At 52.6% G+C, this 57310-nt stretch carries 51 protein-coding genes and 2 pseudogenes (1 of these 53 cut by a window edge); 33 read left to right on the top strand and 20 right to left on the bottom strand.

What is annotated here, in order from left to right; all coding sequences use genetic code 11:
* A pseudogene (locus ACPXSQ_RS17640) lies at positions 1–99 on the top strand (LysR substrate-binding domain-containing protein) (its annotated part extends 236 nt beyond the left edge of the window); the annotation flags it as partial.
* A gap of 274 nt (positions 100–373) precedes the next feature.
* Here ACPXSQ_RS17640 and ACPXSQ_RS17635 read toward each other — a convergent pair.
* Genes ACPXSQ_RS17635 through ACPXSQ_RS17620 form a run of 4 tightly spaced genes read right to left on the bottom strand, consistent with a single transcriptional unit; the run spans position 374 to position 5983 of the window.
* Complete coding sequence (locus ACPXSQ_RS17635; protein WP_029571349.1) at positions 374–1069, bottom strand: ROK family protein; 696 nt, start codon at positions 1067–1069, stop codon at positions 374–376.
* 18 nt (positions 1070–1087) lie between these two features.
* Complete coding sequence (gene zwf / locus ACPXSQ_RS17630) at positions 1088–2458, bottom strand: glucose-6-phosphate dehydrogenase (protein ID WP_426144186.1); 1371 nt, start codon at positions 2456–2458, stop codon at positions 1088–1090.
* Between the two features lie 17 nt (positions 2459–2475).
* Positions 2476–3480, bottom strand: a complete 1005-nt coding sequence (gene gnd, locus ACPXSQ_RS17625; protein WP_014598344.1) for a phosphogluconate dehydrogenase (NAD(+)-dependent, decarboxylating) — start codon at positions 3478–3480, stop codon at positions 2476–2478.
* Between the two features lies 1 nt (position 3481).
* Entirely contained in the window at positions 3482–5983 is a 2502-nt protein-coding gene (locus ACPXSQ_RS17620; protein ID WP_426144185.1) for a glucan 1,4-alpha-glucosidase, read from the bottom strand.
* A gap of 778 nt (positions 5984–6761) precedes the next feature.
* Between ACPXSQ_RS17620 and ACPXSQ_RS17615 the strand changes: the two genes are divergently transcribed.
* Complete coding sequence (locus ACPXSQ_RS17615) at positions 6762–6941, top strand: hypothetical protein (protein ID WP_022622888.1); 180 nt, start codon at positions 6762–6764, stop codon at positions 6939–6941.
* Positions 6942–7171: 230 nt separating this feature from the next.
* Here the strand turns inward: ACPXSQ_RS17615 and ACPXSQ_RS17610 are convergent, their stop codons facing one another.
* The 3 genes from ACPXSQ_RS17610 to ACPXSQ_RS17600 form a co-directional block, all read right to left on the bottom strand.
* A complete protein-coding gene (locus tag ACPXSQ_RS17610; protein ID WP_064352102.1) occupies positions 7172–7963 on the bottom strand; it encodes an MBL fold metallo-hydrolase in 792 nt (263 codons plus the stop codon).
* An 88-nt stretch (positions 7964–8051) separates the two neighbouring features.
* Positions 8052–8552, bottom strand: coding sequence for a GNAT family N-acetyltransferase (locus tag ACPXSQ_RS17605; RefSeq protein ID WP_014604627.1), 501 nt, complete (start codon positions 8550–8552; stop codon positions 8052–8054).
* Positions 8553–8591: 39 nt separating this feature from the next.
* Positions 8592–8825 (bottom strand): putative hemolysin, encoded by a 234-nt coding sequence (locus ACPXSQ_RS17600; protein ID WP_013027857.1) that lies wholly within the window; start codon positions 8823–8825, stop codon positions 8592–8594.
* 87 nt (positions 8826–8912) lie between these two features.
* On the opposite strand from ACPXSQ_RS17600, the gene ACPXSQ_RS17595 reads away from it, so the two are divergent.
* Positions 8913–9485: an NADPH-dependent FMN reductase gene (locus ACPXSQ_RS17595; protein WP_105087818.1), complete on the top strand. Its 573-nt coding sequence runs from the start codon at positions 8913–8915 to the stop codon at positions 9483–9485.
* A gap of 61 nt (positions 9486–9546) precedes the next feature.
* Here ACPXSQ_RS17595 and ACPXSQ_RS17590 read toward each other — a convergent pair whose 3' ends face one another.
* From ACPXSQ_RS17590 to parS, 4 genes are all read right to left on the bottom strand, one after another.
* A complete protein-coding gene (locus tag ACPXSQ_RS17590) occupies positions 9547–10482 on the bottom strand; it encodes a flagellin (protein WP_013027859.1) in 936 nt (311 codons plus the stop codon).
* A gap of 684 nt (positions 10483–11166) precedes the next feature.
* Complete coding sequence (gene fliD / locus ACPXSQ_RS17585; RefSeq protein WP_014604629.1) at positions 11167–12561, bottom strand: flagellar filament capping protein FliD; 1395 nt, start codon at positions 12559–12561, stop codon at positions 11167–11169.
* 644 nt (positions 12562–13205) lie between these two features.
* Entirely contained in the window at positions 13206–13673 is a 468-nt protein-coding gene (locus ACPXSQ_RS17580; protein ID WP_426144184.1) for an RES family NAD+ phosphorylase, read from the bottom strand.
* On the bottom strand, positions 13670–14113 hold the full coding sequence (gene parS / locus ACPXSQ_RS17575; protein ID WP_014598335.1) for a type II RES/Xre toxin-antitoxin system antitoxin: 444 nt from the start codon (positions 14111–14113) through the stop codon (positions 13670–13672). Before parS ends, ACPXSQ_RS17580 begins: the two co-directional genes overlap by 4 nt.
* A gap of 385 nt (positions 14114–14498) precedes the next feature.
* On the opposite strand from parS, the gene ACPXSQ_RS17570 reads away from it, so the two are divergent.
* Positions 14499–14723: a KTSC domain-containing protein gene (locus tag ACPXSQ_RS17570; protein WP_013027863.1), complete on the top strand. Its 225-nt coding sequence runs from the start codon at positions 14499–14501 to the stop codon at positions 14721–14723.
* 153 nt (positions 14724–14876) lie between these two features.
* Positions 14877–15572 carry a hypothetical protein gene (locus ACPXSQ_RS17565; protein ID WP_014598334.1) on the top strand — a complete coding sequence of 232 codons (696 nt, stop codon included), beginning with the start codon at positions 14877–14879 and terminating at the stop codon, positions 15570–15572.
* Between the two features lie 74 nt (positions 15573–15646).
* Here ACPXSQ_RS17565 and rutR read toward each other — a convergent pair whose 3' ends face one another.
* Complete coding sequence (rutR, locus tag ACPXSQ_RS17560; RefSeq protein ID WP_014598333.1) at positions 15647–16336, bottom strand: HTH-type transcriptional regulator RutR; 690 nt, start codon at positions 16334–16336, stop codon at positions 15647–15649.
* Positions 16337–16734: 398 nt separating this feature from the next.
* On the opposite strand from rutR, the gene rutA reads away from it, so the two are divergent.
* The 15 genes from rutA (at position 16735) to ACPXSQ_RS17485 (ending at position 31882) form a co-directional block, all read left to right on the top strand.
* The gene (gene rutA / locus ACPXSQ_RS17555; RefSeq protein WP_013027866.1) at positions 16735–17826 is read left to right on the top strand and encodes a pyrimidine utilization protein A; all 1092 of its coding nucleotides are present in this window, start codon (positions 16735–16737) and stop codon (positions 17824–17826) included.
* On the top strand, positions 17826–18575 hold the full coding sequence (gene rutB, locus ACPXSQ_RS17550; RefSeq protein WP_014333147.1) for a pyrimidine utilization protein B: 750 nt from the start codon (positions 17826–17828) through the stop codon (positions 18573–18575). Before rutA ends, rutB begins: the two co-directional genes overlap by 1 nt.
* A gap of 25 nt (positions 18576–18600) precedes the next feature.
* Complete coding sequence (gene rutC / locus ACPXSQ_RS17545) at positions 18601–18987, top strand: pyrimidine utilization protein C (RefSeq protein ID WP_013027868.1); 387 nt, start codon at positions 18601–18603, stop codon at positions 18985–18987.
* A gap of 35 nt (positions 18988–19022) precedes the next feature.
* Positions 19023–19850 carry a pyrimidine utilization protein D gene (rutD, locus tag ACPXSQ_RS17540; protein WP_013027869.1) on the top strand — a complete coding sequence of 276 codons (828 nt, stop codon included), beginning with the start codon at positions 19023–19025 and terminating at the stop codon, positions 19848–19850.
* On the top strand, positions 19847–20437 hold the full coding sequence (locus ACPXSQ_RS17535) for a malonic semialdehyde reductase (RefSeq protein WP_013027870.1): 591 nt from the start codon (positions 19847–19849) through the stop codon (positions 20435–20437). The genes rutD and ACPXSQ_RS17535 overlap by 4 nt, the downstream gene beginning before the upstream one ends.
* 69 nt (positions 20438–20506) lie before the next feature.
* On the top strand, positions 20507–21022 hold the full coding sequence (gene rutF, locus ACPXSQ_RS17530; protein WP_088900766.1) for an NADH-dependent FMN reductase RutF: 516 nt from the start codon (positions 20507–20509) through the stop codon (positions 21020–21022).
* A 33-nt stretch (positions 21023–21055) separates the two neighbouring features.
* Entirely contained in the window at positions 21056–22402 is a 1347-nt protein-coding gene (gene rutG / locus ACPXSQ_RS17525; RefSeq protein WP_013027872.1) for a pyrimidine utilization transport protein G, read from the top strand.
* Between the two features lie 297 nt (positions 22403–22699).
* Positions 22700–23707 (top strand): N-acetyltransferase DgcN, encoded by a 1008-nt coding sequence (dgcN, locus tag ACPXSQ_RS17520; RefSeq protein WP_014333151.1) that lies wholly within the window; start codon positions 22700–22702, stop codon positions 23705–23707.
* Between the two features lies 1 nt (position 23708).
* On the top strand, positions 23709–24674 hold the full coding sequence (dgcA, locus tag ACPXSQ_RS17515) for an N-acetyl-D-Glu racemase DgcA (protein ID WP_014333152.1): 966 nt from the start codon (positions 23709–23711) through the stop codon (positions 24672–24674).
* A gap of 15 nt (positions 24675–24689) precedes the next feature.
* Positions 24690–26555 (top strand): ABC transporter ATP-binding protein, encoded by a 1866-nt coding sequence (locus tag ACPXSQ_RS17510; protein WP_013027875.1) that lies wholly within the window; start codon positions 24690–24692, stop codon positions 26553–26555.
* A gap of 21 nt (positions 26556–26576) precedes the next feature.
* Entirely contained in the window at positions 26577–28118 is a 1542-nt protein-coding gene (locus ACPXSQ_RS17505) for a glutathione ABC transporter substrate-binding protein (RefSeq protein WP_014333153.1), read from the top strand.
* Between the two features lie 83 nt (positions 28119–28201).
* Positions 28202–29134 (top strand): ABC transporter permease, encoded by a 933-nt coding sequence (locus ACPXSQ_RS17500; RefSeq protein ID WP_013027877.1) that lies wholly within the window; start codon positions 28202–28204, stop codon positions 29132–29134.
* Positions 29131–30015: an ABC transporter permease subunit gene (locus ACPXSQ_RS17495; RefSeq protein ID WP_013027878.1), complete on the top strand. Its 885-nt coding sequence runs from the start codon at positions 29131–29133 to the stop codon at positions 30013–30015. The genes ACPXSQ_RS17500 and ACPXSQ_RS17495 overlap by 4 nt, the downstream gene beginning before the upstream one ends.
* A 2-nt stretch (positions 30016–30017) precedes the next feature.
* A complete protein-coding gene (locus tag ACPXSQ_RS17490; RefSeq protein ID WP_029571358.1) occupies positions 30018–31061 on the top strand; it encodes a P1 family peptidase in 1044 nt (347 codons plus the stop codon).
* Positions 31058–31882: a M55 family metallopeptidase gene (locus ACPXSQ_RS17485; protein WP_014333156.1), complete on the top strand. Its 825-nt coding sequence runs from the start codon at positions 31058–31060 to the stop codon at positions 31880–31882. Before ACPXSQ_RS17490 ends, ACPXSQ_RS17485 begins: the two co-directional genes overlap by 4 nt.
* Before the next feature lie 28 nt (positions 31883–31910).
* Here the strand turns inward: ACPXSQ_RS17485 and ACPXSQ_RS17480 are convergent, their stop codons facing one another.
* Positions 31911–32093, bottom strand: coding sequence for a hypothetical protein (locus ACPXSQ_RS17480; protein ID WP_028716032.1), 183 nt, complete (start codon positions 32091–32093; stop codon positions 31911–31913).
* Positions 32094–32356: 263 nt separating this feature from the next.
* Here ACPXSQ_RS17480 and ACPXSQ_RS17475 point away from each other — a divergent pair, with 263 nt between their 5' ends.
* Positions 32357–33274 (top strand): LysR family transcriptional regulator, encoded by a 918-nt coding sequence (locus ACPXSQ_RS17475; RefSeq protein WP_014333158.1) that lies wholly within the window; start codon positions 32357–32359, stop codon positions 33272–33274.
* 182 nt (positions 33275–33456) lie between these two features.
* On the opposite strand, the gene ACPXSQ_RS17470 is transcribed toward ACPXSQ_RS17475, so the two are convergent.
* Positions 33457–35514, bottom strand: a complete 2058-nt coding sequence (locus tag ACPXSQ_RS17470) for a putative bifunctional diguanylate cyclase/phosphodiesterase (protein ID WP_426144183.1) — start codon at positions 35512–35514, stop codon at positions 33457–33459.
* Positions 35515–35912: 398 nt separating this feature from the next.
* Here ACPXSQ_RS17470 and ACPXSQ_RS17465 point away from each other — a divergent pair, with 398 nt between their 5' ends.
* The 4 genes from ACPXSQ_RS17465 (at position 35913) to ACPXSQ_RS17450 (ending at position 40258) form a co-directional block, all read left to right on the top strand.
* Complete coding sequence (locus tag ACPXSQ_RS17465; RefSeq protein ID WP_112900541.1) at positions 35913–36935, top strand: LacI family DNA-binding transcriptional regulator; 1023 nt, start codon at positions 35913–35915, stop codon at positions 36933–36935.
* Positions 36936–37150: 215 nt separating this feature from the next.
* Positions 37151–38056: a TIM barrel protein gene (locus ACPXSQ_RS17460; RefSeq protein ID WP_426144182.1), complete on the top strand. Its 906-nt coding sequence runs from the start codon at positions 37151–37153 to the stop codon at positions 38054–38056.
* Between the two features lie 11 nt (positions 38057–38067).
* Positions 38068–39237 (top strand): Gfo/Idh/MocA family protein, encoded by a 1170-nt coding sequence (locus tag ACPXSQ_RS17455; RefSeq protein ID WP_024472086.1) that lies wholly within the window; start codon positions 38068–38070, stop codon positions 39235–39237.
* A 130-nt stretch (positions 39238–39367) separates the two neighbouring features.
* Positions 39368–40258: a sugar phosphate isomerase/epimerase family protein gene (locus tag ACPXSQ_RS17450; protein WP_426144181.1), complete on the top strand. Its 891-nt coding sequence runs from the start codon at positions 39368–39370 to the stop codon at positions 40256–40258.
* 399 nt (positions 40259–40657) lie between these two features.
* Here the strand turns inward: ACPXSQ_RS17450 and ACPXSQ_RS17445 are convergent, their stop codons facing one another.
* The 3 genes from ACPXSQ_RS17445 to ACPXSQ_RS17435 are packed head-to-tail and all read right to left on the bottom strand — an operon-like array spanning position 40658 to position 43404.
* Entirely contained in the window at positions 40658–41986 is a 1329-nt protein-coding gene (locus ACPXSQ_RS17445; RefSeq protein ID WP_426144180.1) for an NAD(P)/FAD-dependent oxidoreductase, read from the bottom strand.
* A gap of 14 nt (positions 41987–42000) precedes the next feature.
* Complete coding sequence (locus tag ACPXSQ_RS17440) at positions 42001–42606, bottom strand: cupin domain-containing protein (protein WP_014604642.1); 606 nt, start codon at positions 42604–42606, stop codon at positions 42001–42003.
* Between the two features lie 45 nt (positions 42607–42651).
* Positions 42652–43404 carry an ABC transporter substrate-binding protein gene (locus ACPXSQ_RS17435; RefSeq protein WP_014333166.1) on the bottom strand — a complete coding sequence of 251 codons (753 nt, stop codon included), beginning with the start codon at positions 43402–43404 and terminating at the stop codon, positions 42652–42654.
* 270 nt (positions 43405–43674) lie between these two features.
* On the opposite strand from ACPXSQ_RS17435, the gene ACPXSQ_RS17430 reads away from it, so the two are divergent.
* Together ACPXSQ_RS17430 and ACPXSQ_RS17425 are read left to right on the top strand one after the other, a co-directional pair.
* Positions 43675–44325: an amino acid ABC transporter permease gene (locus tag ACPXSQ_RS17430; protein WP_013027890.1), complete on the top strand. Its 651-nt coding sequence runs from the start codon at positions 43675–43677 to the stop codon at positions 44323–44325.
* A 1-nt stretch (position 44326) separates the two neighbouring features.
* Positions 44327–45073 carry an amino acid ABC transporter ATP-binding protein gene (locus tag ACPXSQ_RS17425; RefSeq protein ID WP_014333167.1) on the top strand — a complete coding sequence of 249 codons (747 nt, stop codon included), beginning with the start codon at positions 44327–44329 and terminating at the stop codon, positions 45071–45073.
* Positions 45074–45610: 537 nt separating this feature from the next.
* On the opposite strand, the gene ACPXSQ_RS17420 is transcribed toward ACPXSQ_RS17425, so the two are convergent.
* Both ACPXSQ_RS17420 and ACPXSQ_RS17415 read right to left on the bottom strand, forming a co-directional pair.
* Positions 45611–45940 carry a hypothetical protein gene (locus tag ACPXSQ_RS17420; protein WP_014598315.1) on the bottom strand — a complete coding sequence of 110 codons (330 nt, stop codon included), beginning with the start codon at positions 45938–45940 and terminating at the stop codon, positions 45611–45613.
* Positions 45933–47477, bottom strand: a complete 1545-nt coding sequence (locus tag ACPXSQ_RS17415) for a methyl-accepting chemotaxis protein (RefSeq protein ID WP_158150431.1) — start codon at positions 47475–47477, stop codon at positions 45933–45935. Before ACPXSQ_RS17415 ends, ACPXSQ_RS17420 begins: the two co-directional genes overlap by 8 nt.
* Before the next feature lie 616 nt (positions 47478–48093).
* On the opposite strand from ACPXSQ_RS17415, the gene ACPXSQ_RS17410 reads away from it, so the two are divergent.
* The 3 genes and pseudogenes from ACPXSQ_RS17410 to ACPXSQ_RS17400 form a co-directional block, all read left to right on the top strand.
* Positions 48094–49029 (top strand): flagellin, encoded by a 936-nt coding sequence (locus ACPXSQ_RS17410; RefSeq protein ID WP_013027894.1) that lies wholly within the window; start codon positions 48094–48096, stop codon positions 49027–49029.
* Between the two features lie 281 nt (positions 49030–49310).
* Positions 49311–50975 (top strand): methyl-accepting chemotaxis protein, encoded by a 1665-nt coding sequence (locus tag ACPXSQ_RS17405; RefSeq protein WP_041457888.1) that lies wholly within the window; start codon positions 49311–49313, stop codon positions 50973–50975.
* A 173-nt stretch (positions 50976–51148) separates the two neighbouring features.
* Positions 51149–51377: pseudogene (locus tag ACPXSQ_RS17400) on the top strand (TolC family protein); the annotation flags it as partial.
* Positions 51378–51691: 314 nt separating this feature from the next.
* On the opposite strand, the gene ACPXSQ_RS17395 reads toward ACPXSQ_RS17400, so the two are convergent.
* Entirely contained in the window at positions 51692–52729 is a 1038-nt protein-coding gene (locus ACPXSQ_RS17395; RefSeq protein WP_014333174.1) for a tyrosine-type recombinase/integrase, read from the bottom strand.
* A gap of 470 nt (positions 52730–53199) precedes the next feature.
* Here ACPXSQ_RS17395 and ACPXSQ_RS17390 point away from each other — a divergent pair, with 470 nt between their 5' ends.
* The 3 genes from ACPXSQ_RS17390 (at position 53200) to ACPXSQ_RS17380 (ending at position 56819) form a co-directional block, all read left to right on the top strand.
* The gene (locus ACPXSQ_RS17390; RefSeq protein WP_426144179.1) at positions 53200–55737 is read left to right on the top strand and encodes a TIR domain-containing protein; all 2538 of its coding nucleotides are present in this window, start codon (positions 53200–53202) and stop codon (positions 55735–55737) included.
* Positions 55715–56353 carry a hypothetical protein gene (locus ACPXSQ_RS17385; protein WP_426144178.1) on the top strand — a complete coding sequence of 213 codons (639 nt, stop codon included), beginning with the start codon at positions 55715–55717 and terminating at the stop codon, positions 56351–56353. The genes ACPXSQ_RS17390 and ACPXSQ_RS17385 overlap by 23 nt, the downstream gene beginning before the upstream one ends.
* Before the next feature lie 292 nt (positions 56354–56645).
* Complete coding sequence (locus tag ACPXSQ_RS17380; protein ID WP_426144229.1) at positions 56646–56819, top strand: glycohydrolase toxin TNT-related protein; 174 nt, start codon at positions 56646–56648, stop codon at positions 56817–56819.
* Positions 56820–57310 lie beyond the last annotated feature (491 nt).

Below are 57310 nucleotides of genomic sequence, written 5' to 3'. Positions count from 1 at the left end.
CCGCCGTCGGTTCCTGTCACGCTGCTTTATCCACATCAGCGCTTTCTTTCTCCTGCCGTGCGCGCATTTGCAGACTGGATAGATGAAATATTCATATGATCTGTCTGCAAATGCGCGTTATAGGCATCCGGTATAGGCGAAAAGTCATCGTCAGAGGTTACAAGATTAGATCCTCAAGCCGACTTTTTAACTTATGGCGCGCATAGCGCCCTCGCTTTTTTGCTTCTGTTGTGTAGATAAAATGCGCGTCTGTGGAGGAGGATGGGGGCATTTTTTTCAGGCGGGCTGAACCATGATGGTTGCTGCTGCTCCGCCAGAAAAAAGGCTATTCGTGATTCAGGAAAATATTTCCCATCGAATCAACGCGTTGAAATCAAGTAATTAAGCTCGGATCGTTCCAGAGACGAAATCCTCCCTCGAATGCCAGTGTGTTGTCGCCTTTCCGGCACTTTGGCGGGAGTGAGTCAAGTTCATCTACGTTTCCTCCGCCTAAAACCACGTAGTCAGGCTGCAACGCGGTGGTCAGCATTTCCACCACGTCAAAAACCCGCGCCTGCCATTTTTTGTTCCCCTTTTTTACCCGGTAGGCTTCACCTACGTAGTGTTCGTAGCTATTGCCTTTGCGATAAGGTAAGTGAGCGATCTCCATGGGCTGAGCGACGTTTTCGATGATCATCGCAGCCCCTAGTCCCGTGCCAAGACCGAGGAACAGCATGCGTCCGCCCTGATAGGAACCCAGCGCCTGCATCAGGGCGTCGTTGACGATACGAACAGGGCAGCCAAACGCGCCTGCATAGTCAAACCCCACCCAGCCCTCACCGAGGTTGGCGGGCTCCCGAATGGGTTTATTGTCCGCGACGGGACCCGGAAATCCCATCGCGATCACATCATAGGACATGCCTTCAGCCAGGGTCTTAACCGCGGCAACCATGTCTGCGGCCGACATGTTTTTTCCACTATCTGCCTTCTTTTTTACCCCGCCAGTGCTGGAGAGGATCTTCACATGGCTTCCGCCGATGTCGATGGACAAAACAACATGATCTTTCTTTTTTTTAGTTTGCCGCGTCATTGGTAATTCTCCATAGGCTCAAACGGGATCGACCCAGCCGCCGGGGGGCATAAAGTCCGCCATAGCGGCAGGCCCCCAGGTTCCTGGTTTGTAGGCAGGTGGAACGGTTTTATCCTTCAGTACGGGTTCGACGATTTTCCAGGCCAGCTCTGCTGCATCCTGCCTGGTGAAAAGCTGACGATCGCCCGCCATGGCATCGCCAATCAGCCGCTCGTAGGGCGCCATATCGCCCAGACCATCGTCCAGCGCGGTGAGTTCGACCGCTTCACCCCGCATCTTTTCGCCGGACGCCTTGCGTCTCGCGCCAATGCCGATCGTAATATCCGGACCGAGGCGAAAGCGAATATAGTTGGCGGGCTCGTCGGTAATTTCATCGAAAAGGGTAACCGGCGGTCGCCTGAAGCGCACAACCACTTCCGTGGCATGCGCGGGTAAATTTTTCCCAGCACGGATATAGAAGGGAACGCCACTCCAGCGCCATGTTGTAATCTGAAAGCGAACCGCAGCAAAGGTCTCCGTCGGAGAAGACGCGGCGACACCCGGTTCATCGGTATAGCCTTCAAACTGACCCCGAACCACGTCATCGTCTGACAGCGGCGGCATGGCCTTTAACACCTGGACTTTCTCATCAACCAGATCGTCGGATGCGCCGGAGGAGGGCGGTTCCATGGCAAGTAACAGAAGCACATTAACCAGGTGATTCTGGATCACGTCACGGATGCAGCCAACTTCGTCATAGAATTTGCCGCGTCCCTTGATGCCGAAGTCCTCAGCCATGGTGATCTGAACGCTTTCGATATGTTCGCGATTCCATATGGGTTCAAGGAAGCTGTTCGCAAAGCGAAAGTAGAGGAGGTTCTGGATAGCCTCCTTGCCCAGAAAGTGGTCGATACGGAAAATCGCGTCCTCATCGAAAACCTTGTGCAGCACCTCGTTCAGCTGCTTTGCCGAAGCGAGATCGCGGCCAAACGGCTTTTCCACCATAAGTCGGGCGTTTTTCGCGATACCGGCCTCTGCCAGCCCCCCCGCAACCGTTTCGAACAGGGAGGGGGGAATGGCAAGGTAGTAGAGCGGGTTATGATGACCGGCAAGCGCCTCGCGCAGCCCGTCGAATGTTGACTGAGATCGATAATCGCCTGAAACGTAGGAAAGCCTGTCCGCCAGTGTGGCAAAGACCGCCTGATCGACCACATCGACATGTTTTTCAACCGCCTCTTTTGCACGCGCGATCAACTGGTCACGCGTCCAGTCTTCAAATGCAACACCGATAATGGGCGTACTAAGTGTTTTACGCTTCACCATTGCATAGAGAGAAGGGAAGATCATCTTGTAGGCAAGATCGCCGGTGACACCGAACACTACCAGCACATCTGATCGTTGCTGCGCCATCGCTGTGTACCTCCGCGTTACCTGGTTTTTTCCAAATGGCCGCCGAAGGCGTGCCGCATGGCTGAGAGGACTTTTTCGGCAAACAGTGCTTCGCCACGAGAAGAGAAACGCCCGAAAAGAGCAGACGCGAGAACCGGAGCAGGAACGCCCGTGTCGACAGCCGCCTGCAATGTCCAGCGCCCTTCACCGGAATCAGACACGCGGCCATCATAATGGTTGAGATTCGGGTCCTGTTTCAACGCTTCAGCTGTCAGATCCAGCAGCCAGGAGCCGATCACCGAACCATGTCGCCATACCTCTGTAACGGCGGGAAGGTTGATATCAAAACGATAATATTGCGGACTGGAAAGGGGCGCGGTTTCCGCATCAGCCTCCCGCTCGCCGGTTCCGCTATTGGCGGCCTTTAAAATGTTCAGGCCTTCGGCATAGGCGGCCATGACACCATATTCAATGCCATTATGTACCATCTTGACGAAGTGTCCGGCGCCTGCTGGCCCGCAATGAAGATAACCTCTCGGCGCCGTGCCCAGGGCCGCATCTTCCGCAATGTTCTGACCGGCACCGGGCGCAAGCGACGCAAAAATCGGGTCCAGGCGCTTCACGGCCGCCTGCGGGCCGCCAATCATCAGGGAGTAGCCACGCTCGAGGCCCCAAACGCCACCCGATGTGCCGACGTCGATATAGTCGATTCCGAGAGGTGAAAATTCCCCGGCGATATCGATAGCTTCACGGTAAAAGGAGTTGCCCCCATCGATAATAGCGTCGCCCTTATTCAGCGCTGCTGCGAACTCCCGCGCAATCTTTGGTGTTATCGCCGCGGGGAGCATGAGCCAGACCGCGCGCGGCGCCTCCAGCTTCGCAATCAGATCGCCAGGGGATAACGCGCCGGTTGCGCCTTCTTTAACCAGTGCGTCAACGTTATCGGCGTTCACGTCGTAAACGACGCATTCGTGGCCCTGTTTAAGAAGCCGACGTACCATGTTGGCGCCCATGCGGCCGAGACCTACCATTCCAATCTGCATATCATTCTCCATTGCCAATGCGGGTTTGATCGTTCGGTTCATTTACGACGTGAACGGTAAAATCGGTGTTTTCCCAATGTTCAACGTCAGGCCAGTAAAAGGTAAAGACAACACGGGTTCCTGCGGTTTCGTGCTGTACAGGCAGGTCCACGTAATAGGTTCCAAGCCCCGAAGAGCGCGCCGGGGAGTCAGAAACGGTAGCCCAGTCATCCGTACTCCAGTGCACCAGGGCGTTCGCTTCCGTTTCCAGCCTCAGTTGCTTCCCGACAGGAAGGGAGGACACGCGGTTGTTAAAGCGCCATATGCGCAAATGCGATCCGGTCTGATTCCTGATATAGCGTTCAACGCCTTGGGGTGGCATATCGAAGACCGCGCCATCGCGAAGCGATCGCAGCAGTTTAATGTGTTCGGAATGTGCCCAGACAAGCGGCATGGCGCTACCGGAAGGACGCCCGAAGAACAGCGCCTTATCGGGAATATCGGGGCCGTCCCATACCTGTTCCGGTAACAGCCCGCCCGAGCCTGCCGATTTTTCCAGCGTGGCCAGGAGCGCCTCAGCCGCGTCGTGCCTGCCCGCTGCCAGCTCGTAATGCGCGCGTTCGCCCGCCAGCAGAGGCCATGGACGCCCCTGGCCGATACCGTCGAACGGCGCGCCGTCTGCGTGTTCGCCATAGCCATCACCGGTGTACCGATACCACAATGGCCCCTGGGGTAAATCGACCCGAAGACTGTGGTCAATAGCCTTTATCGTATCAAGGATGTGCGGGTCGTCCGCTGCACGCAGGCCGAAACGCACCAGTGCCAGGGCATCCGGGCTCAGCACATCAGCGGTCGGCAGAAGCGCCCGATCCGGTGTTTGGTTGCGAATCTCGGTATTGCCGGATGCGCTGACCTCATCCGTTGCGCCCGACGGCGCGATGCGGACATAGTGACCGGAAATGCCAATCGAGGTGCAAAAATGGGGATCCCCGGCAAAGGTCCATTTTTCAATCTGCTCATTCCAGCAGTCTGCGGTTTCTCGCAGGTGGTTTGCCGCCGCTTCATCTCCGTCTATCGAAAGCAGATCCGCGGCGGCAAGCAGTGCAGCGATCTCGACCGCCAGGGTAAACGGACTGTAGCCTGAGTCTTCCTCCCAGCGGTCCTCCGCGGTCGCCGGGCCGTTGGTCAAAATGTAGCAGGCCGCGCGGCGTAGCATAGGCATAAAGCGTTTCTGCGCTTTATTGTCGAGATAGCCGAGTCTGCGCAGCATATCCATAAGCAGAAGGGGAAATGCACACTCATCCATCTGGATGCCTGGCCAGTAGGGTTTTCCATCCAGCCACAGGTTCTGTGGCCACCGCCCGGAGGGCTCCTGAACACGACGGAGATATTCCAGAATGGCGAGTGCCTGGTCGGCGTCGCCTGCGGCCAGGAAACCCCCTGCCGTTTCGACCAGGTCTCGCGGCCAGACCAGATGATAGCCGCCAAGATCGTCATCGCCCTTCGAAAATCCCCAGGGTATCGTCAGGCTCGCGACAACGGCGCCGGGACAATCAGCGGCTCTGTGCGAGGCCAGTACCGCCGTTGAAACCCGGTATGTATTGACGCCGTTTCGCGCTTCTTGATCGAGTGGAATGAGCCTGTCCTGCCACGCTTGCCAGTTGCGAATATACCCATCGCGCGCTTTATCTAAGCCCGCGTTAAGACTGGCCGTTGCCGCCGCTGCGGCCTCGGATTCCGTTTGGCCGAAACCAATAGCCAGCGTGGCTTCACTGTAGGCGCTGGTGAACGCCAGCTCTCCGGCAAGCGCGACATTGCCATCGTCTGCCCGCCGGTATTGGTTCACAAGGCGTCCCTGTTCTTTAAGCTGCTGCCAGCCGTCTGACATACCGACAAACCCGGCGCTCATTGCCGTCCAGGGGATGTCGCAGACGAGCGCCAGATAGCGGGAGCGGCCGGTGGCGAAAAGCACTGGCTTATCGTTAAATTCGCCGATCCAGGCGGCGTTCATTTGTCCGGCATTCACCAGATGGGGAGCGAGCAGTGCGGTGACGGTGTAATCCTCAACGTTCCCCTTCAACGCGGTGAAACGGACCCGCTGCAGCACACAGTCACGGGCCGGATCCGTAATGATGTCCTTCTCAAGCCTGTAGAGGCCGTCACGCGCCGTGTTGGTGATGGTGAAGGCCGGAATGCCTGGCGAGTGGGTACGGGTTTCAGTCAGGCAGTCGCGCTTTTCTTCGGAGAAATAACCTTCAGGCCCCGTGATAACGAAGACGCAATCGCGGGTACAGGCGCTGTCAACGCGTGGATAATAGATTTCGTTGAGAACGCCGTGGCTCAAGGTGAACCAGACGCGCGAGTCTGATGAAAGGGCCGTGCCGATTCCGCTCTTGGCACTCGATGTCCATCGGGCTTCAATTCCTGGCCTTCCCGGGGCGGCGTCAACGCCTGCGCGTAATGGCGGGTCGTCATGCTTCATGCACGTTTGCAACGGGACGGCGTCGCTGTCAGCGTTTGACATTTTTAGGATACCTTGGCGGTCTGCGTAGAAAATCTAGACGACGACGTTGCGGAGTAAATCCTGGCTTCATGCGGCGACTTTTCTGTACCGGGGCAACCCGGTTCACCTTGCGCCTGAGCAATATAGAACCAAACTCCAAGATTTATATAGCGCTGATAGTGTGTTGAATCAACCATCCCTATCAGCGCAGCAACACCGAAAATTATTCACGACAAGACGACTTTTCGCCGCTCACCTTCATCCGCACATGAACGTCTTCCTCACTGACTCATTAACCGCCGCGACCCGCTCCCCTTCATCGCGCGGACACTAAACCCGCGCCCCATCTCTGGGTAGCCAGGGCGACGATGCGCCTTGCTTCAGACGAACCCGACTGATGCCCGGCAGCGCAAGAACGTGCGTCCTTATAGCACCGCTCTCTCGTCTGGATTTTCAGCTAAACGCATGAAATAAAATCATTTAAAGGGCTTTGCCCGACTACGTCGGGCGTACGGCGCTGAGCCGCATCTTTGCACTTATCGCTGTAGTCCTGGTCAGGCTAAAGGTCTGGCTCAACGATCGCTTTGTGCCCGTAGCGGACGTGATAGCAGGGTAGGTCAGATATCTAATGTACAAGGCCCGATCGGGCAAGGCAGCGTGAAATACCCTGTGGCCAGCTACGTTGAGCCTGGCAGGTAAATCGACAGTGCGCCCCTGCGTAATGTCTTTTTTTGCAATGTCTAAAAGCAGAAAACTTACATCGTGTTACGAGATAAACCCCATCGCCAAAGGTGACTGTATGGCACAGCCGAAGATGACAGATGCTGATTACATCTTGCTGGCCAACTTCCGCACGGAACTACGCAGATTTATTGCCTTTAGTGATAGTCAGGCACGCAATGTGAGATTGACACCACAGCAACATCAGGCGCCACTGACTATTTGGGTAGCGCGAGAAGCAACGGCAACGGTGGGTTAAGTTGCAGAGCGGCTGATTTTAAAACCGCACAGCGCGTCTGGGCTGATTAGCCGCCTGCAGGACGCCGGACTCATCACTCGCCAGGCCGATGAATCGATTGACACCTCAGGCGGAAGCCTTGCTTGAGGCGCGCGCTGGCGCATATCAAAGCGCTCAAAACGCCAAAACCTTTGCAGGTAGAACGGGTCGGTGAGCTTGATGGCTGACAGCGCTGGATCTGTCAGCCGCGGTTAGCGTAAACAATCGATATATTTTTGCGCCGACTGCTTCACCACACTGCTGGCATCGGCAATAATATCGCGCCCTTCAAATGCGCTGTAAAGTTTCCTGAAATCATAGGGTTGAAGTCGATTGACGATCGCAGTGATTGTCGCGGCGGGTAAAGGAAGCATATTGGGATAACTCCACATAAAAGAGACTGCGTTTGACCCTGCGCTAACCTGCACGATATCACCAGACAGCACGATGCCATCCTCCTTTGCCCAGTGCAGCACGGTTCCACCTTCAAAGTGTCCTCCCAGACGTAACAGTGTCACATCAGGCATGAGGGTTTTTGTCTCACCTTCCCATAACCGCAGATAGGGGCTGTCACGCATAATCCACTCGCTGTCACTGGCGTGCAGGTAAATCGGCGCATCAAAGACCGCTGCCCAGTCTTGCATGGTGCTGTAGTAATGAGGATGAGAAACCGCAATCGCGCTGATGCCGCCCAGGGCGCGAACGATGTCAATCGTGGCATCGTCAAGATCGGGAATGCAGTCCCAAAGTACGTTGCCCTGCGCGCCCTTTACAAGAAAGGCCCGCTGGCCAATAGCAAATTCAGGAACCGTTTGCAGGCTGAATAATCCCTTTTCCAGCTGAGACCATTTATTACTGTGGGCCGCATGCAACGCCTCAGGTGAAATCCACTGTTGTCCTGTTGCCGGGACATACTGACGTTCGTCCTCACAGATTTTACAGCGATCAATGTGAACATCCTGCTGTTGATATGACGTGCCGCACGTGAGGCAAATTTTGATCATCCTGCGCTCTCCCTTAACCCTTTCAGATTAATTTTAGAGCCTGTATCAGGTGCAGGTTTCAATTTGTGCCATAGGGCGTGAAGGACAATTAATGGCTGTAGACCAAAAAATGGACGTTGTTGATGTAAAACTGCGCCACCTGGGTCATGCCAAGACGCTCGTGCGCCTGAATTGATCGACGATTATCAGCCTGGATAAACAGCACCGGGGCCTTAGTACCGTAGTGACTGCGCAGTTCATCGTACAGACGCAGCAGCAGGCCCTGACCGCGGGCCCGGGTGCTGATGCAGGCCGGGCCATAAATCCAGCACTGCTTCCCGGGCGGCCAGGCGCGCAACATGGCGTTCACCACCTCCGGGCCTTGCCGGAATGATGAGGTGCTAAATAACACGCCGGCAATCCCTGCCGCACACTGCGCGACTGCCACTATGGCGCCGGGGTGATTCAGCATGCCGGCAACTTTTTCGGCGGGGAAATCGCCATTCAGCGTGCCGCCATTGCCCGCTGCGTTTTCCTGAAGCAGTGCCGTGATGCCTGCCAGGTCATGCGTCGTTGCTTGCCGGACGAGATAGTTATCCGGGGTAGGCATAATGCGATACTCCCTTAAAGATGATGCCGCCGTCCGGTTTTACGGGGTATTGCGGCGGTACAATGCCCACTCATCTATGCGCTCTCCCGAAGGCAAGGTACAGTATCCCTCTTCGCCAGCCGCTGTTTTCACGCTGTCAATTTTGCCGCCGACAGCAAGGCAATGTTGGGATGCAGGATTAGCCAGCTGTGATGTCGATGTTTCACGCGGTGAGGGTGAGGACAGACAGCCAGAGAGCAGCAGAGAGAGTAAAATCGGTAAAAAGGTTCTCATATAACCTGCTTGTTGTTGAAGAGCGCATTCACATGCTATCCGGATTTATCGGGTAAATCATTATAGCCACTCAAAAGGAGAAGGATGATGTCTGACAAACCGTTAAAAATCGTCACGCTGCTGGGAAGCCTGAGGCAAGGCTCGTACAACGCCATGATCGCGCGTGCACTCCCACAGCTGGCGCCAGAGGGGATGACCATAGATGCACTGCCATCCATTCGGGATATTCCACTGTACGATGCGGATCTTCAGCAAGAAGAGGGATTCCCCGCCACGGTTGACACGCTGGCTGCACGTATTCGCGAGGCTGATGGCGTTATTATCGTCACACCCGAATATAACTACTCCGTGCCTGGCGGTTTAAAGAATGTCATTGACTGGTTATCTCGCGTACCGAATCAACCTTTGGCGGGAAAACCGGTGGCGATTCAAACCAGCTCCATGGGCGCTATTGGTGGAGCACGTTGTCAGTATCACCTGCGTCAGATTCTGGTATTTCTCGATGCCATGGTGCTGAACAAGCCGGAATTTATGGGTGGGGCGATCCAGAATAAAGTCGATGAGCAGGCCGGGAAGGTGATTGAGCAGGGCACGCTGGAACATCTGGCAAAACAGTTAGCCGCGTTCAGTGATTTTATTCGCAGGGTAAGCGAGGGGTGATTTAAGTTAATCCTCTGAGAAGAACCACGCTCTGCAAAAAGCGTGGTTCTTAAATTGTCGATTAACGAAGTAAAGACAGCATAGTCTGAGGTACCTGATTGGCCTGGGCCAGTACCGACGAGCCCGCCTGCTGCAGAATCTGCGCGCGTGACATGTTCGACACTTCCGTCGCATAGTCCGCATCCTGGATACGGCTTCGTGCTGCAGTCAGGTTAGTCACGGTGTTATTCAGGTTACTGATTGTAGACTCAAAGCGGTTCTGAGATGCACCCAGCAGGCTGCGCTGACTGTCGACGGCCTTGATGGCTTTATCGATATCCGCCAGTGGGGTGCTGCCTGATGCGGTGCCACCACTACCGCCGGTTACGGCACCCTTCAGCACGTCAAAACCAATAGCCGCAGTGCTACGGGCGGTTCCGTTAACTGTCTGGCCAGTGGTCACGCTGGTATTCTGCACGGTGCCTGACGAGGCGTTACCGGCCGCAGCAAGATCGAAGCTGTCACTGGAACTCAGAGTGATACCGATAGTCTGGCCATCCTGCGCACCGACCTGGAAATTGTAAGTGCTGCTACCCGATCCTGTGTTGAGGACTTTCAGACCGTTGAAATCTGTCTGCTTGGTATCGCGGTCAATCTCCTGCATACGCTGGTTAACTTCAGCCTGGATTGAGTCAATATCAGATGCTGAGTTGGAGCTGTTCTGAGCCTGAACAGTCAGGTCACGGACACGCTGCAGGTTGTTGTTTATTTCATCCAGTGCACCTTCAGCCGTCTGAGACAATGAAATACCGTCATTGGCGTTACGTGCGGCAACCGTCAGGCCGTCAATATTCGATGTGAAACGGTTAGCAATCGCTTCACCGGCCGCGTCATCTTTGGCGCTGTTGATACGCAGGCCTGATGACAGGCGCTCGATAGCCGTACCCAATGATGACTGTGACTTATTCAGGTTGTTTTGAGTAATTAACGACAGAACGTTTGTGTTGATCACTGACATGGTAAATTCCTTCTTATAGAAACGTATTATTTACGCCTTATTATTATCGAGCTGACTACGCCAAACTTTAATGAAAAGACGCCAGTTAAGATTAATTAGTGAATGGTTTTTTTTACAGGGCGGTGAAGTTGTAAATACAGAAAAAACTCAGAAAAAAGTTATTATAAGCACACACAAACCTCAATCAGAAGAATAACTTTTTAAAGGTTAAAAACCTTTTGTTACAGCATTTATCATCAAAAAGCACAGATGATTAAATATTTACATTATTAGCCGCATGGTATGATGAGTCATGTTTTTTCTGTAACACAGCCTCTCATTAAGGAAATTACATTAACTCTCCCTAATTAAAAAGTAAGATATATCATTATCCGGCATTACGATGATAATAATTATTTTTTTACATTTCCCCACAAGAAAGACAGACGTCCGTAGTCAAGAAAATTGCTGGCAGCGTTAAAACCAGTTTGTCATGAAAAACGACGGGAGTTCAGCCTTGGCTCTCATGCCCGGGGACATCGGTTAGCGGACGGGTAATAATGTTGAACGGGTTTCTCGTGTTCAGCTTAAGCAGAGAAGGGACGAACGGGGAACCGGTCTGGGAAAAGACAACATCAAACGGCAGCGCGCTGATGGCAAGGTGTACCATCAGCGCGGAAGATAAAAATTTCGGCCAAACCAGAATTACATTTTTGCGAACTGTGCAGAGAGGTAATCCCCCGTCTGCGTCATTGAAGACACCAGCGTACTCAGATTGGTGAACTCCGTTTTATACTGCGCCATGACCGCGGTGATCTGATCATTAACGTTGTTATATTGATCAGACAACTGTTTTAGCGAGGTATTAATCCCTGTCGTCGCGTTTGATACCGTGCCGTTGCTGGCTAACATATCATTGAGTCTGTTGGTCACCTGCGTCGCGAACCCCGTAGTTTTGCCATCACCGGTCAGAAAACTTAAAACATCTGCAGGCTGATTGGTTAAGGCGGCATTCAGCTTGGTGCTGTCTACCGTCAGGTCACCTTTATCGTCCTGGGTAATGCCGAGTTGTGAGAGTACCTGAATGCTTCCGCTACCCTGAGGATCGGAAAACTGGCTGCGCAGGCTGGTCTGGATATTCATTAACGTATTATCCCCCAGCAGATCGCCATTATCGGTACTTGGCGCCTGGCCTTCCTGCACGGGTGTATAATTTGTCTGATCTGCAATGGTCTTTTGCAGGGAATTATAGGCATCAACGTACGTCTGAATCGCCGTCGCCATAGGCGTGGTATCCGTGGCGATAGATAAGGTTTCAGGGGAACCGCTGTTAACTTTATTCAGATTCAGTGTGACCCCTTCAGGCGCATCGGTGACGATGTTGCTGCTGCGCGTGATAGACAAACCGTTTATCTTCAACTGAGCATCCTGAGCAGCAACCTGCTGTGTCATGCCGTTATTACTGCCGCCACTGCTGTAACTGATATACTGTGACAGCGTCGAGTCATTGGTGCTGACGGTCATCGCATTCGCGGTACCACTATCACGTGCGGTCAGGGACAAATAGTAGGTGTTATCGTTTGCCATAATCACGCTGGCATTAACGCTACCTTGCTGCTTGTTAATTGCATCACGGATATCTGTCAGGCTGGTCTGATCCTGGTTTAAGGTCACGGTCAGCGGCGATTTCTGCCCAGACTGGCTGATGGTAATCGTACGTGATGCCATGCTGCTGTCACCGAGATCGGTACTTTCGCTGCTGGCGGACTTAGAAAGCAGAGACTGCGCGGCGGCGAGCTGATCGACCTCAACGGAATAGTTTCCGGCTGCGGCACCGCTGGCAAGCGTGGCAGTAAAGGCGGTATTTGAGCTGGTGACTTTGGTTGTGGCAATGCTCGAGGCATTTTCCAGCGCAGAGGCGGCCGTTTGCAATTTCGACATTGAACTCTGAACCACGCCCCAGGCCGTCAGCTGCGCATTATAAGACGCCTGCTGATTAGTAATCGGTGTCAGTTGCGCCTGCTCAGCTGACTGTAAATTATCATATAACGTGTTGAGGTCGAGGTTAGTACCAGCGCCAAGTGTGCTTATGCTTGCCATATTCTTGTCCTGATGAAGTGACACCAGAATTAAAAATACAATGCATTAATCAGGGGTTTTTCTGATTTTAAATGTTGTTGCAAATCGGTTTATTGTCATTACTTAACCATCAATTTTCTGTTAAGGAGGTAAAAAATTGTTAACGCAATAACAATTTGAAATTCTTCCGGGGCGGTTAATTTGGCTTTTGAATAATCTACATCGGTGCCGTCTGCAAACACATCAGCGATTAATCAGTCATTTAGCCAGCATCCTCTACCTTAAGCCAAATTCATTTTTCCTAATCATCATGGCTCAGTTATTCACTCTGCTTATCCTGTTTTAACCACGATCGACGACAAATTGATGCAAAAAACGGAAAAATACTTAATGCAAATTATGCGGTGTCCTGAAAATATCCGTCGCTAATCAATGCGTTTACAACCGGGCCAGAAAGGTGGATGACTGCTTTTTATTGCGTATTCTTCCCTGTTTCCGGTAAAAAATATTTTCGCTGCGCGTTAAGTTTACGATTGTTACATCCATTTACGGCAGCGATCGAAACGTTAACAAAGGTGCACGTTGAAGCACATATCGCAAAGCGGAGCCCAACCCGATGTCAGGGCGCAGGGCGACGTGAAGAGGTGCATATTAATGCGTCGGCTTTATACCTGTCGGGAAAAACGTGCGTCAAAAAGGAAGGGGATGTTTACCGCCTGTCTGACGATCGCACTGAATTCAGGATGCTCGGGATTGAGAAGATAATTCGATTCCACGGGCGAAAGGGCACTGGGCACGCGCAGTGCGACCGATCCCCCGCTTTGTATCCAGGCATCACCAAATAAACGCAGCGCTGCAGGCGCTTCCGGTGCGGCCCAGTCGTCAGGCAGTTGCTTGATATCAATCCATTCAATCAGCCTGTCGGGAACGTCAATGCTCATGAGGGTAAAAAAGTCCAGCACGCTGGCGCTTTGCAGATGGATAAGCGTCTCCAGCATGGTGAGGGAAGCAGTTTCAGAAGTGTAGACCATCGATACGCCGACGCTGTTCCAGCGTCCGCCGCCTTCACGGGCACCAAAACCGCTCCAGGCCGACCCCAGATAGCGCGTTTTGGTCATGCGATAGAGCTTCAAGAATACACACCGTGTTCAAGCCGGGTAATGAGTTTCAGCACTTCATAAGCACCGGTTTCTGACGCAACCAGATCGGCCGGTTTTTTATTGCCTAAGGCGCGCGCAGGCTCATTGAGCCACTGCCGTGCCTTTTCTTTATCACCCTCAAACAGCTCAACCGCACGATCCATCACGCGAATAAAACGCACCAGCCGTTCGCTCTGCTCCGCAGTAAAGCGGCTTTTAACGCCGCGGGTGAAGGTTGAGCCCGCAATGCCGGTCATACGGCGCAGTTCTGCCTGAGAGATTTGCGCCCAGGTGACAATGCGACTGGCTACCGTGCCGTCCAGACCATCATCGATTTGATCCATCAGCATCACGCCGTCAGCACTGCTCAGGCCAGCAAATTGCCATAGACGATCCGGTTCTGCAGCGGATACGGGTAAAGTGAACTGTTTCATCATCACCTCCATTTGGTTGTTCTATTATAGCCAAATGGTGATATCGTTCAATCAGTTATTGATGCACTGTCATCATAAGAAAATAAAGTCGTTTTATCATTTCTCTGGCTGCAGACAGAGAAACGAAGTTATACCGCCTTGACGGTCAGCGCCGGGGCTGACAAGAAAACGTAAAGCGTGGCTGAAAACAAAGGAAAAACGGCTACGAACGACGCATTTAGCTGGACGTCATTACAGGTACACCATGGTCAGTGTGGCTTCTACAGGCAGGGCATCATTTTTTAATATGGCAAGATTTTTACCCAAGGCAACTCTTATCGATGACTGTGTTATATTGCCGCTCTTAAACGCAGGTACTGGGCTCAACCGATAGGGACTATCCGTTATGAAACGACACGATATTAATTCTTCCTCCCTTTTCCGCAGTGCGGGATTCGACCCGACGTCAGGCGTACTGGAACTTGAATACCGCAATGGCACCTGCCGTCGCTGGCTTGCCGTGCCTGCTCATACCTATCAGGGATTCTGTGCTGCCCTCGATCAGGACGCTTTTTTCCGCGAAAGTATCGACAACCGTTTCTTCTCCATGTATCAAAAGAGTGATGCCTAAGCGCATTGCTGAAGCCCTGAAAACATTGACCGCCGTCACCGTTTTCAGGGCATTGACGTGGCAGGGATAACCAGACACATTCGGGTCTGCCTGTTGCTGGCTGCCAGTATTATCCCTGCAGGCTGATCTTTCTGTCTGCGCAGTGAGGTAACGATGAAAAAATCGCTTATCCGCGTTTTTTTAAGTTTAGTCACCCGCATGGCTGTGGTACTCGTTGCACTGACAGGAATAACGGTTGCCGCCGAAAACATTCCCTCGTCCGCGCGCTCCGCTGAGCAACCCTGCTGTGGTCCCGTCACGCCTGCCGCTCAGGCGATCCTCACCGTGCTTGATCGGTCGGACGTTGAGCATTTATGGCTCAATCATCATCACGTCAACTGGGAAACCGGTCAGCCTGACAAGCCGGATGACTATTCAGGCCCCGGCAATCATACTCACTGCAGTGCGTTTGCGGCGGCCATGGGGGCCCGGCTGGGTGTGTATATGCTCAGGCCACCAGAGCACAGCCAGATATTGCTGGCAAGCGCGCAGACACGCTGGTTCGACAGTCAGGAAGGGCGTCAGGCGGGCTGGATTAGGGCGGCCGATGCACTACATGCACAGCAGCTTGCTAACCAGGGAATGCTGGTCGTGATTTCCTATGAAAGCCCCGATAAGCACAGGCCTGGCCATATCGTTATTGTCCGACCTTCATTAATTACGCTGGCGAGATTGCGCGCAGAGGGGCCTTACATCACCCAGGCCGGAACCCATAACCTGCTTGTCGGCAATGCAGCCACTGCGTTTGCGGGCCACCCGGGCGCCTGGCCTGACGGCGTGAAGTTTTTTGCGCACGCATTACGGCAATGACGCCGGGAGAGATGCGAGGCCAGTTTAGCCTGTGGTGTAAACGGCCTGGAACAGTAGCGTTCTGCCCGCCATTTTTACGCCCGAATCTGAATCCCTTCGGTGATGATGTGCTGGACACTCTTCACCGTTTGTTCAAAAAACACAGGATCGCTGAGTGTTTTACCGGTAATCGCCTCAACCTGTACCCCAAAATCTGCGTAATGCTGAGTGGTGGCCCACAGCATAAAAATCAACTGCATCGGATCGATGGGTGCGATCAACTCATCTTTAATCCAGCCGCGAATCACGTCCGATTTATCCTCCACCAGCGTTTTCAGGCTGCCGCCCAGCTCCTGTTTCAGCAGCGGTGCGCCCTGAACCATCTCCAGACAAAATAATCTTGAGGCCTGAGGATGGTCACGGGAGACGCAAAGCTTCAGACGAATATATTCCCGTATTGCTTCCAGAGGATGCTGATCGGACTGCAGTGCTTTAAGCGGTGCCAGCCAGATATCCAGCAGCCCTTTGAGCACCGCAATGTATAAATCTTCTTTCGAGGGAAAGTAGTAGAACAGATTGGTTTTCGAGACATCCGCGCGTTCAGCAACCTGCTCAAGACGGGTGCCGTGAAAGCCATACAGTGAGAAGAATTCCAGTGCAGCGGCCATGATAGCGCCACGTTTGGCAGCAACCGCTCGCGAACGTCGCGTCACAGATTTCGATGGCGTTTTCGCGGCGAGGTTTTCTCCGGCGTCAGAACCCGGGTTTTCGGACAATGGCTTCACAACATTTCCCTGATACACACAACAAGGCCAAAAGCATAACAAATAGGCATTAAGGCGACTATCGTCATACGCGTTATTTAAAAACACAACCTGATGACAACCCAGCACAACCAATATTTAACAAAACTGCACCATTTGCGCTCAACTCTGCCTGATTAACGTGCAGTTATTTTTGAGTAAATGGTCTGTTTTAGACCATTTACTCCATTATAAATCTACACAATCCCATAACATTCTGTTTTAAATGACTTTTTAAAAACTGGCATCCGCTTTGCAAATATCCTTACGTCAGGAGATTTCAGCACGGTGCAACAGGAACCCGCAGGACGCACTTAAGCCGCGCAGAGATTTTCGCAAGCCCTTGTTGTCGTCCCAATTATTTTCAATCGAGGTGAGCTATGAAAATCGGTGTCTTTATTCCTATCGGTAACAACGGTTGGCTAATTTCAGAAACTGCGCCGCAGTACAAGCCAACCTTCGAACTGAATAAAACCATTGTGCAGAAAGCAGAGCACTACCATTTCGACTTCGCGCTCTCGATGATCAAACTGCGAGGCTTCGGCGGTAAAACGGAATTCTGGGAACACAACATGGAGTCATTCACGTTGATGGCCGGTCTGGCCGCCGTAACGTCCCGCATTCAGCTCTACGCCACCGCCGCCACCCTGGTCATGCCACCGGCAATCGTTGCGCGCATGGCTGCCACAATTGACTCCATCTCCAACGGCCGGTTCGGCGTGAACGTGGTAACCGGCTGGCAGAAACCGGAATACGAACAAATGGGCATGTGGCCTGGCGATGACTATTTTACCCGCCGCTACGATTACCTGACCGAATATGTCAGCGTACTGCGCGATCTGTGGGGAACAGGGCACTGCACGCTTGACGGCGAATTTTTCAAAATGGATGACTGTCGCGTCAGTCCACGCCCGCAAAGCGAAATGAAAGTCATCTGCGCCGGACAAAGTGACGCCGGCATGGCGTTTTCCGCCAAACACGCCGATTTTAACTTCTGCTTTGGCAAAGGCGTCAACACGCCAACCGCTTTTGCACCTACCGCAGCCCGCATGAAAACAGCGGCTGACGCTGAAAACCGTGACGTGTCCTCTTACGTGTTGTTCATGGTGATTGCCGATGAAACCGACGAGGCCGCGCGCGCCAAATGGGAGCTGTACAAAGCCGGTGCTGATGCGGAAGCCCTGTCATGGCTCACCGACCAGAGCAGTAAAGATACCCGCTCCGGCAGCGATACCAATGTTCGCCAGATGGCCGATCCCACGTCAGCGGTCAACATCAACATGGGGACGCTGGTCGGCTCCTGGGCCAGCGTCGCCAGAATGCTTGATGAGATCGATACGGTTCCCGGTGCGGGCGGCGTATTGCTGACCTTTGACGATTTCGTCGAAGGCATTGAAAACTTTGGTCGTTACATCCAGCCGTTAATGAAAACGCGCCAGCACATCGGCATTGAGCAGAAAGAGGTCGCATGATGAACATTGTTGAAAATCAAACCGTGGTTCGCCGCGCGCCCGATAATGCTGGCGAGGAAAGGGTGCTGGCCGCGCGTCCTGAAGCCATTGGTTTCACCCCGCAGCAGACGGCGCTTATTGTGGTGGATATGCAAAACGCTTACGCCTCGCAGGGCGGTTATCTTGATCTGGCAGGCTTTGACGTGTCTGCCACCGCGCCGGTCATTGCCAATATCAAAGTGGCGATTGCCGCTGCTCGCGCGGCAGGCATTAAAGTGATTTTTTTCCAGAACGGCTGGGACAATCAGTATGTTGAAGCCGGGGGGGCGGGCTCGCCCAACTTCCATAAATCCAATGCGCTGAAAACAATGCGCAAACGTCCCGAGCTGATGGGCAAACTGCTGGCGAAAGGGGACTGGGATTACGATCTGGTCGATGAACTGCAACCCCAGCCGGGCGATATTGTGCTGCCAAAACCACGCTACAGCGGCTTCTTTAATACCCAGTTGGATAGCCTGCTGCGCAGCTACGGCATTCATCATCTGGTTTTCACCGGCATCGCCACCAACGTGTGCGTCGAATCCACCTTGCGTGACGGCTTCTTTCTGGAATATTTTGGCGTCGTACTGGAAGACGCGACACACCAGGCGGGCCCCGAGTTTGCGCAAAAAGCCGCAATTTATAACATCGAAACGTTTTTTGGTTGGGTCTCCAGCGTAAGCCACTTCTGCGACGCGGTGGGTTACAAAACTGAACAAAACGCGGCCTGACCGCTTGTGAAAAGGACAATGAACGATGCCTAAACGCGCCATTATTCCAGCCGGCAGCGGTGTTCCGCTGGCGCCATTTGTTCCCGGTACGCTTGCCGATGGGGTCCTGTACGTTTCCGGTACTTTGCCTTTTGATAAAGACAACAACGTCGTACATGTGGGCGATGCGGCAGCACAAACCCGCCATGTACTGGAGATCATCAAAAGCGTGATCGAAACCGCAGGCGGCAGCATGGATGACGTCACCATGAACTCGATTTTTATCACCGACTGGGCGAATTACGGGGCAGTGAATCAGGTCTATGCGGAGTATTTCCCGGGTGAAAAACCGGCAAGGTTCTGCATTCAGTGTGGGCTGGTGAAACCGGATGCGTTGATCGAAATCGCATCGATTGCCCACCTTGGCAAATAATCTGTTCGGTGATGTATTTCATCTGAGGAAACAGTATGTATTACAAGGTATTGGGTCAGCAAAACGCTGATGCAGAAACCGTCGTGCTCTCCTCGGGTCTCGGCGGTTCCGGGGGATTCTGGCAGCCTCAGCTGGCGATGCTCTCGGCGCATTTTCGGGTGGTGGTCTATGACCAGTACGGCACCGGCGCCAGTCAGGGTAGCGTACCCGCCGGTTACCGGATGGAGGATATGGCCGATGAGCTGGCAGGCTTACTTAACGCGCTGAATATCAGCCGCTGTCATCTGGTCGGTCACGCACTGGGCGGCATTATGGGTCTGCATCTTGCCCTGCGTTATCCCGCGCTGCTGCAAAGTCTGGTGGTAATTAATGGCTGGACAGTCCTTAACAGCCAGACGCGCCGCTGCTTCGACGTCCGTCGGAACCTGCTGCTTAACAGCGGCGTAGATGCCTACGTGCAGGCGCAGCCGCTGTTTCTGTACCCGGGTGACTGGCTTTCTGAACATGAAGCTTTCCTGCAGGAAGAGCGCCAGCATCAGGTGGCGAACTTTCAGGGGATGGAAAACCTGCTGCATCGCCTGCAGGCGCTGATGGACTCCGATCTGACCACCTCGCTCAAAGGCGTCATCGCGCCGACCCTGGCGTTGAGCGCTAAAGATGATTTGCTGGTGCCCTGGTCCTGTTCAGCCGATCTCGCCTCGCGTCTTCCCCATGGCGAGCACCTGCAAATGGGCTACGGCGGACATGCCATGAGCGTAACGGACCCCGATACGTTTAACCCGATTTTACTGGACTGGCTGCAGCGGCAGGCTTCGCATCCATCCGGAACACCGTCTGATTTCATACCTGTGGAGATGCCATGACCGAAGCATTAACCGCCAGCGCGCTGGCCACGTTGTTCACCGAAGCCCGCACCCATAACGGCTGGCTGAATAAACCGGTAACAGGCGAACAACTGAAAACGATTTACGAACTGGCGCGCATGGGGCCGACCTCGGCGAACTGCAGCCCGGTGCGCATCGTATTTATTCAGAGCCAGGAAGCGAAACAACAACTGGCGCCGGCACTTTCCAGTGGCAATCTGAAGAAAACGATGACCGCTCCGGTGACGGCGATTATTGCCTGGGATCCGGAATTCTATGAGCTGCTGCCTGAACTGTTTCCGTCCGGCGATGCCCGTTCATGGTTCACCTCCAGCCCACAGCTGGCACAGGATACCGCGTTCCGCAACAGCAGTTTACAGGCTGCGTATCTGATTATGGCCTGTCGCGCGATCGGCCTGGATACCGGACCGATGTCCGGTTTCGACAATGCCAAAGTTGATGAAACCTTTCTGGCGCAGGAAGGCTGGAAATCGAATTTTCTGATTAACATTGGTTACGGCGACAGCAGCAAAGTCTATCCACGCGCACCGCGCCTGGACTTTGACCGCGCCTGTCGCGTGCTGTAAGCATCACCGATCATGACTGAGGACACGAGCATGCAATCAACCCTGAACGCCACACTGCCCGAGACCGACATGCCCCTTGCTGAAAAAGAGGCTGCCGTTGAGAAACAGGAATACCGCAATGCCATGGCGCGCCTCGGCTCTGCCGTCAATATCATCACCACTGACGGCCCCGGCGGTCGGGCAGGTTTCACCGCCTCTGCTGTGTGCAGCGTCACCGATACGCCACCGACACTGCTGGTGTGCCTGAACCGTTCTGCGTCGGTACATCCGGCGTTTATACAAAATCAGGTGCTGTGCGTAAACACGCTGGCCGACAGCCACGAATCACTTTCTAATTTATTCGGCGGAAAAACGCCGATGGAACAACGCTTCGACGCCGCCGAATGGACAGATCTCGCCACCGGCTCCCCGATCCTCACTAACGCGCTGGTGTCATTTGACTGCAAGGTCACGCAGATCACCCGGGTCGGTACCCACGATATTATGTTTTGTGAAGTTGTTGCACTCCGTTGCAACGATGACTGCCACGGACTGGCGTATTTCGACCGACGCTATCATCCGCTGATGCGTCAGATAGCCTGTTAACTCAATCCGCATTCAACTTAGTAAGGATCGTACATGGCACATTCCTGGTTTCCGCAATGGCGTAAAAGAGAAGGTAATCTGGATGGCGCGGTGATCGCGCCGGATGAACGGCTACCGTTTGGCGCGACGGTGATCATGGGACTGCAACACACGGTGGCGATGTTTGGCGCCACGGTACTCATGCCATTGCTGATGGGGTTTGACGCCAATATGGCGATCCTGATGTCGGGCATCGGCACGCTGCTGTTCTTCCTGGTCGTAGGCGGGCGCGTGCCGAGTTATCTCGGTTCCAGTGCTGCATTTGTCGGGTTAGTAATTGCCGTGACCGGCTACAGCGGCCACGGCACGAACCCGAATATCGGCGTTGCGCTCGGCGGGATTATCGCCTGTGGCCTGATTTACATGCTGATCGGTTTTGTGGTCATGGCGGTCGGCACGCGCTGGATTGAGCGCCTGATGCCGCCGGTGGTGACCGGCGCGGTAGTCATGGCGATTGGACTCAATCTGGCGCCGATTGCCATAAACAGCGTATCCGCTTCATCGTTTGACAGCTGGATGGCGGTGATGACGGTGCTGTGTATCGGATCGGTGGCGGTGTTTACACGCGGTCTGGTACAGCGACTGTTACTGTTGCTGGGTCTGGTGGCGGCGTACCTGATTTATATGGCGATCACCAACGGCCTCGGGCTGGGCACGCCGGTGAATTTCAGCGCCGTGGCGCAGGCGCCCTGGTTCGGCGTGCCCACCGTCACTACGCCGGTATTCAGCACGCACGCTATGCTGATGATTGCGCCGGTGGCGGTGATCCTGGTTGCGGAAAACCTTGGCCACATTAAAGCCGTGGCGGGGATGACCGGTAAAAATCTCGATCCCTACATGGGCCGCGCCTTTATCGGGGATGGCCTGGCGACCTTGCTTTCGGCTTCGGCGGGCGGCACCGGCGTGACAACCTATGCCGAAAATATCGGCGTCATGGCCGTCACTAAAATTTACTCCACGCTGATTTTTGTCGCCGCCGCAATCATGGCCATTGTGTTGGGTTTTTCGCCTAAATTTGGTGCCTTGATCCACACCATTCCTGGCCCGGTGCTCGGCGGAGCATCCATCGTGGTATTTGGCTTGATTGCCGTAGCTGGCGCCCGCATTTGGGTACAAAACCACGTTGATTTGGGCCTGAATGGCAATCTCATCATGGTGGCAGTTACGCTGGTACTGGGCGCGGGCAACTTCACCCTGAGCCTGGGCGGCTTCAGCATGGGCGGCATCGGCACCGCGACCTTTGGGGCGATTTTACTCAATGCTTTCCTGAGCCGCAGCAAAATGGCAAAGACGCCGGCTGAGATTGAGGCAGCCACAGAAGCGGCGCTGAGAGAGCCGTAACCTTTTATTGCTTCGTCTGTCGTCAGTGGGTGTTAAGGGTGCCTGGTGATCGTTTCACAACACTAACCAGGCATTTTTCACCGCCTTTTTGCGCCTGACATATTATCTTTTCCTATGCATTCCCCCGCAAACTGGGCTGATTTTCGCCCTGATCCCTGAATTAACGTGGGTGCCATAACCTTTTCATCTGACTATAGCCTGCGGTTATATCCTCCAACTAAACAAGCATTCGTCACCTTTTGAAGCGCATGAAATAGTGGGTTCAGAAACTTACCTTTGTCTGAAACGAGAAATATCATGCTAATTCCACAACCCTATTTACTTTTTCTTGGCGATGTCACCGATCCACTCGCGGCGAAAACGGCGCGCGGTATTCATATCTGGCGGCCGGAGCAGTGCGTGGGCGAAATTAAACTCCCGGGCTGTACTGTCAGCCTGGGTCTGGATGAACTTGACATCATCAGCGCCAAAGCACGCGGCGCGAAAACGCTGGTGCTCGGTACTGCTAACGCAGGGGGCTATCTGCCAGAACACTGGCTGGATACGGTGAAAAGTGCCATCAAAGCAGGCATGAACGTTGCCAGCGGACTGCATCACCGTCTGGTGGACGAGCCCGAACTGGTGACGCTTGCCCAGACGTTTGGTGTTGAGCTTTTTGACTTACGCCATATGCGTCCGACGCTGAGCGTTGGCAGTGGTAAGAAGCGGACAGGCAAACGGATACTGACTGTTGGCACCGACTGCTCCGTGGGCAAGATGTACACCTCACTGGCGCTGGAAGCGGCGATGCGTGAGCGCGGAATGAAAGCGGATTTTCGCGCTACAGGTCAGACAGGGATTCTGGTGGCGGGCGAAGGGATTGCCGTGGATGCGGTCATCGCGGATTTTATTGCCGGTGCGGCCGAAGCGCTGTCACCCGCGAATGATGAGGATCATTGGGACATCGTTGAAGGGCAGGGGTCACTGTTCCACCCCTCTTACGCAGGCGTCAGTATGGGGCTCATGCACGGTGCGCAACCTCACTGGTTGGTGATGTGCCATGAAATGGGGCGCCCCCATATGCGCCATTTACCTCATCAGCCAATGGTCAGCCTGAAAGACTGCGTTGAAGCCAATCTGCGCGCTGCCCAGGTGACCAGCGCGTCCGTCCAGCTGGCGGGGTTTGCCATTAACACCTCAAATTACACGGAAGACGAAGCGCGCGCCTATTGCGCCGAAGTCAGCGCAGAGTTTGGTTTACCGGCTACGGATCCTGTGCGTTTTGGCATCGACGAGATCGCCGCACTGCTTCAGGCGCGGGGGTGAAATGAGACAGTTGCAGATTGACGTGGTGGAACTGCCGCTGGCACGGCCCTTTGCTATTTCGCGCGGTACGCGTACCGCCGTCACGGTTATCCGGGTCACGCTGGAGCAAAACGGTTTCATTGGGCGAGGCGAATGTACGCCCACGGCGCGCTACGATGAAACGCCAGACAGCGTTCAGGCCGAGCTTGAGGCAGTGCGCGCTGACGTTGAAGCCGGCCTGAGCCGTCATGATCTGCAACACCGCTTACCCGCCGGTTCCGCGCGCAACGTGCTGGACTGTGCGCTGTGGCGACTGGATGCCGCCCGCGCCAGTCAAACGCTATGGCAGAAAAGTGCACGTCCTCAGCCACGCTCGGTGATCACGGCGGAAACCCTCAGCCTCGATACGCTGGAAAATATGGCGCTGGCGGCGGCGGATGCCGTATCGCGTGGCGCCATCCTGCTCAAAATTAAGCTCAATCGTGATGCGGTTCTGGAAAAGGTGGCGGCCATTCGCGCTGCGGCACCGCGCGCCACGCTGATTATCGACGCTAATGAGGCCTGGTCGGGAATGGACCTGGAAAGCCTGCTGGCCGCACTTCAGGGCTATAACATTGCTATGGTCGAGCAACCGCTTCCCGCCGGTCAGGATCAGGACCTGCAACGTTTTCATCATCCGGTTCCCGTTTGTGCTGATGAGAGTTGCCATACGCGCGAGGATATTGCCGGACTGCGGAACCGCTACGAGATGATCAACATCAAGCTGGATAAGTGCGGTGGCCTGACGGAAGCGCTGGCGATGGTAGAAGAAGCACAAAAGCAGAATATGCGCATCATGGTCGGCTGCATGCTGGGCTCATCACTGGCGATGGAAGCCGCATTGCCGGTGGCGGTTAACGCAGAGCACGTCGATTTAGATGGCCCTATCTGGCTTGCTGCCGACAGTTCTCCTTTTTTGACCTACTCCGAAGGCCGTATCTGGCTATAACTCTACGAGGCGACGATGACGGACACACGACTCACTTCTTCTGCCAACAGTGCCGCCGGTTCATCACCCGTGCTTGATATTCGGGATCTCAGCGTCTCATTTCGTGGGCGCAGCGGCGAGAATCAGGCACTAAAAGGCATCAGTTTTGCCATTAATCCGGGCGAAATTGTCGCCGTAGTGGGTGAGAGTGGCTCAGGGAAATCAGTCACTTCTTTGGCCGTAATGGGCTTACTGGCGAACAGCGGCCGTATCGATCGCGGCAGCATGCAGTTTCGCGATCGTGGCGGAAAAGTACATGCGCTGGAAACACTGGATGAAAATCAGCGCCGCACGTTGCGTGGTCGTGAAATGGCGATGATCTTTCAGGAGCCCATGACCTCGCTGAATCCGGTGCTGCGCGTCGATGACCAGCTCACTGAAGCGTTACGCGATCATCAACAGTGCGACAAGAAAGAAGCGCATGCGCGCGTGCGTGAATTGCTTCGACAGGTGCGTATTGCCGATGTGGATCGTGTCATGAAAAGCTATCCGCACGCGCTCTCAGGCGGTATGCGCCAGCGGGTGATGATTGCGCAGGCGCTGGCCTGTGATCCGCAACTTCTGATTGCTGACGAACCTACAACGGCGCTGGATGTTACCGTGCAGGCGCGCATTCTGCACATTCTGCGTGAGCTGCAACGCGAGAAACAGATGGCGGTGCTGTTTATCACTCACGATATGGGCGTCGTGGCTGAAATCGCCGATCGTGTCGTGGTCATGCTGCGTGGCGAAGTCGTCGAACAGGGCAGCGTCGCAGCGGTTTTTGCCGCCCCGCAGCACCCGTATACCCAGGCTTTGCTGGCGGCGGTGCCGAGACTGGGCGACATGCGCGAATATGCGTGGCCGCAACGCTTTCCGCTGCTCGGCACACAGAATACCGTCGAAAATGAACAGCATACCGCGCGCTACGACACCGCGCCGTTGCTCGATGTGCGTGGGTTGAAAGTCTACTATCCCATCCGCAGCGGCATCTTTTCGACGCTCACGCATCATGTCCATGCGGTTGAGCAGATTGATTTCAGTCTGTGGCCAGGTGAAACCCTGGCGATCGTGGGCGAAAGCGGCTGCGGCAAATCGACGACCGGCCGTGCGCTGATGCGCCTGATCAACAGTGACGCCGAAAGCATTCACTTCGAAGGGAAAGAAATCTCTCACCTGAAAGAGGCAGCATTCCAGCCGCTCCGCCGTGAAATTCAGATGGTGTTTCAGGATCCCTACGCCTCACTGAACCCTCGGCTTACCGTGGGTTTCACCATTGCCGAGCCCTTGCTGTTACATGGCATGGTGTCCTCACTGGAACAGGCTTCGCCACAGATAGATGCGTTGCTGAAGAGCGTTGGTCTGCTGCCCGAGCACGCGCGTCGGTATCCACATGAATTTTCAGGTGGTCAGCGCCAGCGTATTGCCATTGCCCGCGCCATGGCCCTGAAGCCCAAAGTGATTATTGCTGATGAAGCGGTATCGGCCCTTGACGTCTCCATTCAGGCGCAGGTGGTGAACCTGATGATGGATCTGCAGCAGCAAACGGGCGTGGCGTGGATTTTCATCTCTCACGATATGGCGGTCGTCGAGCGCATTGCCAACCGTGTGGCGGTGATGTACCTCGGCCAGATTGTGGAGCTTGGGCCGCGTCAGTCGGTATTTAATCAGCCGCAACATCCTTATACCCAACGCCTGCTGGCCTCCGTGCCGGTGGCGGATCCCGAGAACCGTCAGCCCCGTATTATCGATGACAGCGAAATCCCTTCGCCGTTAAGAAAAGTGGGCGAAACGGTCACTAAACCCCGTTATCGACAGGTTGCGCCTCAGCACTGGGTCGCTGACGGCATTGCATTGCGATAATTCAACGACCAGGAGATTTTTATGAAAACGCTGTTTCGCCGTACTTCACTCGCCCTCGCATTGACGACGACGCTGGTCATGACTGCACAGGCACAGGATCTGCGTATTTCAATGTATGCCGATATTACGGGGCTGGATCCGCACGATACCTCAGACAATGTCAGCTATTCGGTGCAGAGTGGTATCTTTGAACGACTGTTTCAGTTCGATCCACACATGAAGCTCCAGCCCTGGCTGGCCACCGGTTATACCTCAAATGAAAATGCAACGGAGTTTACGCTGACGTTGCGCAAAGGCGTCACCTTCCAGGATGGCACACCTTTTGATGCGGAAGCCGTCAAAGCCAACCTTGATCGCCTGGCAGACCAGAAAAAAGGGCTAAAGCGTAACAGCCTGTACAAAATGATCGATAAGGTTACGGTGCTGGCACCCGATCAGGTAAAAATCGATCTTAACCAGTCGTTTGGTGCCTTTATTAACACGCTGGCACATCCTTCGGCAGTGATGTGGAGCCCGTCCATTCTCAAGCAATATCCAGACGAAGCCCAACTCCGGTTGCATCCTGTGGGTACCGGTCCGTTTAAATTTGTTGACTGGACACCGGGCAAAGCGGTCACGCTGGCGAAGTATGACGGTTACTGGCAGCAGGGATGGCCAAAAGTCGATCATGTTATCTTCTCACCCAGCCCGGAAGATGCAACACGCGTAGCCGCGTTGAAGTCGGGTCAGGTTGACGCAATCTGGCCATTGCCTTCGGATCTGATTGCTGCCGTGAAGCAAGACAGCAACCTCTCTGTTCAGCGCGATCCCAGCATTTATCTTTATTACATGGCGATTAATACGCAGCACAAGCCACTGGCAGATGTTCGCGTGCGTCAGGCAATCAACTATGCGATTGACCGTAATCTGTGGCTGAAGGTGGCTTTTGCCGGTTTAGGTAAACCTGCCACATCCGCCATGCCCGAAGGTGTCCAGTTTTATCAGAAACAAAACGATCCTGATTATCACTATGCGCCGGATAAAGCCAAAGCGCTGCTGAAAGCGGCGGGCTATCCGAATGGTCTGGATCTCAAACTCTGGGTTACGAATGCAACGGCCAGCGTGCGCGCCGCTCAGGTACTGAAAGCGCAGCTGGGCACGGTGGGCATTCGTGCCACGGTAACTCCGATGGATTCCGGCACGCGCAACGCTAAGTTATGGGGCGTACAGGACCCGAAAAAGGCGGAATTTGACCTGTACTATGGTGGCTGGTCGACGTCCACAGGCGATGCCGACTGGGCGCTGCGTCCGCTGTTTGCCACCGAATCCTGGGTACCCACCTCCTACAATGTCTCCTATTTCAGCAATCCTGATGTAGACAAAGCCATTGCCGCCGGGCTGGCAACGGCCGATCCGGCAAAGCGTGGTATCGCCTATGCGCAAGCACAGAAACTCATATGGCAGGATTCACCGGTGGCATTCCTTGGTACGCCAGACAATCTCGTTGGCAAACGCCGCACCCTGAATGGTGTTTCCATGCTGCCTGATGGCAATTTGCTCTTCACTCAGGCGTCGTTTAAATAAGACGCGGATTGCTCTCACGTCCCTTTCTCTCGCAGGGCAAAAGGACGTGAGGGCACCCGTCACAGTGCATTTCAAGGAATGGCATGTTTGCATACATCCTTCGCCGATTACTGGAGATGATCCCGGTTTTGCTGGTGGTCTCGCTGCTGGTTTTCGGTTTTATCAAGCTGCTGCCGGGCGACCCGGCGCGCATCTATGCTGGACCGGATGCGCCCATTGAGGCGGTTGAAGCGGCGCGTCAGCACCTTGGGCTTAACGATTCGCTGCCACAGCAGTACGTCCACTGGATCGATAGCCTGTTACACGGCGATCTTGGCACCACCTACCGCACCCAGCAACCGGTGCTGCAGGTGATTAAACAGGGCTTCATGCCAACGCTTTGGCTCGCCTTAGCGGGGTTTGCCTGGTCCGTGATTCTCGGCCTCGTACTTGGCGTTCTCGCGGCACTGAAGCGAGGAAAATGGCAAGACTGGACGCTGATGAGCATGGCGGTGGGCGGTATCTCAATGCCTGCTTTCTGGCTGGGTCTGTTGCTGATCCAGTTCGTCGCGATGCCTTTTGGGCTGTTCTCAGTCAGCGGTTTCAACAAAGCCAGTGATATTGTCCTGCCCGCCATCACGCTGGGTTCGTCAGTGGCGGCAGTGATGGCTCGGTTTACCCGCTCAGCCTTCCTGGAGGTGGCGCAGGAAGATTACGTGCGGACCGCCAAAGCCAAAGGACTGCGTAACCGCCTCGTGACGTGGAAACATGTGATGCGTAATGCACTCATTCCGGTGATTACCATGCTCGGTTTGCAGTTCGGTTTTCTGCTGGGCGGCTCCATCGTCGTGGAGAGCGTCTTCAACTGGCCGGGATTAGGCTGGTTGTTGATTGAGTCGATAAAAGCGCAGGATCAGCCGGTTATTCAGGCGCTGGTGATGCTGTTCGTGTTTGAATTTATTGTCATTAATCTGCTGGTCGATCTGCTTTACGCGGTCGTCAATCCGGCGATTCGTCTGCGACAGGAGCCGAGATGAGTATTCAATCGCTGACTGAAAACCCGCCTCAGGTCATCCGTTCGCCGTGGCGCGATTTCCTGCATGCCTTTGTGCGTAATCCTCTGGCGCTGGTCTCAGGCGGATTTGTACTGTTGTTGATCGTGGTGGCGATCTTTGCGCCCTGGCTGGCCCCCTGGGATCCGATGGCACCAGACTGGATGGCGTTGTCGTCACCGCCCAGCGCGGCACACTGGATGGGAACCGACGAGCTGGGGCGTGATCTGCTCAGTCGCATTATCTATGGCGCGCGTATCTCGCTCTATGTCGGCGTGCTGTCCGTAACGCTCGGCATGATTGTCGGTGTGGTGTTGGGTTTACTGGCAGGCTATTACGGCGGCTGGGTCGATATGCTGATCATGCGCGGCGCCGACGTGTTATTCGCTTTTCCCGGCATGTTACTGGCCATTGCGGTTGTCGCGCTACTTGGAACCGGCCTGAACAATGTGATCATCGCGGTCGCGGTGTTCAGCGTACCCGTTTTTGCCCGTATTGTGCGCGCCTCGACGCTGTCATTGAGACAGGCCGCCTATGTGGAAGCCGTTCGCTGTGCCGGTGCACCCGATCGCATCATTATCCTGCGACATATTTTGCCCGGTACGCTTTCCAGCGTGATTGTCTACTTCACTATGCGCATCGGCACCAGTATTCTCACCGCAGCGGGCTTAAGCTTTATTGGCCTGGGGCCGGAGCCGGATGTGCCTGAATGGGGTAATATTCTGGCGATGAGCCGGAGCATGATGATGGCTGGCGCATGGCACATGAGCGTGTTTCCGGGGCTGGCGATTTTTATCACGGTGCTGGCGTTCAACCTGCTCGGCGACGCGCTGCGCGATACGCTCGACCCGAAACTGAAGAGCTGACCATGGATTTTCAACAATTGCAGCGCGATCTGCTGCTAAACCACTGGCGTCACGCGCGTACGTTGGGACAGCCGCGCGGCGCTTGCGGGCCCGGCAATCGAATCAGCGATGTTGCCGGCGTGCGCGTCGGACATTACACGCTTAATGATGGAGAAAGGCAGACTGGCGTCACCGCTATCGTTCCGCCGGGCGACAATGTGTTTCTCACGCCGCTGCCGTGTGGCGCGGAAGTCCTCAATGGCTTTGCAAAACCGGTCGGGCTGGTACAGGTCGAGGAGCTTGGCGTGTTACAGACGCCGATTCTGCTCAGCAACACGCTGGCGGTGGGCACGCTGTTTACCACGCTGGTCCGGGATGCCATCCGTCGTAATCCGGAGCTGGGGCGGACATTGCCCACGGTAAATCCGCTGGCACTGGAGTGCAACGATGGCTGGCTTAATGATATCCAGTCGTTGTCCATCAGCGAGGCGATGGCGCAGGCGGCATTGCGCACGGCCGCCGCCGATTTTGCACGCGGCAGCGTCGGGGCAGGGCGCGGGATGAGCTGTTTTAGCCTGAAGGGCGGGATCGGCACGGCCTCTCGTGTTATTCCCTCGCTCAACGCCACGCTCGGGGTGCTGGTGCTGGCAAATTTTGGTTCGCTAAGCGCACTAACGCTTGACGGTGTGCGACTCGGCGACATGATAGCGCCGCTGCTGGCCGGGCAACCGCCGCAGCGTGATGCCGGCTCTGTCATCATCGTGATGGCCACGGATGCGCCACTGGATGCGCGTCAGTTGAAACGCATCGCAAGGCGTGCCGGCGCCGGCCTTGGACGGCTGGGCAGCTACTGGGGCCACGGTTCAGGCGATATTGCCGTGGCGTTCTCAACGCAACCCCTGCCGCAACCGCCTCAGGATGACCAGCTGGAGCCGCTGCTTGCCGCCGCGGCAGATGCAACCGAACAGGCTGTTCTGGATGCCTTGTTGAGCGCGGAGGCCGTCACCGGCTTTCGTGGTCACCATCGGCCCTCACTGACTCAGATTCTGGACAAATTAACCGTATGAAAATTTTTATCTCTGCCGATATTGAAGGTATCGCGGGCGTCATGCGTCCGGAGCACTGCACACCAGGCAACCCGGAATATCAGATGGCCCGGGGGCTGATGGAACAGGAAGTCAATGCCGCGATTGAGGGGGCGTTCGCGGGGGGCGCAACGGAGGTGGTGGTCGCCGACAGCCATGCGCAAATGACCAATTTACGTGCGGAAAATATTGATCCACGCGCCCGACTGGTGCAGGGTAAACCTCGCGGTCTGTCGATGGTTGAAGGGATCGAGCAGCAGACGTTCGACGGATTATTTCTGGTGGGCTATCACAGCGCAGCAGGCGAACCTGGCGTACTGGCGCACACCATTAACGGCCGCGCATTCTGGCGTATCCATATCAATGGCCTTGTGATGGGGGAAACCGACATTTATGCCGCCGCTGCCGCTGAACAGGGTACGCCTCTGTTGTTGGTCACCGGCGACGATCAGCTCCAGAGTTGGATAGCAGAATATTATCCCACGGTTGATTACGTCTGTGTAAAACGCGCCATTTCCCATACATGCGCGGAATCCATCAGCCCCAAAGCGGCACAGCGCGCAATATGCGCCGCGGCAAGCGCCGCACTGCAGCATCCACATCAGGCAAGCACGACTCGCCTGGCCGCGCCTTATCGCATGCAGCTCCAGGCCAGCAAACCCGTGCTGGCCGATCTGTTTAGCCTGATTCCCGGTGTCACGCGCATCGATGCGGTTACCGTGGAGTATCAGGCGGAGCGGATGGGGACGTTGATCAGCTTGCTCAGTGCCTTTTCCTATCTGGCGAGTACCCAATCGTCATAAGAGGATGTGCGTATCGGCAGCGGCAACGTTAGCGCGCCTGTTCTGCTGCCCTGAAACACCGCTGCCATTCAGGATTACCCATCGGCCAGCCGCGCGGCTGGCCATCCAGCGATGTCGCTTCCGTTGCACCACGATGGGGCGAACGCCTGTCCTGACAGCGTTTCCATTCTGTCCGGCCCGGAGGTGCAAAAACCAGCGCGGCAGAGCCCATTTCATCTCCTCTCTTCAGACGCAGTCATCGACTCATACTGATAGCCAGATGAAGGTCGGCGACTCAGCCACCGTCAGCTTTACGGTACAAATTTTGCAAGAGAGCAGGGATTGCCATGTAATGACCCGGGGTTTGGGCTCTGCCGGAAAGCGGTTGCAGGCTTTCCCGTAAAGTTGCGGTGTTGGCAGTCTCATGCAGGCACTGCTGTAAAAGGGTGGTGACAACGGCCTGCGGTCAGGTGAATCCAGTTAAGGTGAATAATAATGCGGCTCCGTCACATAGAGGTATTTCAGGCCATCGTACAGACCGGTAGCATCAGCGCTGCAGCGCGCTTGCTGAATGTGTCCCAGCCGAATATCAGCCGCGTGCTGAATCATGCGGAACAGCAATTGGGTTTTGCACTGTTTGAGCGACGGATACAGGGAATGAGCGTCACGGCGGAAGGGCGACGCCTGCTGCCCGAAGTAGAAGATCTTTATCAACGTTTGCAATCCATTACTCAACTCACCGAACAACTTCGACGCGGCGAAGGGCAGATAGTCCGCGTGGGTGCGGCTCACGCGTTCGGTCAAATGGTGCTGGCACCCGCATTGGTCACCTGGCGACAACAGGTGGCCTCGGTCAGTGTCGAACTGGTCACGGAGCACTTCAAGACTTTGTGCCAAATGATTCTGGAAAATCAGCTTGATTTCGCCCTGGTGTTTGGTCAACAGGTGGATGCAGACCTTTTGGCTGAACCGCTGTTCCAGTCTTCCATGGTGGCGCTGCTGCCGCTCAATCATCCCCAGCATGAACCCGTTTCACTGGAGTGGTTATGCAGCAATAATCTGCTGATGATGCAGACCCAGGATCCGCTTGGGCGCGTATTACACCGCGCGCTGCGCGATAAAAAGCTGAATCCCGCTGTGTCACTGTCGATTAAAACCTATTCGGTGATTGCGGATATGGTCCTGGCAGGCGGCGGCGTGGGCGTCGTGGATCTGTTCACGGCATGCCGCTATGCCGACCAGCTAAAATTGCTCCCCGTCGCGCAACCGTTGCCGTTTGAAGTAATGCTGATCAGCCGTCGTGATAAACCCCAGTCACAGTCCACTCTGCAACTTAAGCAGGTAATACGTAACAGGCTGTGGGAGATTGCCCGACAGTGCGAAGCACAGTTTCTGGTTGAGAAAGCAAGCTAAAAACGGCTTCTGGTGAATCTGATACTACACCTGCTATCGGCAAAGGTTTGCGTCACTGTTTTGCCTTTTGAAACCTGTTCTGGTCGTCCCGGTGCAGTCAGGGATACTTATTTCTTTTAAAGACATCCGGCGCTTTCTGTCCCCGTCAGTTGTTCCGGCAGGGACTGAGAAGGGCACACACTTTACTTCTGAATCCAGCAAGGGCCCGGCCTGCCAAAGAGGTATCCCTGCAGTAACGGACACTCATTCGTCTTTAGCCACTCTGCCTGGGCAGGCGTTTCCACGCCCTCTGCGGTCACTTCAACCTGGAGTTGACGGCAGAGTGAAAGAACGGAGCTGACGATGGCAGCCGCTCCGGAGTCCAGGTGCAAATCGTTGATAAACGACCTGTCTATTTTTATCCTGCTGAATAGTCCGGAACTGAGGTGGTTCAGTGAAGAAAAGCCCGTACCAAAATCATCCAGTACGATATGAATTCCGGTATCCCTGAACCTGCGAATCATTTCGTAACTGCCTTCGGGGTTGTCGAACAGCGCCGACTCGGTGATTTCGAGCTCCAGCCGGTTCGGGTGCAGCCCACTCTCAATAAGAACCGTTTTCACCCTGTTGGCCAGCTGTGGATCACGAAACTGACGGGGCGAGATATTAACTGCCACGCGTTCGTGCCCTGACCACTCCGCCATATCGTTGCAGGCTCGCTCAAGCGCGAATGCGCCAATATCATGAATAAGCCCGGTTTTTTCAGCGAGCGGGATGAACACGTCAGGCGAAACATTTCCCCTTACAGGATGATTCCAGCGCAGCAGGGCTTCATAGGAAACCACTTCCTCACTGATGCTGCAGACGACGGGCTGATAAAAAATCTGCAGCTCACCGTTCTCGAGCGCGCCACGCAGGTCATTTTCCAGGCTAAAGCGCTCTGCCGCCGAACTGGCTAGCTCATCGGTAAAAATTACCCAGCCTTTGCGCCCGGCTGACTTGGCAGCGTAGAGGGCGATATCGGCTGCCGATAACATGCTTTCGGCATCTCGCGCATAGCCCGGAAAGAGGCAAACCCCGAAGCTGCAACCCGAGGTGACTTTCCGCCCTTTCAGCATGAAGGGCTCCTTCAGGACCATCGTCAGGCGCGATGCTGTTTCGCTTGCGTCTTCTGCCGAGCTAATGCCGGGCAAAACGGCAACGAACTCGTCACCGCCCGTGCGGGCCAGAATGTCGCCCGGGCGCAGGACTGACAGCAGCCGTGCTGAAACCTCAATGAGCAAGGTATCGCCCGCCGCGTGACCCAGAACGTCGTTGACGCTTTTAAACCGGTCTATGTCAGACACCATGACCGCAAAGGGTTCGTCACCGTCCAGAAGCGTTTCAAGCTCAGGCATCAGGCCACGGCGGTTGAGAAGCCCTGTCAGCGGATCATGAAGGGCCAGATGGTTCGCTCTGACCGCAGCCTGATACTCCGCCGTGACGTCCAGTATGGTATACAGGAGATAGTCATCTCCGCCGCCCGAATTCAGCCTTTCGGCGGAAATCCGTAATGAAAATTCCGGCTCATTATCGCCCGAAGAAACCGTTTCACTAAAACCCTGGTCGGGAAGAAGGTCAAATGCCTGCCTGAACACAGCCGCGAGATTGTCTGGCAGGCCCGCAGGCAGGGCGGTTCGGGTATTCCCACTGCGTACCCGTTCTTGCAGACAGGACAAATTCATGGCCGTCGGGTTCGCGCGTATGATGTCCCCCGATGCAACGTCACACAGGATGAGCGCGCAGGGCGTGTGGCTGAATACGGCGTCGAGCACCTTATTTGTGTCTGATAACTCGGTTTCCCTTCTCAGGATAACTTTTTGAGCGATGCGGAGCGCCGCCCTTTCCTGATAGCCTTGTGAAACGTCCCGCACGATTTTGATAAAGGCCGCATTATCTTCATCGGACGGATTGAGAAATTCTATTTCAACTGATGCCCGAAACGCGCTGCCGTTTTTGCGCAGGCGCCAGCCCTCTCCTGTGAACTTGCCGCGCTCACGGGCCTCCCTCAGGTTGGCCTCAGGGATATTCCTGGCCTGCTCATCTTCATCATAAAAAACCGAAATATGCTGCCCTCGGATATCGCGGCTATCCCATCCCTTGATCTCACGGCATCCAAGATTCCAGCTCATCACTTCTCCGGTGGAAGACAGCAGATATATCGCACAAAGAGACGTTCTGGCCACGGCGGCCCCCAGTTGGTCATTGGTTACGGATTTCATGTGGCTATCCTTGATGAGTTCATCGACCTGTTCGGAGATGATCTGGCGTTAAAAACGATTATCGGCGCCGTTAGCCAGAAACAGAGACAAAAATTTGTAAAAATTTAGTTAGAGGCCATATTACGCCACCTGTCTGGACCAGCCCAATCATAATGCACACGGGACTTAGCAGCGTTCGCTTTTCGCTGTAGAGTCAGTCGTTTCACGCACAATTAATTTTTTAAAAGTCTGCCGCAAGTGACTTAATGCAAATCCAAACAGCGCTATCTGCTGTACGCATTCCGGAGGCACCGATCTCACCAATACGGTTATCATCCCGCAAAAAGCGCGGAAGCCTTTTGCCGCTATCCTGTTTATGTGTTTAGATTGATAGAAATCTATCATCACCAGGCTGAGTAATGAAAAAAATCTCTATGTCAGCGGTGGCACGAGCAGCCGGCGTGGGCGTCGCTACCGTGGATCGCGTGCTTAACAACAGAGCTTCTGTTAAACAGGAAACCCGGCAACGGGTCCTGCGCGCCGCTGAAGCCTTAGGCTACCGTGAAGACCTCATTAAGGTCATGACGCCGGACGTGACAGCGGCCAACATCCCCGTGCGTATCGGGTTCATTTTGCTACCCAATAATTATTCTTTTTATCAGGTACTTTCAGAAGAAATCAGTCGATGCGCAGAGGGAAAACTGGCGACGAAACCGGCGTTTATGTGGGCCGATATTCACGATGTGGAGAACGTCGTATCGTCTCTGGAAGCGCTGGCAGAACGCGTTGATATCATCGGGCTTGTTGCTCTGGATCATCCCCTTATACGACATACGATTAAGCAGCTTTCCGCCTCAGGTGTGCAAATTTTCACGTTGTTTTCTGATCTCTCCCCCTGTGGTCAGGCGGGCTATATCGGGCTGGATAACCTCAAAGCAGGACGTACGGCGGGATGGTTTGCTGAACGCATGACAGAAAAAGAAAGTGTGATTGGCGTCCTACTGGGTGACCACCGTTTCAACTGCCAGGAAAGCTGTGAAATAAGCTTTCGTTCATACCTGCGTGAAAACAGAAAAGATGCCGTGGTTCTGGAGCCTCTCCAGACGCTTGAATGTATCAATGGGGGCTATCTGGCCGCGACGCAACTGCTGAAAGACAACCCAATCATAACAATGATTTATGCGCCATGTGGTGGTGTGGAAGGGGTGATTAAAGCCGTTTCTGAAAGCCCGCGGGATGATATAAAAATTCTCTGTCATGGCCCCTTTATCGGCGATGAAATGGCGCTGATTGAGGGACAGATCGACATCATGATACGTCACCGCATTGATGCCGTGGCTGAAAAGATCGTCTCTGTTTTTATCAGCAGATATCAAGAGAACGATCGCAATCCGGTTTACGTTACCCTGCCTTTCGATCTCATCACTCGGGAAAATATCTGAATCACTCCAGCTTCTGCCGAAGGCTTGCGCAGACTGCATTTGATGCAAAACAATCAAATAAATGATATAAAAAAATCATGATCGCTATCAAATAACTCACTTCGAAGGGTTGCCGGTGTTAAAAAACCGGCGCAATACTGCGCGCATTGAGCCAGACGATTGCCGTCGGGGCGCTCAGTGTTCATCAGTGTTGCCGCATCCGGAGAAAAAACATCATGACTATTTCCATCGCGACTGCGCCCTGCAGCTGGGGAGTGGATGACCCGAAGAATCCTTTTCTTCCCCCCTGGCAGAGCGTGCTTAAAGAAGCCGCGCTTGCAGGTTATAAAAGCCTGGAACTGGGGCCGTGGGGATATTTGCCCGTCCAGCCGGATGCGCTAAAAGCTGCGCTTGCCGAATTCCAGCTGTCGATCGTTGCTGGCACCCTTTTCGACGATTTGGTGAGTGAAGAGAACTTTCCGGCCATGATCGCGCTGACCCATAAAATCTGTCACAACCTGAGCTTCCTTTCCGAAAAGGGCAAACCTACACCTTATCTCGTCATCATCGATTTCGGCGATCCTGAACGGGCAGCCACAGCGGGCCAGTCTGAAAAAGCGCCACGACTGAACGACAGAGACTGGCAGACCATGATGAGACATATCACCGTTCTGAGTGAGATCGCCTGGAAAGAGTACGGTGTCAGACCGGTCATTCATCCCCATGCAGGCGGCTGCATTGAGTTTGCCGATGAACTGGAAAGGCTGGTTCGCGATATTCCTCATAGCGTTGCCGGCCTTTGTCTGGATACCGGCCATTTGTATTACGCCGGCATGGATCCTGTTGCTGCGCTGGAACGTTACTGGGACCGGATTGATTACCTTCATTTTAAAGACGTCAACGAGGTTGTCTGGCGTCAGGCCATCAAACAAGGGCTGGATTTTTTCACCGCCTGTGCCCAGGGCGTCATGTGCCCACTTGGCAGCGGCGCTATCAACTATCCCGATGTCCACGCATTTCTGCGCCAGCGCCATTATCAGGGCTGGATCACTATTGAACAGGAAAGGGATCCGCGTGATGCGGACACCAGCCTGCGTGACGTCACAGCAAGTCTGCACTATCTGCACTCAGTCGGTTTTTAAGGAGAAAGGTCATGATTAACGGCATTAAACCGCTTAAAAATTCACTGCGGTGGGGCATGGTGGGTGGCGGCGGTACCAGTCAGATTGGCTACATTCACCGTTCATCAGCACTCCGCGATAACACATTTACCTTAGTTGCCGGGGCGTTCGATATTGATGCTGCACGTGGCCGCGCCTTTGGTGAAGCTCTGGGCCTTTCCCCGGACCGGTGCTATGCCGACTATGAAACCCTGTTTGCATCAGAAGCAAAACGCGATGATGGCATTCAGGCTGTCTCGATCGCCACACCCAACAACACGCACTTTGCGGTCTGCTGCGCAGCGCTTGAAGCCGGTCTCCATGTGATATGTGAGAAACCGCTGTGCTTTACGGTGGAAGAAGCTGAACATCTGGCGAAGCTTAGCCGGGAGAAAAAGAAGATCGTCGGCGTGACCTACGGTTACACCGGTCATCAGCTCATCCTTCAGGCCAGGGAGATGATCGCGCAGGGATTATTGGGTGACATCCGCATCGTCAACATGCAGTTTGCACACGGTTTTCATCACGAAGCCGTTGAACAGAATAACGCCAGCACCAGCTGGCGCGTCGACCCGCGCTTTGTCGGACCCAGTTATGTTCTGGGTGATTTGGCGACCCATCCGCTGTGTATCGCTGAAACCATGGCACCCGAACTGAAAATCAGACGGCTGCTTTGCTCACGCCAGAGCTTTGTGAAAAGTCGGGCGCCTCTCGAAGACAACGCATTTGTTTTGATGGAATACGAGAACGGCGCAGTGGGAAATCTGTGGGCCTCAGCCGTCAACTGCGGATCAATGCATGGGCAGAAAGTCCGCATCGTTGGCTCCAGAGCCAGTATTGAGTGGTGGGATGAGCAGCCAAACCAGCTGCGTTTCGAAATTCAGGGTGAGCCGGTGCGCATTCTGGAAAGAGGCATGGACTATCTGCACCCGGCTGCTCGCGAAGATGACCGGATAGGCGGCGGTCATCCGGAAGGACTTTTCGAAGCCTGGTCGAATCTCTACCGACGTTTCGCGCTGGCAATGGATGCAACCGATCGGGGCGACGACGCATTCCTGAAAAACTTCTGGTATCCCGATGTCCATGCCGGCCTGGCTGGCGTCAGATGGGTGGAAAACTGTGTCCGTTCAGCCGACTCCGGCTCGGTGTGGGTGGAATGCTGAGGTCCTGGTCGTGAGAACCGGACTCAGCCTGTCACACAGGGTTGAGAACGCCTGACATTCGATCCGTTTAATGATTTTTCGCTGCCTGAACGCGACTCAGGCAGCAAGAGACAACGCAAAGGTGGCATCAATGAAAATCGCTTTCGATGTAGATGTAATCAAAGATCTGGGCATCACCAAAATGGTCCAACAGGTGTCGGAATGGGGATACAACTACATTGAGCAGTCTCCACATCCGGAAATTAACCCTTTCTATAAGCATCCTCGTGCCAGCCGCGAGATCATGGCTGAGTATAAAAAGGCGCTGCGCGAAACAGGTGTGGAAATTTCATCGTTTATCTGTGTTTATCGCTGGTCTGGTCCCGATGAACTGCGCCGACAGGCGGCCGTTAAAAACTGGAAACGTATGGTGGAGATCGCCGTCGAAATGGGCGTACAGGTCATCAATACCGAACTGGCGGGCGATCCTAATCAACCCGAAATCTGCGATGAAATGTTTTACCGCTCAATGGAAACGCTGCTTCCGCTGTTCGAATGTGAGGGTATCCGTGTTGAAATTCAGGCGCACCCGTGGGACTTCTGTGAAGAGAGCGATGAGACTGTCAATATGGTCAGGTCGTTCAGGAGTGATAACGTTAAATATGTCTACAGCGTTCCTCATACCTTTTTCTATGATAAAGGAAAAGGCGACGTAGAGAAGATGCTCCGTCATGCCGGACACGATCTGTCCCATGTTCTTATTGCCGATACCATGAACCACACGAAGCATTGCCGTTACATCGTTAACCCACCGGGCGTGGATGCCACTATTCATCAGCACGTTGGCATCGGCGAAGGCGAAGTAGATTTTGACACGCTGTTCCGAACGTTGCGTGAAATGAAGTTTGCAGAGCAGACGTTCAAAGTAGGGGGAGAGCCTATTGTGGCCGCATCGCTTTTTGGTTATCCGGAAAAAATGAAGCATCAGGCCGTGGAAACCCGCGAGCGGATAGAGCGAGAATTGCTTACGCCTCATCCATGAGTGATGTGCCCGGTGACATGTAAAATTGCTGCCGGGCTTTAAAATATGCCTTCCCAGTATTTGCATGCCAGCGCCTTCCTGTAGAGCAGGCCATAATCAGCACCGCTGAAGCCGCACAAAGGTCGGGTGCCCCTTTGTCGTACTCGCCTGCTTGCCGCTGCGTTCAGCGATTTTACGCCTTTCTCTCCGGTAATGACCGATGACCTTTTCTCTCACGCCTTACCACAGAAGGCTTAATCAGAATCAGGGAATGAGGGCTGATTTTTACACTGTGCAAATTAAGCTGGCTCAGAAGGGGGCAACCGCCCGGTAGATCACTAACAGATCGTCGCTATGTTGACGAGAGAGGCCAATGCAGGCCATGCGCTTTCGCATAGCCTGTCTCTGTGGTCTGCACCGCTACATCATTTGTGGCTGGCGAATAACGTTACCTTTATCAAAGCGTGAGAGCCGGTAGGGGGCAAGGTCGGTATAAACGGGCTTGTTCGTCATCATCTGCGCACACAGCAGTCCCGCACCTGGCCCGATGGCAAAACCATGACCACTAAAGCCAGAGGCAATAAACATGCCCGGGATCTGGCTCACTTCATCAATAACCGGCACCAAATCCGGTGTGGTATCAATCCAGCCCGCCCAGGCATAATCGACTTTTGTTCCCTCCAGCGCGGGGAACAAGCGGATTAATTCTGCCAGACCATCATTAACGATGCGTTTATCCGGCGTGGGATCGAGAACCCGGATTTTTTCAAAAGGGGAAGGCGTGTCATGAGACCAACTCCCCGAGGCTTCAGGGCCTGAAAAGAATGAGCCATTCAGCCGGATTTTCAGTTTCTTTGCCACTTTACTGCGGAACATAGGATAAAACTTTGCGGCATATCGGATGTTCTGCGGCGCCAAATCGATCTGGCCCAGGCCCGGAACGGCAACGGTATAACTGCCATCCAGACGGCGACGAACACAGAGTTGCGGCGTGCTCAGACAACCTTTTACAATTTCCGGGGCGGCGGTTGTTTTAAACACCGTGCCCAAAATATTGGCGGCGGGGAGTTCAACGCCATATTGTCTGCAAAAACGTGAGCTCCATGCACCGCCGCAACAGATCACCCGGCTGGCTTTGACTAACCCGCGCTCTGTCCAGACGCCAGAAACGCGTCCGGCGCTGATATCCAGTGCCCGTACCGCGCAACGCTGGAAAATGCTGGCACCCAAATTTTGCGCACCTTTTGCGATGGCCGGTACCGCCTGTGACGGTTCTGCGCGTCCATCCGTCGGCGACCACACGCCGCCACGCCAGGCTGTTTTGTCACCAATACGTTCCTGAGCCTCACGCGCGGACAACAACTGGCTGGTAAAGCCAATCTGCTTTGCCTGCTGGCCCCATTTTTCCCAACGCGCCAGGTCAGCGTCATTTAGCGTGCCATACAGGATGCCGCTGCGCCTGAAGCCCAGATCCATTCCGATTTCAGTACTGAGTTCATCCCAGCGCTGCAGGCTTCGTATCGCCATCGGCAACTCATGCAAATCACGGTTCTGTTGGCGCACCCAGCCCCAGTTTCTACCTGACTGCTCACCGGCAATCACGCCTTTTTCAAACAGCGCAACAGAAACGCCTTGTTTAGCCAGTTCATATGCCGTTGACGTCCCCACAACGCCGCCCCCTATTACAACAACATCGACGGAGGTGGGGAAGAGGGTACTGTCATTAACGCTATCGACCTTAATTCGCATGAGTTAACCTTGTTTCAAATATGATGTCGGGGCGGAATATGCATAATCCACAACACACGGGCTTCGGTGTCGCTGTCGTTAAAAATGTTATGCGGCAGATGACTTTTAAACTGAAAGCTGTCGCCCGCTTCGATGAAGGTCGTTTCACCATTCACCTCAAGCGCAAGCCGGCCCTCCATGACAACACCTGCTTTTTCACCTATCCCCGTCAGCATCTCTTCAGAACGCGTGCGGGGAGGGATGCTGATATACATGAACTGGATATCGTGTTCGCCGGACGGCGATAACATCTCTTTGCTAATGCCCTGCTTGCCAACCTGAAAATGCGGTCGCTCACGCCAGCGACGAACATAGTGTTCAGCACCTGGCCGCATCACCTCATGCTGTTCAAGAAAAGCGGTCAAGGGGACATTCAAGACCACCCGAAGCTGCTCCAGTACCCGTACCGTCGGGTTAGCCAGATTACGTTCAATCTGGCTAATTGCCCCTGCCGACACATTGGCCTGTTGCGCCAGTTCTTTGATAGTCATATTGCGAGACTTGCGTATTAATTTTAACCGTACGCCAATATTGATCTCGACGGCACTCAGATCCTCTGAGTGCATTAACGCTGTTTTCATCACCATGTTCCTTAAGGTTTCGTGCCTCCGTGCATGAAAGCGCGATTAGGGCATTCCCCACTTAGCTTTGATTTTTTGCAAAGTGCCATCCGCTTTCATCGCCGTCAGGGCGGTATTGATATCGGCAAGCAGCTTATCGTTGCCTTTTTTCACACCAAAGGCCATGGGCGCGATATGCTCGGGCTTATAACCATCCACCACATGCATGCCTTTGTACGCACCTGATTTTTCCTGATATTTCATGATCGGGTAATCGTTCATGCCCGCCGCGATACGACCCAGCGACAGATCACGCATCATGTCTGCCGGACTGTCGTACACTTTCACCTCTTTCGGGATACCGCTCTTGATCAGAGCCTGCGTGTAATCGGTGCCTGTCATGGTGCCAACGATGTCACCTTTCAGATCCTGCTGAGAGCGATAGACTTTTTTGTTGTCATCACGCACGACCAACCCGGGTCCGAATGCGGTGACCGGCTGTGAGAACGAGATACGTTTTTCACGCTCGGGTGTTGGTGTCATCCCGGCCACGATCATGTCAATTTTGCCAGCAATCACAGACTGAATAAGCGTAGAGAAGGGTACAGCCGTAAAGTTAACATCCAGGTGCTGACGTTTAGCCACTTCGGCAGCCACATCCGGCATGAAGCCTTCAATCTTACCGGTTTTCGTATCCAGAAATGTCGTTGGCGCACTGGAGGGCGGCGAGCCTGCCGTTAATGTGGCAGCGTGCGCACTGTAAGTGACGCCGAGGGCAACAGACAATAAAGCCATAGTAACGTGCGATCGAATAGACATCACTCACTCCTGATTAACATGCGAACAATTAACTTCACTATAATGAAATTAAATCCCCCCCTGTCAATCTTTTCTTTTTAAAAATGCCGCGCCTCACAAATTAACACAAAACCCTTTGATTTCGGGGGAAAGTGAGCCTTCAATCCATTTTGTTACATGAATAAGTTAATGCTATGACGTCATCAGATGAAAAGTTTGACAATATTTACGGGTAGCCATATTCATTAAAATGAATTTTAGCCTCACACTCAACACCGGCGGGAGCGCATAATGGACTGGAGCAGTATTCACGTTTACCTTCCCTTTCTTTTGCAAGGGGCGGAAATGACAATTTATATCACGATCTTGTCCTTGCTCATCAGCACGCCGTTAGGTCTGGTGTTTGCTGCCGCAAAAATGTGTCCTTTTAAAATCATCTCCTGGCCCGTGAGCGTCATCATCAATATCACGCGTGCCTTACCGATGATTGTGGTGCTGTTTTATATCTATTTCGTTTTCCCCGATATCGGCATTACCCTGACATCGTTTCAGGCCAGCGTGGTCGGTATCGCTTTCTGCTTTTCTACCTTCCTCGCAGAGATTTTTCGCTCGGGTATTGAATCGGTCGATCGTGGTCAGCTTGAAGCGGCGCGCTCGATGGGCATGAGCTTCTTTAAAGCGATGCGGCGCGTCATCCTGCCTCAGGCTTTTCATGTCGCGCTGCCGCCGTATAGCAATACGCTGGTGATGATGCTGAAAGATTCTGCGCTGGCATCAACGATTGCGGTTACCGAAATGACCCGGCAGGGACAGCTTCTGGCCGCCTCAACCTTTGATAACACCACCGTATATACGCTGGTGGCGTTACTTTATCTGACCTTGTGCATGCCACTGCTGGCTTTCACTAAGCACCTTGAAAATCGTCAGAAAAAAGGAGCCTGAGATGATTGAAATTCGTGATGTCCATAAGCGGTTCGGTGCTGTCGAAGTGCTGAAAGGGGTAAGTTTCCGCGTCGATGAGGGCGAAGTGGTGTGCCTGGTGGGGCCCTCCGGTTCCGGAAAATCGACTGTGCTGCGCTGTATTAACGGGCTTGAAACCTATGAAAGCGGCACCATTCGCGTGCTCGACCAGCATGTTGACAGTAAAAGTAAAAATATCAATTCACTTCGTCGCCAGATAGGAATGGTTTTTCAACGATTTAACCTCTTTCCGCACCGTAGCGTGCTGGAAAACGTGATGGAAGGTCCGATTTACGTTAACGGTGAATCGCGCAGTAAAGCCGAAAAGATAGCCAAAGAGTTGCTGGAAAGAGTAGGACTGGCCGACAAAGTCTCCGCCTGGCCATCGCAGCTTTCCGGTGGTCAGCAGCAGCGCGTGGCCATCGCCCGAACGCTGGCATTGCAGCCGAAAGCCATTCTTTTCGACGAACCGACATCAGCACTGGATCCGGAGTTAGTCGGCGAGGTTCTGCAGGTCATGCGCAACCTGGCACAGCAGGGAATGACCATGATCGTGGTCACGCATGAGATGCAGTTTGCAAGAGAGGTCGCCGATCGCGTCTGTTTCCTGCACAGCGGACAAATTGTGGAGCAGGGCCACGCTGAACAGGTGCTGTTGCGCCCTCAGGAGGCGCGCACGCAAGATTTCCTACGGCGGGTTCTGGGAACATCTGCGTCCGGAACAGGATGAGACGGGAGCAATTCTGTCACTCCTGAGACTTTTTAGCGCCTCAAGAAAGGGCATGACGCGCAAACAGCGGATTGACGACGTTACCGTGCAGATACACCCGCCTTGCTGATGGCCACAATCAGCGCGGTTCCGCCGAATCCCCATCCCCAGAATGTTTTCGCAGACTTAATTTTCCTGTCACAAGCGCCTTTAGCATTGTCAGTTCCCTGTCTGAATCCGGTTATATTCGGTCAACGACAGGCTCAAACAGAAACTTTCCTGACATTCTCTTTGAAGACACGCTACCAGACCGAAAGGATGGCCGCGTGTGCGTGAGGCCCGTCAGGTACGGGGAAAGCGTGTCCGGAGAAGGAGAACCGTGCAGCTTCCGGATGATGCATTTACCCGGCATCAGTCGTCGGACAAAAAAAGGCCCGTCAGCATGAACGCGACGGGCCAGCACGGAGGCGACGAGAATATTTCTGACAACAGACACATCACAGCGGAGTAACGTTGACCGGTGTTCTGTGAAAGACGTATTTCAACTGCAGGGAGAGTTTATCGGGGCTTGCTGCCATTCTCTCTGGCCTGGTGCTCCAGGCATCTTATAAAATTCTCTATTATCTGCACAGAGTAAGTTATGGCCAGCAACTCTGCCGTGAGCCGGACATCCATACGCATCAGCGTCTCTATGACGCCGGGCTTGCTGAGGACCGGCTTCATATTTTTTACCCGGTCCATCAGATGTGTCCAGTTATTGATAAAGGTGTCCGGGTCAGCATAGGTTCCATCCCTCAGTTGCGTGTAAATCGCGTCAACATCCGCTTTCATTAGCCTGACGGCCTTAATCAGTCTTTCCTCGTAAGTGGGCTGGTTTTCATCAGACACGGAACGTTTCCACCATACCTCTCAGCGCATGCGCCTGCTCAGACAGTGACTGCGAAGCCGAGGATGACTCCTCGACCAGCGCCGCGTTGTTCTGCGTCACGCCGTCCATCTGACTCACGGCAACACTCACCTGCGAAATGCCCTGCATCTGCTCTGCGGACGCCAGGGAGATGTTATCCATCGCCTCAGCGAGCTCACCGACCAGGCCGACCACCTTCTGGATACTCTGTCCGGTCGATGAAGCTACGCCGACGCCGCTTTCAATCTGATCGACGGCCTGCTCAATCAGCGTCTTGATGTCCTTTGCGGCCGTCGCGCTGCGCTGTGCCAGCGTACGCACCTCTCCGGCTACCACGGCAAATCCGCGCCCCTCTTCACCTGCGCGGGCCGCTTCCACCGCGGCGTTCAGTGCCAGAATGTTGGTCTGGAACGCGATGCCCTCAATCACTGACGTGATGTCGCGGACTTTTGCGGCACTCGCTGATATGTCCTGCATGGTCACTGACATGCGCTGTACGTCCGACCCTCCTGCGTGAGCCAGCTGCGCGGTCCCGCGGGCGGACTCTGCTGTCTGCTGCGCACTGGCCGCGTTGCTCTTCACCGTGGCGGTCAGCTGCTCCATGCTGGCGGCCGTTTCCTGCAGCGCAGCCGCCTGCTGTTCGGTGCGGGATGACAGTTCAGTATTACCCTGCGCGATTTCGTCCGAGGCGAGGGCCACAGAGGCAGAGGTCTCTTTAATCTGCGACACCAGTCCGCGCAGGTTGGCCTGCATGCTGTCAAGCGACGCCAGCAGGCTGGTCGTGTCGTTACGGCGAAGCACGACCGGCGAGGTGAGGTCGCCGGCCGCAATGGTGGCGGCCAGTGCCTGCGCCTGGGCAGGCTCACCGCCCAGCTGGCGCATCAGTACACGGACAACCAATACACAGGCCCCGACACTGATGAAAATGGATGCACCGGCCAGAAGGATCAGGATGAAAGATGAGCGTGAAGTTGAAGTGCTGTTCTCCTTCACCTCAGCAATGCTTGTCTTCTGCTGTATCCCTGTCACAACCTGCAAATCGCTGAGCATTTTATCCTGCACGGGCTGGACCTCTTTTGTCAGACACTCAAAGAAGTCTTTATCGCGATTGGCCAGGCCAAGCTGACTGGCCTTTGCAAAAATGGCAAAAAAAGAGGCCTCTGTATCGGTCAGTCTCTTGAAAGCGTTCCGTCCCGCCGGAAGAGAATCGATCTTCAGCAAGTCACCAAGAGCCTGGCGGTTAGCGCTATATTGCGCCTGAGTTTTCTGCATGCGCTCAGCTACGGGTTTCATTGCCACAGGATCGTTCAGCAGCCCAAGCGTTCTTACGTCTATGGACATCTCTCTTAGTTCACCGAGCATGTCCTGCGCAATTTGGTACTTTTTCATTTTGATGTTTACGATCCTGTCCATTCCTTCCCGGGCTTTATAGAGCGCATTCAGCGCAGTACCGGTGCAGATGATGAACAGGAAGATAAGCAGGCCGAAACCTGCAGCAAGGCGAGTCGATATTTTCATGTTTTTTCTCGTTATATAGGGCGTTCTGGTGTTGGTTAATCTTTGCCGGACGTCAAGAGCAGTCCGACCGGATTAATCCTAGATGGGTTTTTGCATTTAGTGCTTATTTCGCTCCAATATTACTGAGAATAATCTGAAAAAAATTGTTTCTGCGTACTTCAATTGCCTGCGCAACGGCTTTGCCTGACGTCGGAATCTGTCATCTCAGTCACGTCCTGCCCCACTGATGGGATTGCCTTCAGAAAACCCTTATGATGAGAAATCCGTCACGCAAAAAAAGTTGATTGAGAGACTCAATATCCTTTTCCAACAAACATCTCTCCCCGATCGAAAAGCCGCGATTATCCGTGCCATTACTCTACTTACCTGAATCCGTGACCAGACAATCCCGGCTTGACGTGAAATGAATGCCCCTTTTTAGGAGGCGCAGGCCATCTGGGCTGATTGACAGGTGGTCAGTAAAAAGAGGCCTGTTGCATGGTCAACATGACACGTCTTCAGTATGTCAAATTAATTCCAGTGATAAATGATCGACCTGCGTCACAATTAAAGAAAGCAACTATCGTGACGATAACGTTAGGGCGTGATTTGCACGCTTTGACTACAGGGAGTCAACATGGCCGTTATCAACACAAATACGCTGTCACTGGTTACGCAGAATAACCTGACAAAGTCACAGTCTTCACTAGGCACGGCGATTGAGCGCCTGTCTTCCGGTCTGCGCATCAACAGTGCAAAAGATGATGCAGCCGGTGAGGCCATCGCTAACCGTTTCACCTCCAACATCAACGGGATGACCGTTGCCGCCCGCAATGCCAACGACGGTATTTCGCTGTCGCAGACCGCCGAGGGCGCGCTGACTGAAATTAACAATAATCTGCAGCGAGTTCGTGACCTGACCGTTCAGGCGCAGAACAGCTCTAACTCAGCCTCGGATGTCGACTCGATTCAGGCTGAAGTTAACCAGCGCATGCAGGAAATCGACCGCGTTACGAAACAGACTGATTTCAACGGTATCAAAGTGCTGAACACCGGCTCCGGCAGCACCACCTACAACTTCCAGGTGGGCGCAAAAGACGGCGAAACTATTGGTATTGCGCTGAGCTCAAGCGACGGTTTTGACCTGGCTGCAGCGGGCAACGCTTCTACAGGCACCACTCAGAATACCAGTTCTACGACAGGCCAGACGGTCAACGGCAATGCCCGCACCACGTCAGCCATCGGCTTCGACGTGCTGAAAGGGGCTGTCACCGGTGGTTCAGGCGGCACAGCGTCAGGTACCACGCCGCTGGCCGACATTGATAAAGCCATCAAAGCGGTCGATAACCAGCGCAGCCTGCTGGGTGCCTCGCAAAACCGTTTCGAGTCCACCATCAGCAACCTGAACAATACCGTGACAAACCTGACCGCGGCCCGCAGCCGTATTCAGGATGCGGATTACGCGACGGAAGTGTCGAACATGTCCCGCGCGCAGATCCTGCAGCAGGCGGGCTCTTCTGTACTGGCCCAGGCCAACCAGGTGCCACAGACCATGCTGTCACTGCTCCGCTAATAAACGCTGAGGAACTGGATGCTGTCTGATGCAGTTCCTCACGATTTCGTCCCGCTCTGTAACCAGAAGCGGGCAAAACCCTGATTCTCGTCGCGGTGGAAATGTCAGGTTGAACATGGGATGTGGGGCGGAGTAGCACTCTGAACACGCCATCAAGATGCTTAAGCAGGGCTATGGACTGATTTAAGAACACCATCTTGCCAAACGCCCGTATTATCGGCTCCCGGCACGAAGCCGTTTTCTTTACTGTTTCATTTTCGAGTGTTAACCGAGGAAAGATAATGAACAATATTAAAATCGGCGTCCGTCTCGGTGCCGGATTTGGCTTTATCCTGCTTCTTCTCATCGTTATTACCCTGGCCGGTTTAATGCGTATCGACTCACTGGGCGACACCGTGGATAAACTGGCCGGCGATCGTTTTGACAAGGCTACCGCTGCCAGTAATCTTCGCTTTTACGTTACTGATATGAGTCGTATGGTTCGCAGCATCGCGCTTGTCGACGATCCGGCGCAAAAAGAAAGACTGAAACAAAATTATGAGCAGGCCCGCACCCGGCTTGAAACGGCTTTCAACAAAGTCGATCACATACTGCACGCTCCCAGAAGTCGCGAGCTGATTGACGTCATGAAAAAAGCAGGGAAACAGTATCTATCTTATTCTGAGCAGGCGGTAAAACTTGGTATGGAAGGCAAGCGGGATGAGGTGACGCAACTACTCACCGGGCCGGCTTATCAGGCTCAGGACGAATACACAACGGCCATCACGGACCTCGCCAGCTTCCAGGGGGAGCAGATGAAGACCGCGGGAGCTAAAGCCGCGTCAGAGCAGCGCAACGCCGTAACGCTACTCGTTTCACTCAGCCTGGCTGCCATTGTACTGGCAGCAACGCTCGCCTGGTTTATTACCCGCAGTATCGTCAGGCCCGTCAATATCGCACTTGAAGCGGCGGTAAGGGTTGCTGAAGGTGATCTCACTGCAGAGGTGCCGGTGAGTGGACGAGACGAAACCGGGAAACTGCTTGAAGCTATTCGTGGCATGCAGCATTCCCTGGTGCAAACCGTGAGTGCCGTTCGGGCGAATGCGGAAAGCGTTGCCGCAGCAAGCCTTCAGATAGCTCAGGGAAACACCGATCTGTCACAGCGCACTGAAGAACAGGCCAGCGCGCTGGAACAGACCGCTGCCACGATGGGTGAACTGGGTGTCACGGTCAGGAATAACGCAGATAATGCCAGCCAGGCCGCCACGCTGGCCGTTACGGTACGTGAGGTTGCCCGGCAGGGTAATGACATCACTTCAGATATCACCGATACCATGAAGGGCATAGGCGAAAGTTCAGGGCGCATTGCGGATATCACGTCAGTGATAGACAGCATCGCTTTCCAGACCAACATTCTGGCGCTCAATGCCGCCGTCGAAGCTGCCCGCGCGGGTGAGCAGGGTCGCGGCTTTGCCGTTGTCGCTGGTGAAGTTCGTTCACTGGCGCAGCGCAGTGCGACTGCTGCGGGTGAGATTCGTCAGCTCATTGAGGCCAACGCTCAGCGCGTCAGTGAAGGCTCAACGCTGGTAGCGCGTTCTGCTGGCACGATGTCTGCCGTTGTTTCTTCGGTGGGCCAACTCACTGACAGGGTAGAGGAAATTACCGCCGCTACTGCTGAACAGGCGCGCGGCATTGAACAGGTCAGCATAGCCGTGACGGAAATTGATGACGTCACGCAGCAGAATGCTTCACTTGTGGAAGAGTCTGCCTCTGCGGCAGCAAGCCTGCGTGAACAGGCCGATCTGCTAATGCAGTCTGTATCCGTTTTTACACTTTCAGATCATTCATCCTCCGCCGTTAAAACAGCACTTGTTGCGCCCGTAACGGTTACCGCATCCCCGACGACGCATGACAATTCCATGCGATCAAAAGAGACAACGCTGGAAGAAAACTGGACAACATTCTGAGCATGCCCCGATGTGAGGGGGTAGCAGGCAAGGCTACGTGAATTCTGTATAACCCGCAGGGGTTCTGTGCGCCAGTTTTCACGTAGCGCGCCCGGTGATTAACGGGCTTCAGGTCCAGAGAGGACGCAGGTTAGATAAGTAAGTCTGCGATCCTGAGCTGGAGTGCATCATAACCAGCCAGTTTTGCAGTCTAGTGGGAAGGATTATATGATCCTCTCCTGAGTGAGCTCGTTACAGTCGTGCTGTTGCCATCAAGATAGGTCAGTGGTCAGGCGGCACTTGCGTATCAGTCCGCTGAAACGCCACTTGGGCAGGTTCACATTTCCAGGCCGGGATATTGACCTTTTGAGCGGTCTGCGCCGAAGTCGCAAGGCTGCTCAGGATGACTATCAGGCCTCAGAACGCCACCCTTATTGTCGCGAATACTTTGACGGCGTACAGTGGCTCTCGTACGGCGGTGAGCGGGTTTGACTTTTGAGGGTGAGGGCCGGGAAAGGCTGAAACTGCCATAACATAACCGGCGGCGCAGGGCGACTGGCGCCATGTGGGCAGTTCACCTTGGCAGGCATCAACTGTCGCCTGTGATTTTTTATTACCATACAGTCTTGAAGCTGTTAAAAACAAATATAACGTATAAGCGGTAAAATAGAAGCTCCCAATCATGCTTGATGATCAAGCGACTGTGGGACAGAAAACGATTTGTGAGTATTGGCCTTTCAACTGACCACATGTGCATCCATAAAATCAACCATGGCGCCTGCATGAGCATCAACATGCCGGATATAGCGCATCACAGTTTCTGCCTTTTTCCAGGTGCCTTCCTGCATAATCTGTACAGTACTGTATTTTTTTGTGGCCATGTCGATGGCAGCACCCACTCGGGTACTGTGTCCTGACCATCCCCGGTACCGGTTTTTATTGGGTTTAACATCCGCAGCGGGACCCGCCTCGTGCCAGGCGCGGGCAAAAATATCTTCCATTGCACGTGTGGAAAGCGGCCTGTCGGTACTGATTTTCGCTCGATTGGTGCGGTGAACGGGGGAGAATATAAAGGCATCAGGCTCGTTAATCAGGCCCGACGCGTTCAGCCATTCTCTCAGGCGTTGCGTTGAAAGTGCGCCCAGTCCTTTGATAAGCCCCCCGGTCATCACAATGGTTTTCGTCCAGCCGACATCCAGCACAATTCTTCCGTCTGAAGCATGTGAAACATCACGTACGCGGAGACGTCCCAGTTCGCTCACCCGAAGCAGTGTGGAATAGCCCACGTGTAAAAATGCCAGGTCGCGCTGGTGCTGCAGAGAATCTGACCCCGACCATCTGGTATCAAGCGTGAGAAGATCGGTCAGACGAAAGGGTATTGCCTGGCCTGTGCGCTCGCCACTAACCACAGCAGTCCGGCTAATTTTCTTCATTGCCCGAAAAACTAAGGGTGAAGCATGGGGAGGAGTCAGCCCTGCGTTACGGTGTAACATACTGATAAGAGCGAGGTGTGTACCTATAGTCGAAGATGCCCGTCCGTTTGCCTGCAGCCACATAAGATAATCACGCAGGCATTCGGGTGTCATGGGCAGAAAGGTGCGGCCGTACTCCTTCGCCCAGCCGGCGCAGATCCGCATCACGCTGAGCAGCTGCCGCCAGGTATTGTCAGAAAAGGCCTCTCGGTCCTGAACAAACGCCTGGAGCTGCGCCACCACGTCAGCCTGGCCGGGCAGCTGAGCATCAGATACGGGTAAATGTGGTCTGAAATCGTCCATTTTTATCCTTTCAGGAGACAGCGCTACGTGAATTCTGTAAGAGAAGCAGGGGAGAAACCCTGCAGATTTTACGTAGCGATGCCTGTTAATTTGTTCACACAGGCCTGAAGATTTCATGCGCGGTTGTGATCTTCAGACCGGATCCCATGATACAGGGATTCGCTGCCGGATCCTAACTTCATATAAGGTCAATTATATGAAGTTAGTAAACAACCTATTAATACTGCTTGAAAATGATGGTGGGTGGCGTAATAGCTGTGATTAGAAGGTTCAGTAAAAGCCATTGCACAAGAGACTATCACTACTTCACAATCGAGAATACGTATCACTAACATGTAAATAAGTTGATGTTAAAGATAAATCTTATTGATATGATACCCAGTATCAAAGCTCAGCTTTGAGGGCGGTAGCATCTTGATTTTTAACACTAAACAACTATAACCTTCTAAAATTAATGCTAAGGCAAGTCAATGACACACAAACTATTCATAAGCTACTCTCATAAAGACGAAGAGTATAAAGATCAGCTTATTGAGCAATTAAAATCCTTAGAAAGACATGGATCCATAAAGATATGGGATGACAGAAAAATTTTACCTGGTCAGGAATGGGACAAGGAAATATCAACTAAGCTTAAAGAGTCTAAAATTATTTTATTTTTAGTAAGTTCGAGTTTTACAGCATCTAATTATTGCTTTGATATTGAAGTCAAGTTTGCTTTAGAAAAACACGAAAGACAAGAAGCAATTGTGATACCTATCATTGTTAGAGAATGTGTATGGGATTTCACCCCTTTTTCGAAATTACAAGCGTTGCCAAAAGATGGAAAGGCAGTGACTTCCTGGGGTAATACTGATACCGCTTGGACGAGTGTGATAAAAGACATTGTTCGCTTAATTGAGGAAATGCCTATGTTACCCAAAGAATCGTCATCTGAAGAATCTCTAAGTGAAGAAACAAAAAATTGGATTGAAGATACAGAGATTGTATTAACACATCGTCTAGTCCCATACATAAAAAACAGCGATATATATACGTCTTGCGATCTAAAGTTAATTACAAATACTAAAAATAAGGATGGCGAAATTGAAATTACAAATAGCAACTTGCTATTTAAAGATAAAGGATTGTATTTAATTTTTGGTGAGGAGCAGCAGGGCAAAACAACTCTTTTAAAGCATATATACTCACAGTTTGCTTCAAATGGAAAATACGCCATTTATTTGAATGCTAAGGAACTTAAGAGTTCATCGATTGAAAAAGTAGTCAATGAGGAAAAAAACAAACAATATCAGAATCTTAATGAAGATAAGTTTGAACAATGTCAAGAAAAAGTATTATTAATCGATGGATTCGATGACGTTAACTTGAATTCAAAGTATAGAAGTCACTTTCTCGAAGAGGCTCAAAAGGAATTTCAACACATAGTAATAACGTGCAATACAAGCTTTTTATACGTTTGCCCAGAAATACCTGAACTCAATAGTTTTAATAAGTATGAGTTATTGGGTTTTGGACATGCAAAAAGATCAGAAATTGTTGAAAAATGGATCTGTCTTGGCCAAGAGGAAGTGATTAACGACAAACTGTTATATGAAAGCCTCGACGATATTAGCGTCAAACTTGACGGAATCATCAGAAAAAACATAGTCCCCCCCAAACCTGTTTATATATTAATGTTGTTACAAATGTTTGAGACATATTCTCAACAAAGTTTAGAAATGACATCTCATGGTCATTGCTATCAACAATTGGTATACCAAGCATTTGATAATGCCAAAATACCTAAATTAGAGTTTGAAAAGTATCTTAATGTACTAACTGAGTTAGCATGGTACATGCATTTAAACGACTCTTCAATTCTTGAGTCAGAGTTGCATACATTTTTCGAAAATTATCAGAGAATCTATCTATCTGTTAATGGTCAGGAAATAATATCTAGACTGAAGTCCAATTCAATACTCCAAAGCAATAAGCTAAAAATAAAATTTAAATATCCTTATTTGTTTTATTTTTTCACTGCTAAGAAAATTGCTGAGGAGTACTTACAAAGTATTGAAGTAAAAGAAAACGTCAAGCTTCTTTTAAGTGAGTTACATCGTGAAGATTATGCAAATATTTTAGTCTTTGTTACTCACCATACAAAAGACTCATGGGTTCTTGAGGAAATTAAGGAAACGCTTAATTCATTATTCGACCAGCATGAATCAGCAACCTTATCTAATGAACAATTGAAGTTCATGGGAGACTTTATCGCTCAAATACCAGAATTAATTATGGAACAAAGATCGATAAAAGAAGAAAGAATAAAGAGAAAGAAAGAGCTAGATAGTATAGAATTAAACTCATACAACTCCAAAGATAAAGATAATTCTGAGCCACCAGATATTCTATCTAACATTAACAAAAGCTTTAAAGGAATGGATATTTCTGGTCAAATAATAAGAAATAGATATGCAACATTAAAAAGAAATGAATTGCTTGAATTAGCGAACTCTGGAACACAAACAGGATTAAGATTTTTAAAATATTTTCTAGACTTGTCAGACACATTAAAAAAGGAAATAGTGCAACTTATTGGTAACGCATTGAAAGAACAACCAAACCTTACAGACGAAAGCCTGCAAAAACAAGCCCAAACATTTTTTTTACAAATGAGCTATGGTGTTATTAATGGTGTTATTAGAAAAATGGCTAGTTCCATAGGTTCTAAAGAGGCTTACGAAATATATGTTGCCCTCGAAGAAAAGATGAAAACTCCCGCAGCAAGTCTTTTAAGCCAAGCAATTGACTTACAGTATAGAAAACATGTAGACATTAAGAGGTTGAATGACACAGTAGCTCGGTTAAACAATAATCCTGTATGCCAGCGAATTTTAAAAGAAATGGTAATACAGCATACTTATATGTTTCCAATTGGTTACAGAGAGAAGCAGCAAATTTCTGAATTACTGAAACTTTCTGTGAAACAACAAATGGTTATGGATGCAAAGAAAACGGGTAAGTGATAAAATGATTAGCGGCACTGATCTTATAGTCGAACATTATAACAAAACATATGATTTAACGTTTAATCTTTGGGAAGCGAGGAACAAGATTTTATTATCCCTGTTTTTGTGCATAGGAGTTACAGTTTTTCTGACATTTAATGTCGCAGAGGCTCAGCCATTACTCATTGATATTATAACAAAATCAATAGGAATTACTGATGCCGCCAGAATAAGTGAGTTAAGGAAAAGTTTCCCTTATAGTGTTGTGCATTCAGCACTATTATTGGTAATAATGTACTTAATCATTAACTTATATCATAGAAGCGCTTTTATACATCGTAATTATGCCTACTTATCTAAACTTGAAGAAGAAATAAGGTTTCGGTTATCAATAAAAAAAACCTCGAAGGTTTTCTCCAGGGAAAGTACGTTTTATAATGAAAACAAAACGTTCGCTTCTAAATATATTGGCGTGATATATGTTTTGGTTGTTTCTTTTTTCGTATTAAGCTTTCTGAGCGTTAGGTTATATTTAGATATCTCAAGCGCCTCTAGGTTAATTATTTTTTATGATTTAGCGGTTGGTTTAGTTATTTCAGTTTATTTATATTCATGGGCTAAAATTTCGATTTAATCATTATTTAAAAATGAAATAACCCATACTTCAACCTATTGAAACCTTCGCCACCGTGTAACGATAAGTGGCGAGGGTTTTATATTTTATTAAATTGAGAGATTGTTATTATCATAATTATGATGTTCTTTATTTTTCATATTCATAATACTCAACTCGTGTTTGGCTTGCCTTTAGCTGCATTGCACTGTTCGCTGTTGATTAATACATCGAGAGGGTCGGGGAAGATAATAACATGTCTGGGTTCTAATTCCGGATGAAGTAGAATTTCTGGGCAGAGTCACTTGATGCAATAGTTGAGGAATATTATGAATATGAAGTTATAAAGCCATTACCTGCAATGCGAGGAAAAACAGCTCCTACTTTTGGTGATCCATGTAGATGTGTTAAGGTACTATCTACTATGGAACAACGAGTTATTGTCGAAATGATTATTGATAAAGGTTACCTGAAGGAAGTTCATTAATTTGAAAACATAATCGCAACATAGAGTAAATTTTCCTAGCTATGTTCCAGAGTCCGTGCCCCTCATATAGCACTAATTTGCTAACCTAATCTTAAGATTCGGAAAACCGAACTTTGATATATCTCAAATTTCTAGGAATAAATCCACTCGGAGAAAGGCTATCATTTTTTATGAAAACCTACCAAAATCTAGACGAGTTGCTTTAATTAATTATTTATTCTATTGTCAATCAAATGGCCATGGAGTATGAATTAATGCATCGAGTCAATGAGAATTAGATTGCAGAAAAATAACCATCCCCAAGCTGATAGCGTACTTAGGAAAAATAAATCAACGATGGGCTATAATGATTTGAAAGGAGTTACCTCCTTAACACAACCAATTTAACATAAATAGCATTATACGCACTAATAATGTAACGGCTAAATTCAGATGTCCGCCTCTGGCTGTATAGAAATGTCCGCATTATCGGCTTTTTTCAAGGGTTCGCG

Source organism: Pantoea sp. EEL5, from assembly GCF_049892805.1.
Classification (GTDB): Bacteria; Pseudomonadota; Gammaproteobacteria; order Enterobacterales; family Enterobacteriaceae; genus Pantoea; species Pantoea ananatis.
This window is presented reverse-complemented; position numbering and strand designations above follow the sequence as displayed.

Bases quoted from the DNA above. Each gene is read 5' to 3' on its own strand.
- ACPXSQ_RS17390 (WP_426144179.1), top strand. From the start codon at position 53,200: ATGACACACAAACTATTCATAAGCTACTCTCATAAAGACGAAGAGTAT.
- rutB (WP_014333147.1), top strand. From the start codon at position 17,826: ATGAACATTGTTGAAAATCAAACCGTGGTTCGCCGCGCGCCCGATAAT.
- ACPXSQ_RS17485 (WP_014333156.1), top strand. From the start codon at position 31,058: ATGAAAATTTTTATCTCTGCCGATATTGAAGGTATCGCGGGCGTCATG.
- ACPXSQ_RS17595 (WP_105087818.1), top strand. From the start codon at position 8,913: ATGTCTGACAAACCGTTAAAAATCGTCACGCTGCTGGGAAGCCTGAGG.
- ACPXSQ_RS17455 (WP_024472086.1), top strand. From the start codon at position 38,068: ATGATTAACGGCATTAAACCGCTTAAAAATTCACTGCGGTGGGGCATG.
- ACPXSQ_RS17605 (WP_014604627.1), bottom strand. From the start codon at position 8,552: ATGCCTACCCCGGATAACTATCTCGTCCGGCAAGCAACGACGCATGAC.
- ACPXSQ_RS17510 (WP_013027875.1), top strand. From the start codon at position 24,690: ATGACGGACACACGACTCACTTCTTCTGCCAACAGTGCCGCCGGTTCA.
- ACPXSQ_RS17615 (WP_022622888.1), top strand. From the start codon at position 6,762: ATGGCACAGCCGAAGATGACAGATGCTGATTACATCTTGCTGGCCAAC.
- rutC (WP_013027868.1), top strand. From the start codon at position 18,601: ATGCCTAAACGCGCCATTATTCCAGCCGGCAGCGGTGTTCCGCTGGCG.
- rutD (WP_013027869.1), top strand. From the start codon at position 19,023: ATGTATTACAAGGTATTGGGTCAGCAAAACGCTGATGCAGAAACCGTC.
- ACPXSQ_RS17395 (WP_014333174.1), bottom strand. From the start codon at position 52,729: ATGGACGATTTCAGACCACATTTACCCGTATCTGATGCTCAGCTGCCC.
- ACPXSQ_RS17470 (WP_426144183.1), bottom strand. From the start codon at position 35,514: ATGAAATCCGTAACCAATGACCAACTGGGGGCCGCCGTGGCCAGAACG.
- dgcA (WP_014333152.1), top strand. From the start codon at position 23,709: ATGAGACAGTTGCAGATTGACGTGGTGGAACTGCCGCTGGCACGGCCC.
- parS (WP_014598335.1), bottom strand. From the start codon at position 14,113: ATGAAACAGTTCACTTTACCCGTATCCGCTGCAGAACCGGATCGTCTA.
- ACPXSQ_RS17440 (WP_014604642.1), bottom strand. From the start codon at position 42,606: ATGAAAACAGCGTTAATGCACTCAGAGGATCTGAGTGCCGTCGAGATC.
- ACPXSQ_RS17415 (WP_158150431.1), bottom strand. From the start codon at position 47,477: ATGAAAATATCGACTCGCCTTGCTGCAGGTTTCGGCCTGCTTATCTTC.
- ACPXSQ_RS17425 (WP_014333167.1), top strand. From the start codon at position 44,327: ATGATTGAAATTCGTGATGTCCATAAGCGGTTCGGTGCTGTCGAAGTG.
- ACPXSQ_RS17535 (WP_013027870.1), top strand. From the start codon at position 19,847: ATGACCGAAGCATTAACCGCCAGCGCGCTGGCCACGTTGTTCACCGAA.
- ACPXSQ_RS17410 (WP_013027894.1), top strand. From the start codon at position 48,094: ATGGCCGTTATCAACACAAATACGCTGTCACTGGTTACGCAGAATAAC.
- ACPXSQ_RS17610 (WP_064352102.1), bottom strand. From the start codon at position 7,963: ATGATCAAAATTTGCCTCACGTGCGGCACGTCATATCAACAGCAGGAT.
- ACPXSQ_RS17475 (WP_014333158.1), top strand. From the start codon at position 32,357: ATGCGGCTCCGTCACATAGAGGTATTTCAGGCCATCGTACAGACCGGT.
- ACPXSQ_RS17600 (WP_013027857.1), bottom strand. From the start codon at position 8,825: ATGAGAACCTTTTTACCGATTTTACTCTCTCTGCTGCTCTCTGGCTGT.
- ACPXSQ_RS17565 (WP_014598334.1), top strand. From the start codon at position 14,877: ATGAAAAAATCGCTTATCCGCGTTTTTTTAAGTTTAGTCACCCGCATG.
- rutF (WP_088900766.1), top strand. From the start codon at position 20,507: ATGCCCCTTGCTGAAAAAGAGGCTGCCGTTGAGAAACAGGAATACCGC.
- ACPXSQ_RS17495 (WP_013027878.1), top strand. From the start codon at position 29,131: ATGAGTATTCAATCGCTGACTGAAAACCCGCCTCAGGTCATCCGTTCG.
- ACPXSQ_RS17635 (WP_029571349.1), bottom strand. From the start codon at position 1,069: ATGACGCGGCAAACTAAAAAAAAGAAAGATCATGTTGTTTTGTCCATC.
- ACPXSQ_RS17435 (WP_014333166.1), bottom strand. From the start codon at position 43,404: ATGTCTATTCGATCGCACGTTACTATGGCTTTATTGTCTGTTGCCCTC.
- ACPXSQ_RS17445 (WP_426144180.1), bottom strand. From the start codon at position 41,986: ATGCGAATTAAGGTCGATAGCGTTAATGACAGTACCCTCTTCCCCACC.
- rutG (WP_013027872.1), top strand. From the start codon at position 21,056: ATGGCACATTCCTGGTTTCCGCAATGGCGTAAAAGAGAAGGTAATCTG.
- ACPXSQ_RS17590 (WP_013027859.1), bottom strand. From the start codon at position 10,482: ATGTCAGTGATCAACACAAACGTTCTGTCGTTAATTACTCAAAACAAC.
- ACPXSQ_RS17480 (WP_028716032.1), bottom strand. From the start codon at position 32,093: ATGGGCTCTGCCGCGCTGGTTTTTGCACCTCCGGGCCGGACAGAATGG.
- ACPXSQ_RS17430 (WP_013027890.1), top strand. From the start codon at position 43,675: ATGGACTGGAGCAGTATTCACGTTTACCTTCCCTTTCTTTTGCAAGGG.
- ACPXSQ_RS17450 (WP_426144181.1), top strand. From the start codon at position 39,368: ATGAAAATCGCTTTCGATGTAGATGTAATCAAAGATCTGGGCATCACC.
- ACPXSQ_RS17505 (WP_014333153.1), top strand. From the start codon at position 26,577: ATGAAAACGCTGTTTCGCCGTACTTCACTCGCCCTCGCATTGACGACG.
- ACPXSQ_RS17460 (WP_426144182.1), top strand. From the start codon at position 37,151: ATGACTATTTCCATCGCGACTGCGCCCTGCAGCTGGGGAGTGGATGAC.
- ACPXSQ_RS17385 (WP_426144178.1), top strand. From the start codon at position 55,715: ATGCAAAGAAAACGGGTAAGTGATAAAATGATTAGCGGCACTGATCTT.
- rutA (WP_013027866.1), top strand. From the start codon at position 16,735: ATGAAAATCGGTGTCTTTATTCCTATCGGTAACAACGGTTGGCTAATT.
- ACPXSQ_RS17490 (WP_029571358.1), top strand. From the start codon at position 30,018: ATGGATTTTCAACAATTGCAGCGCGATCTGCTGCTAAACCACTGGCGT.
- zwf (WP_426144186.1), bottom strand. From the start codon at position 2,458: ATGGCGCAGCAACGATCAGATGTGCTGGTAGTGTTCGGTGTCACCGGC.
- dgcN (WP_014333151.1), top strand. From the start codon at position 22,700: ATGCTAATTCCACAACCCTATTTACTTTTTCTTGGCGATGTCACCGAT.
- ACPXSQ_RS17465 (WP_112900541.1), top strand. From the start codon at position 35,913: ATGAAAAAAATCTCTATGTCAGCGGTGGCACGAGCAGCCGGCGTGGGC.
- gnd (WP_014598344.1), bottom strand. From the start codon at position 3,480: ATGCAGATTGGAATGGTAGGTCTCGGCCGCATGGGCGCCAACATGGTA.
- fliD (WP_014604629.1), bottom strand. From the start codon at position 12,561: ATGGCAAGCATAAGCACACTTGGCGCTGGTACTAACCTCGACCTCAAC.
- ACPXSQ_RS17500 (WP_013027877.1), top strand. From the start codon at position 28,202: ATGTTTGCATACATCCTTCGCCGATTACTGGAGATGATCCCGGTTTTG.
- ACPXSQ_RS17570 (WP_013027863.1), top strand. From the start codon at position 14,499: ATGAAACGACACGATATTAATTCTTCCTCCCTTTTCCGCAGTGCGGGA.
- ACPXSQ_RS17405 (WP_041457888.1), top strand. From the start codon at position 49,311: ATGAACAATATTAAAATCGGCGTCCGTCTCGGTGCCGGATTTGGCTTT.
- ACPXSQ_RS17620 (WP_426144185.1), bottom strand. From the start codon at position 5,983: ATGTCAAACGCTGACAGCGACGCCGTCCCGTTGCAAACGTGCATGAAG.